The organism is Luteolibacter ambystomatis (genome assembly GCF_018137965.1).
Taxonomy (GTDB): domain Bacteria; phylum Verrucomicrobiota; class Verrucomicrobiia; order Verrucomicrobiales; family Akkermansiaceae; genus Luteolibacter; species Luteolibacter ambystomatis.
On record NZ_CP073100.1, the window covers coordinates 4,551,549 to 4,607,396 of the forward strand.

General features: G+C 62.4%; 52 protein-coding genes (1 of these 52 cut by a window edge). 29 read left to right on the forward strand and 23 right to left on the reverse strand.

Translation table 11 applies throughout. The features are described from left to right. A protein-coding gene (locus KBB96_RS17585; protein WP_211630798.1) for a Gfo/Idh/MocA family oxidoreductase crosses the window boundary here: on the forward strand, positions 1-1,259 show its 3' portion. It extends 4 nt beyond the left edge of the window; only the last 1,259 of its 1,263 coding nucleotides appear in the window; its start codon lies off the left edge, out of view; its stop codon occupies positions 1,257-1,259. 30 nt (positions 1,260-1,289) lie between these two features. Here the strand turns inward: KBB96_RS17585 and KBB96_RS17590 are convergent, their stop codons facing one another. Continuing rightward, positions 1,290-2,123: a tetratricopeptide repeat protein gene (locus tag KBB96_RS17590; protein WP_211630799.1), complete on the reverse strand. Its 834-nt coding sequence runs from the start codon at positions 2,121-2,123 to the stop codon at positions 1,290-1,292. 5 nt (positions 2,124-2,128) lie between these two features. Further along, the gene (locus tag KBB96_RS17595) at positions 2,129-7,486 is read right to left on the reverse strand and encodes an Ig-like domain-containing protein (protein WP_211630800.1); all 5,358 of its coding nucleotides are present in this window, start codon (positions 7,484-7,486) and stop codon (positions 2,129-2,131) included. A gap of 156 nt (positions 7,487-7,642) precedes the next feature. On the opposite strand from KBB96_RS17595, the gene KBB96_RS17600 reads away from it, so the two are divergent. Together KBB96_RS17600 and KBB96_RS17605 are read left to right on the forward strand one after the other, a co-directional pair. Continuing rightward, on the forward strand, positions 7,643-8,716 hold the full coding sequence (locus KBB96_RS17600; RefSeq protein WP_211630801.1) for a Gfo/Idh/MocA family protein: 1,074 nt from the start codon (positions 7,643-7,645) through the stop codon (positions 8,714-8,716). A 20-nt stretch (positions 8,717-8,736) separates the two neighbouring features. Then, complete coding sequence (locus KBB96_RS17605) at positions 8,737-10,002, forward strand: 3-keto-disaccharide hydrolase (RefSeq protein ID WP_211630802.1); 1,266 nt, start codon at positions 8,737-8,739, stop codon at positions 10,000-10,002. A 78-nt stretch (positions 10,003-10,080) separates the two neighbouring features. Here the strand turns inward: KBB96_RS17605 and KBB96_RS17610 are convergent, their stop codons facing one another. Together KBB96_RS17610 and KBB96_RS17615 are read right to left on the reverse strand one after the other, a co-directional pair. Continuing rightward, complete coding sequence (locus tag KBB96_RS17610) at positions 10,081-10,926, reverse strand: hypothetical protein (RefSeq protein WP_211630803.1); 846 nt, start codon at positions 10,924-10,926, stop codon at positions 10,081-10,083. 125 nt (positions 10,927-11,051) lie between these two features. After that, complete coding sequence (locus KBB96_RS17615; protein ID WP_211630804.1) at positions 11,052-11,942, reverse strand: hypothetical protein; 891 nt, start codon at positions 11,940-11,942, stop codon at positions 11,052-11,054. Positions 11,943-12,138: 196 nt separating this feature from the next. Between KBB96_RS17615 and mscL the strand changes: the two genes are divergently transcribed. The 4 genes from mscL (at position 12,139) to KBB96_RS17635 (ending at position 15,208) form a co-directional block, all read left to right on the forward strand. After that, the gene (mscL, locus tag KBB96_RS17620; RefSeq protein WP_211630805.1) at positions 12,139-12,510 is read left to right on the forward strand and encodes a large conductance mechanosensitive channel protein MscL; all 372 of its coding nucleotides are present in this window, start codon (positions 12,139-12,141) and stop codon (positions 12,508-12,510) included. Positions 12,511-12,573: 63 nt separating this feature from the next. Continuing rightward, positions 12,574-13,356 carry a 1-acyl-sn-glycerol-3-phosphate acyltransferase gene (locus KBB96_RS17625; protein ID WP_211630806.1) on the forward strand — a complete coding sequence of 261 codons (783 nt, stop codon included), beginning with the start codon at positions 12,574-12,576 and terminating at the stop codon, positions 13,354-13,356. A gap of 45 nt (positions 13,357-13,401) precedes the next feature. Then, positions 13,402-14,448, forward strand: a complete 1,047-nt coding sequence (locus KBB96_RS17630; RefSeq protein WP_211630807.1) for a GNAT family N-acetyltransferase — start codon at positions 13,402-13,404, stop codon at positions 14,446-14,448. A gap of 37 nt (positions 14,449-14,485) precedes the next feature. After that, on the forward strand, positions 14,486-15,208 hold the full coding sequence (locus KBB96_RS17635; protein ID WP_211630808.1) for a putative signal transducing protein: 723 nt from the start codon (positions 14,486-14,488) through the stop codon (positions 15,206-15,208). Between the two features lie 55 nt (positions 15,209-15,263). Here KBB96_RS17635 and azu read toward each other — a convergent pair whose 3' ends face one another. Beyond that, positions 15,264-15,713 (reverse strand): azurin, encoded by a 450-nt coding sequence (gene azu, locus KBB96_RS17640; RefSeq protein ID WP_211630809.1) that lies wholly within the window; start codon positions 15,711-15,713, stop codon positions 15,264-15,266. Between the two features lie 247 nt (positions 15,714-15,960). Between azu and KBB96_RS17645 the strand changes: the two genes are divergently transcribed. Further along, positions 15,961-16,308 carry a P-II family nitrogen regulator gene (locus KBB96_RS17645; protein WP_211630810.1) on the forward strand — a complete coding sequence of 116 codons (348 nt, stop codon included), beginning with the start codon at positions 15,961-15,963 and terminating at the stop codon, positions 16,306-16,308. Positions 16,309-16,385: 77 nt separating this feature from the next. Here the strand turns inward: KBB96_RS17645 and KBB96_RS17650 are convergent, their stop codons facing one another. Next, positions 16,386-17,504 carry a dienelactone hydrolase family protein gene (locus KBB96_RS17650; protein ID WP_211630811.1) on the reverse strand — a complete coding sequence of 373 codons (1,119 nt, stop codon included), beginning with the start codon at positions 17,502-17,504 and terminating at the stop codon, positions 16,386-16,388. 74 nt (positions 17,505-17,578) lie between these two features. Between KBB96_RS17650 and KBB96_RS17655 the strand changes: the two genes are divergently transcribed. Continuing rightward, entirely contained in the window at positions 17,579-18,007 is a 429-nt protein-coding gene (locus KBB96_RS17655) for an EamA family transporter (RefSeq protein WP_211630812.1), read from the forward strand. A gap of 6 nt (positions 18,008-18,013) precedes the next feature. Here KBB96_RS17655 and KBB96_RS17660 read toward each other — a convergent pair whose 3' ends face one another. Beyond that, entirely contained in the window at positions 18,014-18,799 is a 786-nt protein-coding gene (locus KBB96_RS17660) for a M14 family metallopeptidase (protein WP_211630813.1), read from the reverse strand. Further along, on the reverse strand, positions 18,796-19,581 hold the full coding sequence (locus KBB96_RS17665; RefSeq protein ID WP_211630814.1) for a TerC family protein: 786 nt from the start codon (positions 19,579-19,581) through the stop codon (positions 18,796-18,798). The genes KBB96_RS17660 and KBB96_RS17665 overlap by 4 nt, the downstream gene beginning before the upstream one ends. Before the next feature lie 174 nt (positions 19,582-19,755). Here KBB96_RS17665 and KBB96_RS17670 point away from each other — a divergent pair, with 174 nt between their 5' ends. Next, positions 19,756-20,295, forward strand: coding sequence for a hypothetical protein (locus tag KBB96_RS17670; RefSeq protein ID WP_211630815.1), 540 nt, complete (start codon positions 19,756-19,758; stop codon positions 20,293-20,295). 111 nt (positions 20,296-20,406) lie between these two features. Here the strand turns inward: KBB96_RS17670 and KBB96_RS17675 are convergent, their stop codons facing one another. Both KBB96_RS17675 and KBB96_RS17680 read right to left on the reverse strand, forming a co-directional pair. Next, positions 20,407-20,580, reverse strand: a complete 174-nt coding sequence (locus KBB96_RS17675; protein WP_211630816.1) for an entericidin A — start codon at positions 20,578-20,580, stop codon at positions 20,407-20,409. Between the two features lie 38 nt (positions 20,581-20,618). Further along, entirely contained in the window at positions 20,619-21,788 is a 1,170-nt protein-coding gene (locus KBB96_RS17680; protein WP_211630817.1) for a hypothetical protein, read from the reverse strand. A 90-nt stretch (positions 21,789-21,878) separates the two neighbouring features. On the opposite strand from KBB96_RS17680, the gene rseP reads away from it, so the two are divergent. Then, positions 21,879-23,354 (forward strand): RIP metalloprotease RseP, encoded by a 1,476-nt coding sequence (gene rseP / locus KBB96_RS17685; protein WP_211630818.1) that lies wholly within the window; start codon positions 21,879-21,881, stop codon positions 23,352-23,354. A gap of 50 nt (positions 23,355-23,404) precedes the next feature. Here rseP and KBB96_RS17690 read toward each other — a convergent pair whose 3' ends face one another. Next, complete coding sequence (locus KBB96_RS17690; RefSeq protein ID WP_211630819.1) at positions 23,405-23,866, reverse strand: tRNA (cytidine(34)-2'-O)-methyltransferase; 462 nt, start codon at positions 23,864-23,866, stop codon at positions 23,405-23,407. A 52-nt stretch (positions 23,867-23,918) separates the two neighbouring features. Further along, positions 23,919-24,344 (reverse strand): very short patch repair endonuclease, encoded by a 426-nt coding sequence (locus tag KBB96_RS17695; RefSeq protein WP_211630820.1) that lies wholly within the window; start codon positions 24,342-24,344, stop codon positions 23,919-23,921. 348 nt (positions 24,345-24,692) lie between these two features. Between KBB96_RS17695 and KBB96_RS17700 the strand changes: the two genes are divergently transcribed. The 3 genes from KBB96_RS17700 (at position 24,693) to KBB96_RS17710 (ending at position 26,616) form a co-directional block, all read left to right on the forward strand. Then, entirely contained in the window at positions 24,693-25,076 is a 384-nt protein-coding gene (locus KBB96_RS17700; protein ID WP_211630821.1) for a hypothetical protein, read from the forward strand. A gap of 301 nt (positions 25,077-25,377) precedes the next feature. Next, positions 25,378-26,151 (forward strand): HAD-IIA family hydrolase, encoded by a 774-nt coding sequence (locus KBB96_RS17705; protein ID WP_211630822.1) that lies wholly within the window; start codon positions 25,378-25,380, stop codon positions 26,149-26,151. Between the two features lie 204 nt (positions 26,152-26,355). Next, on the forward strand, positions 26,356-26,616 hold the full coding sequence (locus KBB96_RS17710) for a hypothetical protein (RefSeq protein WP_211630823.1): 261 nt from the start codon (positions 26,356-26,358) through the stop codon (positions 26,614-26,616). A 96-nt stretch (positions 26,617-26,712) separates the two neighbouring features. Here KBB96_RS17710 and KBB96_RS17715 read toward each other — a convergent pair whose 3' ends face one another. The 4 genes from KBB96_RS17715 to KBB96_RS17730 all read right to left on the reverse strand — a co-directional run bounded on the left by KBB96_RS17715 (position 26,713) and on the right by KBB96_RS17730 (position 30,544). Beyond that, positions 26,713-28,299 carry an NPCBM/NEW2 domain-containing protein gene (locus KBB96_RS17715; protein WP_211630824.1) on the reverse strand — a complete coding sequence of 529 codons (1,587 nt, stop codon included), beginning with the start codon at positions 28,297-28,299 and terminating at the stop codon, positions 26,713-26,715. 54 nt (positions 28,300-28,353) lie between these two features. Next, positions 28,354-28,515 (reverse strand): hypothetical protein, encoded by a 162-nt coding sequence (locus KBB96_RS17720; RefSeq protein WP_211630825.1) that lies wholly within the window; start codon positions 28,513-28,515, stop codon positions 28,354-28,356. 69 nt (positions 28,516-28,584) lie between these two features. Next, a complete protein-coding gene (locus KBB96_RS17725; RefSeq protein ID WP_211630826.1) occupies positions 28,585-29,169 on the reverse strand; it encodes a hypothetical protein in 585 nt (194 codons plus the stop codon). A gap of 295 nt (positions 29,170-29,464) precedes the next feature. Then, positions 29,465-30,544 carry a glycoside hydrolase N-terminal domain-containing protein gene (locus KBB96_RS17730; protein ID WP_211630827.1) on the reverse strand — a complete coding sequence of 360 codons (1,080 nt, stop codon included), beginning with the start codon at positions 30,542-30,544 and terminating at the stop codon, positions 29,465-29,467. Between the two features lie 270 nt (positions 30,545-30,814). Here KBB96_RS17730 and rpsB point away from each other — a divergent pair, with 270 nt between their 5' ends. From rpsB to KBB96_RS17745, 3 genes are all read left to right on the forward strand, one after another. Beyond that, complete coding sequence (gene rpsB / locus KBB96_RS17735; protein WP_211630828.1) at positions 30,815-31,498, forward strand: 30S ribosomal protein S2; 684 nt, start codon at positions 30,815-30,817, stop codon at positions 31,496-31,498. An 85-nt stretch (positions 31,499-31,583) separates the two neighbouring features. Further along, positions 31,584-32,450: a translation elongation factor Ts gene (tsf, locus tag KBB96_RS17740; protein WP_211630829.1), complete on the forward strand. Its 867-nt coding sequence runs from the start codon at positions 31,584-31,586 to the stop codon at positions 32,448-32,450. 288 nt (positions 32,451-32,738) lie between these two features. After that, on the forward strand, positions 32,739-34,715 hold the full coding sequence (locus tag KBB96_RS17745; protein ID WP_211630830.1) for a LamG-like jellyroll fold domain-containing protein: 1,977 nt from the start codon (positions 32,739-32,741) through the stop codon (positions 34,713-34,715). Between the two features lie 11 nt (positions 34,716-34,726). On the opposite strand, the gene rlmN is transcribed toward KBB96_RS17745, so the two are convergent. Further along, positions 34,727-35,821: a dual-specificity RNA methyltransferase RlmN gene (gene rlmN, locus KBB96_RS17750; protein WP_226373578.1), complete on the reverse strand. Its 1,095-nt coding sequence runs from the start codon at positions 35,819-35,821 to the stop codon at positions 34,727-34,729. Between the two features lie 304 nt (positions 35,822-36,125). Here rlmN and KBB96_RS17755 point away from each other — a divergent pair, with 304 nt between their 5' ends. The 5 genes from KBB96_RS17755 (at position 36,126) to KBB96_RS17775 (ending at position 41,325) form a co-directional block, all read left to right on the forward strand. Next, the gene (locus KBB96_RS17755) at positions 36,126-36,836 is read left to right on the forward strand and encodes a YebC/PmpR family DNA-binding transcriptional regulator (protein WP_211630832.1); all 711 of its coding nucleotides are present in this window, start codon (positions 36,126-36,128) and stop codon (positions 36,834-36,836) included. Between the two features lie 130 nt (positions 36,837-36,966). Beyond that, on the forward strand, positions 36,967-37,608 hold the full coding sequence (gene nth / locus KBB96_RS17760) for an endonuclease III (protein WP_211630833.1): 642 nt from the start codon (positions 36,967-36,969) through the stop codon (positions 37,606-37,608). Between the two features lie 10 nt (positions 37,609-37,618). After that, a complete protein-coding gene (locus tag KBB96_RS17765) occupies positions 37,619-39,451 on the forward strand; it encodes a tetratricopeptide repeat protein (protein ID WP_211630834.1) in 1,833 nt (610 codons plus the stop codon). Continuing rightward, positions 39,448-40,383, forward strand: coding sequence for a Mul1B family putative transporter subunit (locus tag KBB96_RS17770; RefSeq protein WP_211630835.1), 936 nt, complete (start codon positions 39,448-39,450; stop codon positions 40,381-40,383). The genes KBB96_RS17765 and KBB96_RS17770 overlap by 4 nt, the downstream gene beginning before the upstream one ends. A 42-nt stretch (positions 40,384-40,425) precedes the next feature. Beyond that, positions 40,426-41,325, forward strand: a complete 900-nt coding sequence (locus tag KBB96_RS17775; protein WP_211630836.1) for a tyrosine recombinase XerC — start codon at positions 40,426-40,428, stop codon at positions 41,323-41,325. Positions 41,326-41,402: 77 nt separating this feature from the next. Here the strand turns inward: KBB96_RS17775 and KBB96_RS17780 are convergent, their stop codons facing one another. Further along, positions 41,403-42,203 carry a TorF family putative porin gene (locus KBB96_RS17780; protein ID WP_211630837.1) on the reverse strand — a complete coding sequence of 267 codons (801 nt, stop codon included), beginning with the start codon at positions 42,201-42,203 and terminating at the stop codon, positions 41,403-41,405. A 239-nt stretch (positions 42,204-42,442) separates the two neighbouring features. Next, entirely contained in the window at positions 42,443-43,261 is an 819-nt protein-coding gene (locus tag KBB96_RS17785; RefSeq protein WP_211630838.1) for a TorF family putative porin, read from the reverse strand. A 366-nt stretch (positions 43,262-43,627) separates the two neighbouring features. On the opposite strand from KBB96_RS17785, the gene KBB96_RS17790 reads away from it, so the two are divergent. The 7 genes from KBB96_RS17790 (at position 43,628) to KBB96_RS17820 (ending at position 49,426) form a co-directional block, all read left to right on the forward strand. Continuing rightward, positions 43,628-45,163, forward strand: coding sequence for an ammonium transporter (locus KBB96_RS17790; protein WP_211630839.1), 1,536 nt, complete (start codon positions 43,628-43,630; stop codon positions 45,161-45,163). 99 nt (positions 45,164-45,262) lie between these two features. Then, positions 45,263-45,709, forward strand: a complete 447-nt coding sequence (locus KBB96_RS17795) for a hypothetical protein (RefSeq protein ID WP_211630840.1) — start codon at positions 45,263-45,265, stop codon at positions 45,707-45,709. A 4-nt stretch (positions 45,710-45,713) separates the two neighbouring features. After that, complete coding sequence (locus KBB96_RS17800; RefSeq protein ID WP_211630841.1) at positions 45,714-46,451, forward strand: type III pantothenate kinase; 738 nt, start codon at positions 45,714-45,716, stop codon at positions 46,449-46,451. Between the two features lie 89 nt (positions 46,452-46,540). Further along, entirely contained in the window at positions 46,541-47,494 is a 954-nt protein-coding gene (locus KBB96_RS17805) for an ROK family protein (RefSeq protein WP_211630842.1), read from the forward strand. A 76-nt stretch (positions 47,495-47,570) separates the two neighbouring features. Beyond that, positions 47,571-48,611, forward strand: a complete 1,041-nt coding sequence (recA, locus tag KBB96_RS17810) for a recombinase RecA (protein ID WP_211630843.1) — start codon at positions 47,571-47,573, stop codon at positions 48,609-48,611. Positions 48,612-48,765: 154 nt separating this feature from the next. After that, the gene (locus KBB96_RS17815) at positions 48,766-49,020 is read left to right on the forward strand and encodes a DUF2164 domain-containing protein (protein WP_211630844.1); all 255 of its coding nucleotides are present in this window, start codon (positions 48,766-48,768) and stop codon (positions 49,018-49,020) included. Between the two features lie 94 nt (positions 49,021-49,114). Next, positions 49,115-49,426, forward strand: coding sequence for a hypothetical protein (locus tag KBB96_RS17820; protein WP_211630845.1), 312 nt, complete (start codon positions 49,115-49,117; stop codon positions 49,424-49,426). A gap of 157 nt (positions 49,427-49,583) precedes the next feature. Here KBB96_RS17820 and KBB96_RS17825 read toward each other — a convergent pair whose 3' ends face one another. The 4 genes from KBB96_RS17825 to KBB96_RS17840 all read right to left on the reverse strand — a co-directional run bounded on the left by KBB96_RS17825 (position 49,584) and on the right by KBB96_RS17840 (position 55,829). Beyond that, the gene (locus tag KBB96_RS17825) at positions 49,584-51,062 is read right to left on the reverse strand and encodes a DUF1501 domain-containing protein (RefSeq protein ID WP_211630846.1); all 1,479 of its coding nucleotides are present in this window, start codon (positions 51,060-51,062) and stop codon (positions 49,584-49,586) included. A 74-nt stretch (positions 51,063-51,136) separates the two neighbouring features. Continuing rightward, on the reverse strand, positions 51,137-54,004 hold the full coding sequence (locus tag KBB96_RS17830; RefSeq protein WP_211630847.1) for a PSD1 and planctomycete cytochrome C domain-containing protein: 2,868 nt from the start codon (positions 54,002-54,004) through the stop codon (positions 51,137-51,139). Then, positions 54,001-55,302, reverse strand: coding sequence for a discoidin domain-containing protein (locus KBB96_RS17835; RefSeq protein ID WP_211630848.1), 1,302 nt, complete (start codon positions 55,300-55,302; stop codon positions 54,001-54,003). The genes KBB96_RS17830 and KBB96_RS17835 overlap by 4 nt, the downstream gene beginning before the upstream one ends. Then, complete coding sequence (locus KBB96_RS17840) at positions 55,299-55,829, reverse strand: sigma-70 family RNA polymerase sigma factor (RefSeq protein ID WP_211630849.1); 531 nt, start codon at positions 55,827-55,829, stop codon at positions 55,299-55,301. Before KBB96_RS17840 ends, KBB96_RS17835 begins: the two co-directional genes overlap by 4 nt. Positions 55,830-55,848: the final 19 nt, after the last annotated feature.

Here is a 55,848-nt window from a genome sequence, read left to right on the forward strand (position 1 = left end):
AAACCCGCCGCCATACCCTCAAGACGCTCGCCGCTCTTGCGACCATCCAGATCGTGCCGAGCCGCGTGCTCGGACTCTCCGGCCAGACCCCACCCTCGCAGGAACTGACCCGCGCCATCATCGGCTGCGGCGGCATCAGCGCCTCGCACCTCGGCATGCCGGGCAAACTGCTCGCTCTCTGCGATGTGGACCAGCGCCACCTCGACCAGCGCATGCAGCAGGCCGGAGGCGAGGCGAAGGGCATCAAGGGTTACCACGATTTCCGCGAGGTGCTTGCCCGCAAGGACATCGACATCATCCACATCGCCACGCCGCCTCATTGGCACGCGCTGATGGCGATCGAGGCTGCGAAGGCGGGCAAGGACATCTGGTGCGAGAAGCCGATGAGCCGCACCATCGGCGAAGGCATCGCGATGGTGAAAGCCGTGCAGAAGCACGAGCGCATTTTCCGCCTCAACACCTGGTTCCGCTTCAAGGACAACTTCTATGGCATGGGCGTGCCGGTGAAGCAGATCAAGAAGGCCGTCATGCACGGATTGCTCGGATGGCCGCTCAAGGTCACCGTCTCCGGCGTGACCGGTTTCGACTGGAAGTTCATCTGGTCCGGGAAGAAGGACCTGCCCGTGCAACCGGTGCCGCCGGAGTTCGACTACAATTTCTGGCTCGGGCCCGCGCCGCTCAAGCCCTACAACGCCCACCGCACCCACGGCACTTTCCGCGGCTACTGGGATTACGATGGTGGCGGTCTCGGTGATATGGGCCAGCACTACCTTGATCCGGTGCAGTACATTCTCGGCAAGGATGACACGTCCCCGATCTCCGTCGAGATCGATGCCGATCCGCAGGATGCCGATGCCATCGGATCATGGAGGCGCATCGAGTTTACCTACGCCGATGGCTGCAAGATCATCCTCGATGGTCAGAACAAGGACAAGGATGCCGCCTACATCGAGGGCCCGAAGGGCAAAATCTTCAAGGATTTCAAATCCGACATCCCGGATCTGGAGAAAAAGCTCGCCGAGCTGCCCGATCCCGAGCCGCAGCTCACCGACTTCCACGAAGCCGTGCGCACCCGGAAAAAATTCGCCCTCAATGAAATGAACGGCTTCCGCTCCTGCACGATGGTGAACATGGGCGTCACCGCCCACCGCCTGAACAAGAGCCTAAAGTTTGATCCGAAGACCTTGCGGTTCGACGATCCCGCGGCGAACGCGTTGATCAATCAACCGATGCGCGCGCCGTGGAAGATCGAGGTGTGAAGTAGCACAAACGCAAACAGGAATGTTCCGCTAATTCTTCAGAGCCTCCTCGCGCTGGGCTACCAGGACCGTCCGGAATCTCACCACCTCCGGTCCTGCACGCCGGTCCGCCGGAAGCGCGTCGAGCATGGCAACGGCGGCATCGTACGCCGCCGCCGCTTCCTTCGGTCGCTTCGCTTGCAACAGAATCTCCGCACGCGCCACCGCCCACTCCGGACGCGGCCGGAAGCGTGCGGCCAGCACGTCGTAGTGGGACAGCGCCGCGTTGTAGCGTCCCAGAGACGTTTCCAGATTCGCGGCCATGATGTGCAGTCCGGTCATGCAGCCGAGTTTCGCGATGCCTTCATCCAACATCCGCACCGCTTCCTCCTTGTCGCCGGGCTTGCCCCGTGACTCGAGCAGGCTTGCGCAACCGGTGAAATCATCCGCGTGAAAGCGCTCCGCAAACGCGAGGTGCTTGCGGAGCGAATCGATCGCGCCATCCCGTTCGCCCGCCTTCTGTTGAAGTGACGCGAGGAATTCCCAGCCGTTTGGAAAACGCGGATGCGCCTTCACGATGGCATCCGCCATCATCCGGGCCCCGCGTTCATTGCCGGTTGCCAGCAGGAGCTGGGCACGGCCCAACGCCACCCCGGGGGACGTCGGGTCGAGCTTTTCCGCCACATCCAGCACCCGCGATGCTTCATTGAACTCCTCGATGCCGCGCAGTACGGCTGCCTTCGCGACGTGCAACGAAGCATCGAGCGGATTCTCCACAAGCTGCTTGTCCAGCTCCTGGATGTTCTCGCTCGCGTCCGGATGGGCCTGGAGGCGTGCTCCGGAAAGCATCAGCATGGCGAGGATGGAAACGGCGCGGGCCTTCATGGCGATCAGTGGACGGAGAGGCGGACGAAGATGCGCTCCGGCTGGCCGCCTGCGGTGGCGGTGACGGTGGCCTCGATCAACTGCGGGTCCGCGCTCTCGGACGAGATCACGCTCTCGGTGATGGAGAGCGTGTGCGCGCCATCGTTGTCGCCGCTGCCGTGCCAGTGGATCATGTCACTGGACCACTCCAGCGCACCGGTCACGTCGGCGAGATCCTTGCCGCGGTTGTAGCGGATCTTGAAGACCCCTTCTTCCGCAGGAGGCATCATCTGGAAGACGCCGCTGCTCGCGCCATTGCCCGGCTGGCTCTTCATGAAGTACTCCACCAGGTTCGCGCGGCCGTCGGCGTCCGCATCCTCGGTCGGACCGGAAAGCGGCGAGCCGGAGAGCTGGGCGTAGGCCCATTCCTGCGAAGGCTTGTCGGCGATGATGCCGGTGGCCACCGCCGGAGTGCCGGTGTAATAGACCTCGTTGTCCTCAATGGAAACCATCACGGTTTCATTGCTTTCGTTCGCTTCATCGGCCAGCACCGTGAACTTCAGGGTCGTGCTGCTCTGTCCTGTCGGAATCATGATGTAGCCGCCGAGTCCGGGTGTCTGCGTGGCGGCGGAACCGATCGAGTAGTCGGTTCCCGGAATGGCGGAACCACCGAGCGAGAACACCACAGGCTGATCCTGATCCACATCGCCCGTGCGGGTGAAGGTGAACTCCAGTGTCTTGTCCGTGCCGAACTCACCGGCGCTGGCATCCGTGGCGGCGACGGTCACCACCGGCTTCGGATCGACCACGGTCATGGCGACCGGTGGGGAGGTGGTGGTGAGACCGGCATTGTCCGTCGCCTTGGCGAAGATCGTATAGCTGCCGGGCAGGACGTTTTGCCAGTTGAATGAATACGGAGGAGTGGCCGCTTCACCGAGCAGCGTGGTGCCGTTGTAGAAGCCGACCTTCGCCACCGTGCCATCCGCGTCCGCGGCATCGGCGGTGAGCGTCACGTTTGTCGGAATCGTGAAGCTCGCGCCATTGGCCGGGGAGGTGATGGAAACGGTGGGCGGCTGCGGCGCGGTCGCGGTGGTGAACCCTCGCACCGGACCCACGATGGTCGTCGTACCATCGGAAACGGTGGAGTACCATTCGTAGCGGTTGCCTGCCTGGAGGTTGGTGTAGGGAACCGAAACCGTCGTGCCCGGAGCGGCATTCGAAATCGTGGCGACCTCTGTGAAACCTTCCAGAGACGATTGCAGATCCACGCTCAGGTCGAACTCGCTGTCCGCATCGGTTTCGAACTGGTTGAGCGTGGGCGAATAGGTGCGGGTGTGGATGCGGTTGTTCGCCGGGGAGAATTCGAGGATGCGCAGCCAGCCGTCGCCACCGCGGGTGCGGCCCTGGTAGTCCGCGAGCACGGAGTGGACCGTGCGACCCTGATAGGTGTCCGTGCGGCGTCCTTCACCGTGAATGTGGCCGCCATACATCAGCATCAGGTTCGGGTTGCCCTTGAGCGCGTTATAGATGGCCTGGCCCATCGCGCTGAATGGAGCGGGATTGCCCACGTCCACCATGTAGTGGGTGATGATGATCGCGCGGCGGTTCGGATACTGCTTCAGCAGCGCATCCGCCCAGGCCATGTCCTCGGCATCCGGAGAGGTATCGTACTCCAGGCTGATCAGGATGAAGTCGAGGCCGCCCGCGCTGAACAGCGAATAGTTGTTGTCCGCGTTGTTCGTGAACTGGGCGCCACCGTAGTAGGGCTTGCCGTTGAAGTGGTTGATGCCGGTGGTGGGATGGACGCCGAAGAAGGTGTTGAAGTAGGTCGTCGAGCCATCCGCATTGCCGTTCGGCGACTGGTCGTGGTTGCCGACGGCCACCGAGTAAGGCATGCCGTGGGTCAGCAGCGTGGTGTCCGGATTTTCCAGGCGGTACATCGCGTTGGTGGCATTGTTCCACTGGCTGAGGATCGCGCCGTTGTCCACGATGTCACCGAGGTGCATCACGAACTTGATGTTCCGCGTGTCCATCTCCCCGACGATCCAGTCGGTCTGCGCCGAGTAGATCGCCGCCGTGCCGCCGTTCGCTTCCGCCGAGTAGTACTGCGTGTCCGGCAGGGCGATGATGGTGAAGTCCTCACCCGTGCTGTTGGTGCCCACGCGGCGTGCGAAGGTTTTCACCGAGAGGTGCTGCGAATCCACGTCGTTCACCAGCGTCTGGAGATTCACGCTCGATCCCTCGCCGGTTTCGTTGTGGGCCGGCGAAACCGGAGTGAGCGAAGGTGGGACATCGCCATTGAGCGGAGCGCCCAGCGTGCGGAAGCCGCCGTTGGTCAGCGTGCCATCAATGGTGGTGCCGGCGCTGCTGTGGATGATCGCGCCGGACGGCTCGTTCATTGCGTAGCGGGCGACGAGGCCGGAGGCGGAAACCACCTCGCTGTTCATCGTCGAGCGGATCTCATCGACCGTGCGGGCCTTGTTCCAGATGCGTGTCTCATCGAGCACGCCTTGGAAAGCGCCTTCCGGCACGCCGGTGGAATTCAGCGCCGCGGCGAGGGCGGCGTGCTGGATGCTGTTCCAGGCAGGCGGCTGGCCGACGGCGAGTTCGCCATCGAGATTGCCGTTCAAGTAGAGGCGCCAGGTCGTGCCATCGTAGGTCACGGCCGCGTGCTGCCACACGCCCATCTGCACCGGTGTTTGTCCGGTCACCGGATGATTCAGGCCAGGGCTGGTGCCATCCGGTCCTTCTTCGAAGTCGGCGCAGAGCACGCCATCACTGGCGCGGATACCGAAGAGGTAGTCGCAGTTCAACGTGTTGTCGTCGTTCTCGCCGCGGCCCTTCGCGATCAGCGGAACGGCGGAAACCCCACCGGAGCCACTGCCCGCGGGTGTGCCCGCTCCTTCACGCTTGAACCACGTTTCCAAGGTGAACGTCCGCAGACCAAGCGCGGCGTTCGTGCCGAAGGTGGCGTAGTCGTTCACGCCATCGAAATACACCGCATCCGTTCCGGCCGGAGGCTGCATGAGAATGGCAGAAACGGAAGAAGCCCCGATGCCACCGAGATTGTCGGTCGCACGGACGGAGAGGTTGTGATTGCCGAGCGTCGGATTCGTCCACACGAACGAGAACGGCGCGCTGGTCGACTCGCCGAGCTTGGTGCCGCCGTCATAGAACTCCACCTTCACGATGGTGCCATCGGTGTCGCTGGCGCTCGCCGTGAGCGTGAGCGGCTGGCCTGCGGTGGCGGTGCCGCCGTTCACCGGACTGTCGAGCGTGACGGTCGGGAAATTATTGGTCGGTCCGGTGAAGCCGGTGTAGCCCTGCGTCCAAAGCGGACCGTTCACCAGCGTGCCATCCACGGAACCACCCGCCGAGTTCAGCAGCGTCGTGCCGCTGCTTTGGGCGAAGCTGTAGCGGGCCACCAGTCCACCTGCGGCGGAGATTTCCGTGTTCATCGAAGACTGGATGTCGCTGCTACTGCGCGCATAGTTCCAGATGCGGGCCTCGTCCATGAAACCGAGGAAGCGGCCTTCCTGCACGCCGGTGGAATTCATCGCCGTGCCCAGCGACGCATGCTGGATGCTGTCGTAGCGGGGGATTTGTCCGCTGGTGGACGAGGTCGTTTCGAGATTCCCGTCGAGGTAGAGTTTCCATTGCGTGCCATCGAACGTCACAGCGGCGTGGTGCCAGACACCGGAAGTCACGGGGGTAAGGCCGATCACCGGATGATTGAGGCCGGTGGCGTAGTCCTCGAAGTCCGCACACAGCACGTTGTCCGTGCCGCGGATGCCGAGGAAGTAGTTGCAGTCCACGGTCGAGCCATCGCTTTCACCGCGTCCCTTCGCGATCAGCGGAACACCGGAAACACCACCGGAGCCGGTGCTCGCGACGATTCCCGCGCCCTCGCGCTTGAACCAGCACTCGAGCGTGAAATTCTGGAGCTTCAGCGCCGGATTGTCCCCGAAAGCGACATGGTCGTCCGCGCCATCGAAGAACAATCCACCGGAGCCTGCGGGCGGGGTCACATTGACGGTGACCGGCGTGGAAGTGCGGACCGAGCCGAGGTTGTCGATGGCCTTGGCGGTATAGGTGTGCAGTCCGTAGGCGGGCGCGGCGATCTGATAGGTCCAGGGAGAGCCGGTTAGTTCACCGATCTTGGTCGGCCCTTCGAAGATCTCGATCTTGGTGATGCTGCCATCGCCATCGGCGGTCTGGATGTCGATGTTGAGCGGAGCGGTGTTCGGCACGGTCGCGCCATCGACGGGACCGCTGATCTCCACTTCCGGAGGCAGGTTGCCCGCGGGCGTGGTGGAGAAGAACGCGAAGCTGAACGCATCCTCACCGGACGATGCCATGTTCTGCAGGCCGGGCAGCGTCACATCGTCCGTGAGGTCGCGGCTCTGGATCACGAAGCGGGAATTCGTGGCATCCCACTGGTAGCTGACGATATTGTCCTGGTTGTTCGTGTCCGCGCCTTCCGGACTGATGACCAGCACGCCGTTCGAAGGGGTGTAGCCCGGGATGGTCAGATACCACTCGCCGGTGTTGGCGGCCTTGGAGACGGTGAAATTGCCCCCGGCGACATCGGTCGAACCGTTGCCATTCACGCGGCCCGCGGCGATCAGGCTGCCGGTGCCGACCTTGTCGATCGGAATGAAGGCGAAGGCGACCGGATCCTGCTCGTAGGTGGAGGTGTTGGTGCCGTTGTCCTTGCAGATGATGGTGAAGGTGCCGTCATTGTTGGCGCGGGACAGCGCGAAGTTGTCCTCGTTTTTCGCGTGGTTCACCAGCAGGATGCCGGTGGTGGTGTCATGACCCAGCGCGCGTAGATCCAGTTTCGAGAGGCCGCCGCCCTGATCCACGAACTCGGTGCCGAGGTGGAGCGAGGCATGTCCGGTGAAGGTGTTGTTCGCACCACCGTTGGTCGCGGCGGAGTTGCGCGCGAGACCGGCATACCAGTCGGAGTAGGGAAAGTAGGCGAAGGAGGTGTTGATGTTGATCTCATCGCCCTGGGCCGCGCGGAACAGGGCCAGGGTGTATTTGTTCGTGGTGGTGTTCCGGTCCGCGCTGCTGGTGGCGTAGAACTGGCCGAAGGTGTCGCCCTGTGCGGAGTTGTCGCGGCCGTTTTGTGCAATCGCGGAAATGACCACGCCGCTCAGCGCGTCGTTCGTCTGGTTGAAGGAGAGGTCGTAGTCCCCGCGGTTGCCGCCGGTGATCGTGAATCCGGAGGAACTTCCGGCTCCTTTGGTCAGGTTTACCGCGGCGGCGGTATTGGCATTGCTATTCTGAACCACCACCACGTGACCGAATTCGGTGGTGGCTCCGTTCAAGGCCAGCGTTCCCAGGAAAAAGCCCGCTGATAAACAGTAACGATGATGCATGAGGATTTTTGTTGGCTCCAAATCCGATTGGTGCCCCTTTTCGCTCCAATCGGGCAAAGCCCTCACGGCGAAGAAATCGTCACGTGTCTGTGGTGTGACACTTTCGATTGAAAGATCGCCTTCTCCCTGTCGTTTTTGGTTCCCGTTCCTTTCCGTATGAAACCTATCCGTATTCTCTGTGCCGGTGCCGGCCACATGGGCCGTTCCCATGCACTTGCGTATCATCGCATCCCCGGCTTCGAGGTCTGTGGGATCGTCACCCGGTCCCCGGAATCCCGTGCGAAACTCAATGCCGAGCTGGGAGGCGGATATCCGGAGTTTTCGGATTTCCATGCCGCCTTGGCGGAAACGCAACCGGATGCTGTCTCAATCTCCACATACCCGGACACACACGCCGAATATGCGGAAGCTGCCTTTGCCGCAGGCTGCCACGTCTTCATCGAAAAGCCGCTGGCGGAGACCGTGGTGGAGGCCGAGCGGATCGTGAACGCCGCCATCAAGGCGGACCGCAAGCTGGTGATCGGCTACATCCTGCGCCACCACCCGAGCTGGATCAAATTCATCGAGATGTCGCACTCGCTCGGCAAGCCGCTGGTGATGCGCATGAACCTCAACCAGCAATCCTCCGGCGCGAACTGGGGTACTCACAAGAACCTCATGTCCTCGATCTCGCCGATCGTGGATTGCGGAGTGCACTACGTGGACGTGATGTGCCAGATGACCCGCTCGAAGCCGGTGCGCGTCTCCGGCATTGGTGCGCGCCTCACCGACGAGATTCCGGAAGGCAAGGTCAACTACGGTGCGCTCCAGGTGACCTTCGAGGATGGCTCCGTCGGCTGGTATGAGGCCGGATGGGGTCCGATGATGAGCGAGGTGGCGTTCTTCGTGAAGGACGTGGTCGGGCCGAAAGGCTGTGTCTCGATTGTGGCGGAGAAGGCCGGTGGCGAAGGTCAGAGCGCCAACGTGGACGCCCACACCCAGACCCAGGCGCTGCGCTTGCACCATTCCGAACTCAAGGCCGACGGGACCTTCGCCAAGGCCGATGAAACCGTGCGCCTCGATGACGAACCCGATCACGATGGCTTGTGCCACCGCGAGCAGGAGTATTTCCTCAAGGCGATCCGCGAGAACCTCGATCTCACCGATCACATGAACGACGCCGTCGCCTCGATGCGCATCGTCGCCGCTGCGGACGAAAGCTTCCGCACCGGCAAGACCATCGAACTCTGAACCCTCCAACCGAACCATTCATGAAACAGCTTCTGATGCTCCTCGCGCTTGTGGCGCCCGCCTTCGCCCAGGATGCGAAGCCGGAGTTCAAATCCCGGCCCCTCTTCAACGGCAAGGACCTCACCGGCTGGCATGGCGAGGGCTATGTGGTCGAGGACGGCGCGATCGCCTGCACGCCGCAGGGCCGCAATCTGGTGACGGACGACACCTTCGCGGACTATATCCTCGATTTCGAATTCAAGCTCACGCCGGGCGCGAACAACGGCATCGGCATCCACTATCCCGGTACCGGCGATTCCGCCTACGTCGGCATGGAGGTGCAGGTGCTCGACAGCACCGATCCGAAATACAAGGACCTCAAGCCCTATCAGTTCCACGGCTCGCTCTACACGCTCGTTCCTGCAAAGCAGGGCCTGCTCAAGCCGGTGGGCGAGTGGAACAAGGAACGCATCGTGGTGGATGGTCCGAATGTGCGCGTGGAGGTGAATGGCGAGGTCGCCCTGCGTGCGAATCTCGACGAGTTGAACAAGCAGTTCCCGAAGCATGAAGGGGCGAAGCGCCGCGGCGGCCACCTTGCTTTCCTCGGCCACGGCGACCGCGTGCTGTTCCGCAATCTCAACATCACCGAATTGCCACCCGGTGCGAACAGCGCGGGCGCGGCGGGTGCGGGCTTCACCAGGATCTTCGACGGAAAGACCCTCACCGGCTGGAAGACGGAGAAGGACGGCGACGAGAGCTGGGTGCCCATCAATGGCATCCTCAAGCACATCGGCACCGCGAAGAATCCCAGTCAGCTCTGGACGGAGAAGGAGTACGGCGATTTCACCATGGTCTTCGACTGGCGCTGGAATGGCACCGGCCCGAAGATGCAGCGGCCGATCATTCTGCCGGATGGCACCGAGAAGAAGGGCGCGGACGGCAAGTCCGAGACGGTCGAGGTCCAGGAGCTCGACAGCGGAGTCTATGTCCGCGGCAATTCCAAGAGCCAGGTGAACCTGTGGAACTGGCCGGTCGGTTCCGGTGAGGTCTATGGTTATCGCACCGATGGTTCCCAGTCCGCTGAAGTGCGCGCGGGAGTCACCCCGAAGGAAAAGGCCGACCATGTCCTCGGCGAGTGGAACCGCACCCTCATCACGGTGAAGGGCGACCGCCTCACCGTCATCGTCAATGACAAGAAGGTCATCGACAAGGCGCAGCTTCCCGGCATGCCCGCCAAGGGCAAGATCGCCCTCCAGCATCACGGCGCGTCGATCGACTTCGCCAATATCTGGATCAGGGATCTGTAAGCACCGCAGTTCATCACGAAAAAGCCCGGGGCGGTGACCGCTCCGGGCTTTTTGATTTTCGACGTACCGTGGGAGAACCTAGTTCACCTTGGTGACTTCGGACATGGTCATCTCACCGCTCATCGACATCGAGCCATTCGGGATGTCGCCGCTCATTTCCATCTTGCCGGTGAAATCGACCTTCATGTCCATGTGATCCTCCAGCGAGCGGAAGATCACGACATCGCCCTTGAGTGAGAGTTTCTGGCCTTGGTCGGTTTTGCCGGTGAGTTCCATCGGGCCCTCGAGGCGGGCGCACTTCTTGCCGCCGCAGTCCTCCACGCCCTTGAAGGTGATCTTGAGGCTGCCCTTGGTGTCCTCCTCCTGCTTGGCGAAGGGGAGGTCGGCGGCATCCACGGTCCAGGTTTCACCGACCTTGCGGGCTTCGGTGCCGTACATCTCGGCGTCGCTGGACTTGTCCTGATCCTTTTCCTTCTTCTCCAGTTCGGTCTGCTGCTCGTCCGTCGGCTCCTTGCCATCCTCCAGCTCGGCGCTCCATTCACCGTCCTCCTTGGTGAGGATCACGGGCACCTTCAGCAGCGCATGCGCGCGGGGCTCGTCCGGCATTTCCTGGCCGTTCATGGTCATTTTCTGGGACTTCTCCCCCGCGGTGACCGTGCGCTTCACTTTGTCCGCTGCCTTGTACTCGATGGTTTCGCTTTCCGATTCGGAGATCGAACACGTGCCGTCCATATTCTGCTCGCCGGCTTTGACCTTCAGGACGCCGTTCTTCATGGCCATCTTCTTGGTCAGCTCGCACTTGGTGCCGGGCTTCGGCGTTTCACCCTTCTTGGCGAGGACGTAGCTGTCTTGCGCGTGGGCGGAAGAAACGAAAGCGGTGAGAACCGCCACGGCAATCAAACGCAAACGAGAGGGAATTTTCATAGAACTCCAGCCTATGGGAATTTTCTCCCGCATATCAAGCCTCCAATGGTGGCGCCGCCGTCTCCTAACAAAAACAGCCGGACCCGCGGCCCGGCTGTTGGTACGGACATGTGTCCGAGGGAGGGTCAGTTGATCTTGTTGCTCTCATCCACCACGATGCCGCCTTCCATCGACATGGTGCCACCGGGGATGTTCCCTTTCATCTCCATCTTGCCTTTGAAATCGGTCTTCATGTCGATCATTTCATCGATCGCGCGCAGGATGACCATGTCCCCCTTCATGGAGAGATCCAGGCTGCCTTTGTCGGCGGCGGTTTTTCCGGTCAGTTCCAGCGGACCTTCGAGGCGGGCACATTTTTTTCCTTCGTAGGTTTCGATGCCCTTGAAGGTCAGCTTGAGGGAACCCTTGGTCTCGTTGTCGTCATCGGCGAAGGCGAGATCGGCCGCGTCCACCGTCCAGGAGTCACCCACCTTGTGCGGGGAGGTTCCATAGACTGATGCATCCTTCGGCTTGTTCAGTTTCTTCTCGAGTTTCGCGATGTCCTTCGTCTGGGCGGCGGTGGCGGTGCCGCTCTCCAGCGCGCCCGTCCATTTGCCATCCTTTTTGGTATAGACGACCGGAACATTCAGCAGGGAATTCGGCTGGGGCTCGTTCGGGATATCCTGGCCGTTCATTTTTGTCGTCTGCGCTTTTTCACCGGCAGTGACGGTGCTCTTCACCTTGTCCGCGCTGGCGAACTCGATGGTGGTGGTTTCCGTTTCGGTGACACTGGCCGTTCCATCCATGTTCTGGCCGCCGGCGCTGACCTTCATGGTGGCGTCTTTCATCGCCATCTTGCGGGAGGCGGTGAGCTTGGTTCCAGCCTTGGGCAGGGAGTCGGCCTTGGCCAGCACCACGGTATCGGAAGCGGTGGATGACGAGGAAGAAGCGGAATCCCCGGACTTGGAGTCCTTGCAGGACACGAGCACGGCCGCGGCCGCGATGGCTGGTAGATAATAATAACAGGAGGATTTCATGGCCCTGCACCATATGCCTGTTTTCCGCAAAACCGCAAACTCTTAGAGCGTGTAACGAAACGCCGGTTGAAGCTCCCTCGTCCCGTTGGGACGAAGCAGGTTTCGATACACCCTCTTATGAGCCGGCGGCGGTTAGAATCGACTTGGAAAAAGCCGGGCCTGTGGAAAGGTGGGCGCTGACTCAACCCCTCAAACCATGCTCAAGGAATTTCGCGAATTCATTCTCAAGGGAAACGCCATCGATCTGGCGGTCGGTGTGCTCATCGGCGCCGCCTTCGGCGATGTGGTGAAGGCCTTCACCACCGGCATCATCAATCCGCTGATCAACGCGGCGGGAGGGAAGCCCGATGTTTCCCTGAAGCTCTGGATCTTCGACCTGGGCGTGGTGGTGAATGCCGTTCTCTCCCTGATCATCGTGGGTGCCATCCTGTTCTTCGTGTTCATCAAGCCGATGAACAGGCTGAAGACGATGATGGAGAAAAAGGCGGACGCTCCCGGTGAGCCGGAAATTCCCGCCGATGTGAAGCTGCTTGCCGAAATCCGGGATCTCCTCAAGAACAAGGCCTGAACCCCGGCCGCACGCTTGGACACACCCGACCCGACTCCTTCTTCCCCGAATCCGGAAAAATTCATGGCCATCGCCGACGCCCTGCCAGCGTTGGCGGGGGATGGCTGGCGTGCCACCGTCCGGGGCATGCTGGAATCCGTGCTGGGCATCGCCCGTTCCCGTCAGGCGTTCCTTGATGCGTCCCATGATCCGGACCCGGCGGAGGACGTGCTGCGCCAGTTCGGCCTCACGCCGGATGCGGCGGGCGTGGTGGAGGCGATTCCGGCGGAAGGCGGGGTCATCGTGGTCTCGAATCACCCCTTTGGCGGTGCGGATGCCCTGACCTTGATCGCGCTGTGCCTGAGGAAGCGCCGCGATTTCGCCATCCTCGCCAATGAAATGGCGGCGGCAGCGCCCGGCGTGGGCCATTGGTTCCTGCCGCTCTCCATTCTCGGCGATCGCCAGGCCGCCCGTCAGAACGCTTTGACCCTCCGCTCCGCCCTGGAGCACTTGCGTGGCGGCGGCCTTTTGGCGGTCTTTCCCGCCGGAGAGGTGTCCACCTGGCGGGATCACCTCGGGCGGGTTGCGGACGGGCCATGGTCCCCGCACATCGCTGCCCTCGCCCGCAAGGCCGGAGTGCCGGTCCTGCCGGTGCGGTTTTTCGGGGAGAATCCGTCCTGGTTCCATCTGGCGGGTGCCATTCACCCCCTGATCCGGACCGCGCTGCTGCCGCGGGTGATTCTTTCCCGGAAGGGCGACAAGGTCTGCTGCCGGGCCGGAGAACTGGTGGAACCCGCTGATATCCAATCAGCGGAAGATGCCACTGCTTTTCTGAGACAGAGGCTGGAAGCGGTTCCGCTTCCGTGACGAAACCGTTGACGCGATCGGGTGGACTCCACCCCTCGTCATATCATGTTTCGCCTTGACGGATTCGCCAAACGCAGGCACTGGCGCTGCGCGCGAGACGAACCCCGGGACATCACCACGATGAACCTTCAGCCTCAAGATCCGAACTCCTCGCATGAGCGGGGACCCGCCGCATTCCAAGTATCGGTCGCCGCGCCCGCCGACCCGGCCGCCGTGCAGGCCGAAATCGCGCGCCTGGCCGCCAATGCCCCGCTGGCTTCCCAAGGCCGCTTCGACGTTTACCTGGCCTCCGCCGACGCCATTCCGGCCATCCTGCATGAGATCGGCCGCCTCCGCGAAATCGCCTTCCGGGCGGTGGGCGAGGGCAGTGGCAAGGCGCTGGACCTCGATATTTACGACCGCTCCTACCTCCACCTGTTCCTCTGGGACCGCGAGGCGAACGCCGTGGCCGGTGCCTACCGCCTCGGCCGCACCGATACCCTGCTGGCGGAGTTCGGCCCGGAGGGCCTCTACACCTCCACGCTCTTCAAGCTCGGCCAGCCGTTCCTCGATCATCTCACTCCCGGGCTGGAGCTGGGCCGCTCGTTCGTGGCGACGGAATACCAGCGCTCGATCCACCCGCTCGGCTTGCTCTGGCGCGGAATCAGCCGCTTCGTGGCGCGCTATCCGCGCTACGCCCGCCTCTTCGGACCGGTCAGCATTTCGAACGACTACACCGCCGTCTCGCAGGAGCTGATCGTGCGTTTCATGCGTGGCAATCGTCGTGACGCGAACTTCGCCGACGCGGTGGAGCCCTTTCACCCCTACGATGGGATTGACTTGGAAATGGACGAGATCAGCAGCCGCCTCGGCTCGATTGAGGAAGTGTCCGCCGCGATCGCCCAGGTCGAGCCGGATGGCAAGGGCGTGCCGGTGCTGCTGCGCCAGTACCTGAAGCTCAATGCAACCCTGTTGGAGTTCAATGTCGATCCGGACTTCGCCAACGTGCTCGACGCGCTGGTGCTGGTGGATTTGAACCGCGCTCCGGACGAGGTACTGGTCCGCTACATGGGAGCGGAGAACCTCGCCGCATTCCGCGCTGCCGCGGTTTGAAGTTTCGGCCCCGGCGTTCCCGTGCGATGACTGCCGCATGACGGTGGTCAAGGAGTGCGGGACGCTGGAGGACGCGTGGATGGCGAAGAACCTGTTGGAGAACGAAGGCATTCCCGCGGACATTCTCGATGAGGCCTTGGCCTCCACCGCGCCCTATTTGTTGAACTCCTCCGGCATCCGGGTGGCGGTGGCGGATGAGGACGCCGCAGCCGCCCGCCAGCACCTCGGACTTCCGCCCCTGTCGGAGACCGCCCGCAATCGCCGCCAGACGGTGCCCGGATGGCTGGTTTTCGCCATTGTCGTTACGGCGGTGATCAGCCTCTTCGTCGTGGGGGTGAGCCAGAACCGGTCCGGAGGCCGTTCCGCCGCTCTCAAACAGGAATACGACCGCAATGGAGATGGCAGGATCGACAAGAGGATCGAATCCACGTCCAACGGAAATCCGGCGCTCGTGTTCCGGGATGACAACTACGACGGCCGCTGGGATACCCGTGAGGAATATGAAAATGGCGAACGGGTGCGTTCCCAGAGAGATCTCGATCTCGATGGCACCTTCGACAGTGTCACCATCTGGAAAAACGACCTGCCCGTCACCACCACCGTCACCCCGGGTGGCAGCGGTTTCCCCTTGATCCGCTACGATTACAAGAATGGCAATCCGGACACCCGCTGGGAGGATGACGATCGTGACGGGGCTTGGAACACCTGCATCAGCTACGATGCCATGGGCCGGGAAACCGGGCGCAAGAGCCTGCGCTGAAACGAAAAACGGGCGGCACCGTCCTGCGGGCCGCCCGTTTCGAAATTCAGAAGGCTTACTTGGCCTTCACGGTCATCACGCCCTGCATCACGGCGAAGTGGCCGGGGAAGGTGCAGAGGAACGGATAGGAACCCGGCTCGGTCGGAGCGGTGAAGGTGACGGTGTCGGACTCGCCGCCGCCGATGGTCTTGGTGTGGGCGACGATCTGGGCCTTCGACTCGGCATCACCCGGGATGTAGTCGGTGTCCTTGGCGGTCATGGCCTTCGTGGCGAAGGTGGCGACCACGGTGCCGGACTTGAGGATCACCACATTGTGGCCCATCGCGGCTTTCGGCAACTTGCCGATATGCTTGAGGGTGAGGCTCACGCTCTGGCCGGCGGTCACGTCGAAGGCTTTCGAGCTGAACTGCATCGCGTCGTTGCCGGTGAGTTCGACCTTGGCGTCTTCAGCGATGGCGACAGGCGCGAGAACGGCGGCAGCGAGAGAAATGATCAGTTTTTTCATGTTGGAGAGAATGGTTTAACGCCCCGAAGTTGCATGATCTTTCGGCCCGGCGCAACCCGGATGCGTTATCAACAGGGCGGAATCGCCGGAAAGCCTCCGGTTTGACGCCGGATCATTGCCGCCACAGGGATTTCCTCTCGTCAAGGCGCGCGCCGAAGTCTAAAAGAAAGGCGGTGTTGTTGGAAATTTTTCCCGACACAAGTTGGCACGACCGTTGCTATAGCCCCCTTACCAATCCGCCGGAACCATGAAAAAAATCGAAGCGATCATCAAACCATTCAAGCTGGAAGAAGTGAAGGAGGCGCTCGCGGAAGTGGGTGTCCAGGGCATGACCGTTACTGAAGTGAAAGGTTTCGGCCGTCAGAAGGGCCATACCGAAATCTACCGCGGTTCCGAGTACACCGTTGATTTCCTTCCCAAAGTGAAGATCGAGATCGTCGTGGACGACGCGCAGGCTGGCGGTGTTGCCGAAGCGATCGTCAAGAGCGCCAACACCGGCAAGATCGGTGACGGCAAGGTTTTCATCTCCACCATCGAAGAAGCCATCCGCATCCGCACCGGTGAGACCGGTTCCTCCGCGGTGGCTGTGAACTGATTTTCCGTTCGTTTGCTGGAAACTCTACCGGCGGTATCCTTCGGGATGCCGCCGGTTTTGTTTTTTCTGGCAGGGGGTCATTTCAAGACCCACTTGGCGGTGGCGCAGGCCGCGGTGTCCGGGCGATCCGCGAGGGAGGCGGTGATCGCTTCCCGCGTGCGCTCGATTCCGCCCTCGTGGACCACCTTGCCGTTCACTTTCACCGTCACCGCTTGATCGAGATCAAGGAGGGCGTCGGAGAGCCAGAGAATGGTTTCCGGAGCAACGTCGCCATCAAGCGTGATGGTCTGGTTCTCGACCGTGGCGGTGATCCTTGCTCCGGCTTTCGTGGAGGCGGCCGGGACTCCCAGCCAGTAGAAGCGTTCGTGGATGATGTCATCCTGTACCCATATGATTTTCTTCGGCCAGGTGCGGCGGGTGAAACCGGCCATCCACGGGACGGCCTCGGCATCCTTGCGGTCCATCCAGTGGCCCAGCCCCTCGTAGATCCGGACCATGTGGGTGTAGCCGTCCGGATCGTCCTTCTGGAGCTGGTCGAGTTTCTCGCCGTATTCCTTGCAGAGCTTGTTCCGGTCGTAGGCGCGGTCCCACCCGCCGCAAAAGATGGCGAAGGGCACGTTCCGCAGGCTGGCCAGCGCCATGTCTCCCGGATGGCCGGCCATCATCGCGACCGCCGCAAAGCGATCCCCCATGCGCGGGCCGAGCTGCCACGCGCCATCGCCCCCCGCCGAGTAGCCCATCAGATAGACCTTTTCGGAATCGACCCCGCGCACCGCGATCATGTCCTCGATGATCCGTGAGAACATCGGATCGATGTGGCCCTCATGCCAGAGGTTCCATGTATTGGTGGGAGCGCGCGGCGCGATGTAGATGCCCTCCGGCGGCTGGTAGAGTTTGATCTGGTTCTGCCACTGCTGGTCATTGACGGTCGGCGATGCATTGCCGCCGCCGTGCATGGAGATCCACAGGCTGCGCTTGCCCGCAGGGGCGTCTCCGAAGGTTTTCTCCAGCCACGGCATCGTCTTGTCGCCGAGGGTGATCGACTTCGCCTCCATCTCGGCGGCACGTTCCGTTTTCAGGTTGGTGAGGCGTTCCGCGGCGAGCTTCGTGACCAGGTCCGCAGCCTCCTTTTTCTCCAATCCCGCGGTGGCAAGGGAGGTGGCGAATGACAGGCAGACGAGAATCCGGAATCGCATCCCGGCTGACTATCGCGGGAGCCACAGGGAGCAAGGACATTCCTATGACCGTCATACTCTGCTAGAATGGGCTCATGACCCTGACCTGGTTCCACTGGGCGCTGCTGTCCGCCGTGTTCGCTGCGTTGACCACCATTTTCGCCAAGGTGGGATTGCAGGGTGTGGATTCGGACTTTGCCACGCTGATCCGCACCTTCGTGATCCTGCTGGTGCTCGCGGCTTTCGTGATGGCCACGGGCAAATGGAGCAATCCGGCTCAACTATCCACCAAGGCTTGGTGCTTCCTCGTGCTCTCCGCGCTCGCGACGGGCGCCTCATGGGTCTGCTACTTCCGTGCGTTGAAAGATGGCACGGCTTCCCAAGTGGCTCCCATCGACAAATCCAGCCTGCTGCTTGTCGCCGCCTTCGCCTTGCTATTCCTCAAGGAGCGTCCTTCGCCACGCGAATGGGCGGGCATCCTGATGGTGGGAGCGGGAGTGGTGGTGCTGGGTCTGAAGAAGTAGCTTCCTTCAAAACTCGAGGGCCGCCCTCACCGCGGCGACATGGGCGGCTACCCGGGAGGCAAGAGGAGCGCTGCTGGGGGTCTCGAAGGTGAAGGACAGGCCGCAACCGTTCTTGGCGAGGAAGATCGCCTCGGGCCAGTGGTCCGGCATGTCCGCTTCCGCCGGATGGTAGATCCAGCCGGGTTCGCGGATGTCGTGGTCATCGATGACCGCGTTCGGCTCCGCCGGGAACCAGGGCGAGACCGCTTCCAGAATCGCGCGGGCCCGGTCCGGCCGGTCCGGGCCGCAGTTGATCTCGTAGAAATAGAATCCGGTGCTTTCCCAGTCCTCGTGGAGCGAGATGAAGCGGTCCGCGATGCCATTGGCATGAAGCCACTTCGTATGGGCGCAGACCTCGGGAGTACGACGAACCCAGTAGTCACGGTTGAGGTCGCGGCCATCGGCGTTCTCGCGGCGTCCCATCGCCAGGCCGGTGGGGTTGAGTGCCGGGCAGAGCAGCCATTCGCCCTGGTCGTGAAAGGCGCCGGAGCGCATCAACTCCAACAGTGCGAGCGGCCCGGCGGGTTCGTCGCCGTGGATGCCGGCGGAGAGATAGGAGCGCTTGCCGGAGCCGGGCTTCAGCCACGCCATCAGGTCTCCGGAGGGAGTGCTGCCGTAGCGGTGCGGACGAAATCCGGCGGCCACCGCCGCAGAGGCGAAAGCGGGCAGAAAGCCGGGCCAATCGAAAGTCTCACTCACCGCAGCCAGCATGGCGTGGAGCCGCCGGTCACGCAACTCCCGGGCGTGCTTCACTCCGCCCCCGCTTCATCCCGCTGGCGGTGCGGCCAGCCGAACAAACGGTGGGTGATCACCGGGATGATGAACAGCAGCAGCATCAGCACCGACCAGATGATCTTGAACGTCTGGCTTTCGATCAGATGGGCGAAGCCGGACTCCGGCTGGAAGTGGACCCACAGGCCTGCCACCAGTTTCAATCCGAGCAGGCCGACCACCACGAAGGCGCAGGTTTCCAGGAATGGATAGCGGTGCATCAGCTTCACGAAGCCTTGGGCGGCGAAACGCATGCCAAGGATGCCGACGAAGACCCCCATGCAGATCAGGTAGGTGTTGTCCGTGAGGGCGTTCGCCACCAGTACGTTGTCGATCGAGAACATCAGGTCCATCACCTCGACTCCGAGCACGGTGGCCCAGAACACGCCGATCCAGCCGGTGATTTGTTGGAAAAACCAATTTCCATCACCCGGCACGCTTGATTCCGCGGCCTCCTCGATATGCTCGTGGGTGGCGAAGTGCTTGATGGCGAGCCACAGCAGATAGGCTCCGCCGAGCGGGCCGACCCACCACACCTTGGTGAGGAAGTTCACGGCGAGAATGCAGGAGCCGCGCAGCACGTAGCCGAGCAGGAGGCCGATGCGCAATGCCCTGCCCCGTTGATCCACCGGCAGCTTCCGCACCATGGTGGCCAGCACCGCGGCATTGTCCACCGACAGCACGCCTTCGAAAACGATGATGCCGAGAACGATCGGAACCGCCGCCTTCAGGTCCTGTCCGAAAATCTGGTGAAGCCAATCCATGCGAGGCCGGGAGGGTGCCGCCCGCGTAAAACGGTGACAAGCCGCTTCTGGAGGAGATTCCCGGAAGTTCCGGGCGTCCTTGCGATCAGACGGCGTCGCGCCTTCATCCGGGGGCCTTCGATTCTGTTGGAGATCACTGGACGAAAACACGGGACGGCGTTAGCGTGCCACGCCATGAAAAATGCAATCATCGCTTCGCTCGCACTGGGTGTGACGGCACTTACCAGTTGTACCTACGACGCCTATCCCGGTGGTCCCGGACCCGGTTACCCGGGGGGTGGATATCCTGGTGGGGGTTACCCGGGCGGTGGCTATCCCGGTGGAGGCGCCCAAGCTTCCCAAGCCTACCGCCTGGGCCAGAGTGATGGCGCGCGCGACAAGCGCGCCGGACGCGGCTACAACCCGACCCGCGGCCAGTATTCCGTGGCCGCACCGTTCCGTGACAACTATCGCAGTGGTTACTCCTCCGGCTTCCGCTCTGTGAGCGGCGGTGGCGGCTGGGGTGGTGGTTCCGGCGGAGGTTGGGGCGGTGGTGGATATCCCGGCGGCGGCGGTTCCCACATGAATGTTTATCGCGCGGGCTACAGCGCGGGCATGAGCGACCGGCGCCGTGGCCTCGGTTACAACTCCGCCCGCCACTGGGGTAGCGTTCCTTCCGGCGATCACGCCGAGTTCAATCGCGGTTATGCCGCCGGTTGGGCTGCGTCCCGCTGAAGACACTCCCGTCCAAACGCATCAAAGGGAAGGACGTCCGCGTCCTTCCCTTTTTCGGTTCGTGGGAAAATCTCGTGGTTTGGAGCGGATCCACACCCGTTTCAGACCGGCTTAGTAAACCGGGGCACCGCTGGTGTCACCACCGCCGCCACCCTGGCTCTTGTTGGCGGAGGTTTCCATGCCCTGGCCAAGCAGGCGCAGGTCGCGACCGAAGCCGATGGCGGTGTTGCAGGAAGAAAGAAGAAGGCCCGCGGCGGCCGCGGCGAGGAGGAGCAGCGCTTTCATGGGAATTTCCATAACCCGTTTTTCCGGGTGCGCAATCATTAACTTTGCTTAAGCTCTCTTCGGAGCGCCACAATCCCATCCCGTATCTCGAAAACCGATTGCCGCAGCCGGGTGAGGGCCTGGGCTTGGTCGGGATCGGTTTCCTGATCCAGCAAGGCCTGGCAGGCGGCCATGGCTTCATTGAGCCAGTTCAGGCAGCGCTTGAGCACGGCCAGCACGAATCCGGCTTCCGGTTCATAGCCGCTGCCGCAACCGTTGAGCGCGCCTGCCAGCTTGGCACTGACCTGGAGGAGATTGGAAACCAGACAATGCGCGGCCGTGTCCGGCCCGCCGTCCCGGGAGACGAGATCCACCGAACGCAAAGCCACCTCATAGGCCATGGCCTGGAGCGGGTGGCGGTCATCCTCGCGGTCCTCCGGACCTTCGCCGCCATCGTCCGGGGTCCATGACGAGGAAGAAAAGCCACCGTCATCGGTGAGGCCGGGGATGTCGTTCTCATCCCGCTCGGCGAGGGCATCGAGCAGCCCATCCCACCCCATGACGAAGGCTTCCTTCCGCTCGGCGTCCTCATCGTCCATGTACTTTTCCAGGACTTCCTGATACGCGTCGGCGAGGCGGTCGGATTCCTTCAGACGTTCCTCCCATTCGTATTCGTCCAGTTCATCCGCATCCTGCTCGGCCGCGGGTTGGCTGCCATTCCGGCGGCGGATGATCCCAGCCATGAAGTCCCGCATCGCGTGGAGATTGGCCAGTTGCTGGGCCTGCTCGGCGTCCTCATCCATGGCCCAGGACGGCGTCGAGATGGTGAGGTGGAACGAAGAGCTCTCGATGAGGACACGGCCATTCGCGGGGCTGAACCATTCGAGGTAGAGCAGGTGCTTCCACTCGTAGGGGATTTCCTGGCCCGCGGCATGCATGGCGTGGATCTGCTCTTCGGAGACGGTGGAGACGCGGGCCTTGCGCGAGGCGGTGATGTCTCCGGTCACGCCGGTTTGTTCCGCAGCCAGTTGTCCGGTCGCCGCGTCCGGCTTGGGTTCGGGGTTCTCGAAGACCAGCCGCGAACCGGCCAGATCGCGCCAACAATCGCCATCCAGATCGAGCGTCACGGGCTCGGCACGACCGGCCAGCCAGAGGTGGCCCGTGGTCCTGCCTTCGACGGTATTGTCGATTTCCCCGCGAACGATGGCGTCGTCGATCCTGAATGCCATGAGAGACAGTCTCTGCGAACGGAGAGGGGTGCGTCAATCCACTTGATGCAGGGCCTTCCCGCGCTAGGGTGGCAGCGGAAAAAAGATTTCATGCCGGAACTCCCCAAGATTCTCCACACCACCCTGCAAGTTCTCCTGATCGTGCTGGGTTTCAACCTGATCATTTTCGTCCACGAACTGGGACACTTCCTCGCCGGACGCTGGCGGGGATTGAAGATCGACCGCTTCCAAATCTGGTTCGGCAAGCCGATCTGGAAACGCACTTGGAACGGCGTGCAGTATGGCCTCGGCTGGCTGCCCTTCGGCGGCTTCGTTAGCCTGCCGCAGATGGCTCCCATGGAGTCGATCGAAGGCCGGGCCGCGGAAGACGGCGAGCCGTTGCCGAAGATCTCGCCGCTGGACAAGATCATCGTCGCCTTCGCCGGTCCGCTGTTCTCGCTGCTGCTGGCCTTGGCTGCGGCCGCCATCGTGACCCAGGTGGGCAAGCCGGTGGACACCATTCCCTCCACGGTGGTGGGCTCGGTGGAAAAAGACAGCCCTGGAGCCAAGGCGGGCATCCGTCCGGGTGACAAGATTCTCGCCATCAATGGCGAGCCCGTGACTGCCTTTGCGGGCAGCAGCCGCATGGATGGTATCTTCGAGCGGATTATTCTCAGCAAGGGTCAGGACATCCGCTTCACGATTGAGCGGGCGGGCGAGCCGAAGCCGCTGGAGCTGGTGTCCAAGTTCGAGATCGAGCCGACGAAGTGGTACCAGCGCAAATCCCTCCGTCGCGTGGGCATCGGCCCGGAGGCGGAGCACGTGCTTGTGAGCAATGTGATCAAGGGCAGCCCGGCAGAGCGGGCCGGCCTCAAACTGGGGGACCGCCTGATCACCGCGGACGGCCAACCGGTGATCTGCTCCACGCGTTTCCTTGAGATCGTGGCCGCAGCCGGAGCCAAGCCGATCGAAATCGCCTACGAGCGCAGCAACATCGACCCGGAAAAGGAACTCACGCCCGAAGAATTCGCGAATATCAAATGGACTCCCGGGACCGTGACCGTCCAAGCGGAGGTACCGGTTTCTCCGACTGGCAAGCCCGCCATGATCGGCATCAGCCCGGATGACGATCCCCATCAGGTCACCGTCATTGGCCATCCCGGTGCCTGGGAACAGGTGAAGGACAGCCTGCGGATGATGTGGACCACGCTGGACCGTGTCTTCTCACGGGACTCCAGCATCGGCATCGATCACCTCAGCGGCCCGGTCGGCATCTTCAAGGCCCAGTTGCAGATGCTGAACATGGAGAATCCCTACACCCGTCTGCTGGCGTTCTTCGTGCTCTTCAACGTGAACCTCGCGGTGCTGAACATGCTGCCTTTCCCGGTGCTGGATGGCGGCCACATCGTGCTGGCGCTGATGGAATGGGTCAGCCGCCGTCCGGTGAAAGCCCGCGTTCTGGAATGGGTGCAGACCGCCTTCGCGCTCATGCTTCTGGGGCTGATGCTTTATGTCACCAGCAAGGATTCCTTCGGCGATTTCGGCCACAGCCGGAAGGCGGAGGAGATCGTGTTCAAGCAGCCCTGACGCCTTCCGTTTCTCTCAAGGGCCTTCCTTCGGGAAGGCCCTTTTTGTTTTCACCACATGGGAGCCTGCTGGCGCACTGCTTCGTAGAGGGTGATGGCGATGGCCGTGGAGAGATTCAGGCTGCGCGTGGAATCCGGCTTCATCGGAATACGCAATCCGGAATCGCCCGCGGCACGGACGATGTCTTCCGGCAGACCCTTTGTTTCGCAGCCGAAGACGAGATAGTCCCCGGGCTCGAATGCCGTGCTCCATGGCGAGCGGGTGGCCTTCGTGCTGAGATACCAGAAGCGGGCCTCCTCTCCCGCCACGGCCTTCAGTTCATCGAAGGATTCCCAGACGCGCACGTCCACGTCCTGCCAGTAGTCGAGGCCGGTGCGGCGGACATACTTGTCTTCCAGCGAGAACCCCAGCGGCTTCACCAGATGCAGCACCGAGCCGGTGGCCAATGCCAGGCGGCCTGCGGCCCCGGCATTGTGCGGAATTTCCGGAGCGACCATGACGAGGTGGAACATGCCCGGATCTAGGCGGCGTGATAGTGGTGGGCAAGCACGACGGCTGCGGCACTCACCCGATCAGCTTCGGCAGACGCTTCTCCAGCCATTCCCGTGCGGCCCGGGTTTTCACCGCGCAGGCCCAGATCGTGACCACGTGCCAGCCCAGCGAGCGCAGGGCGTTTTCCGCACGCAGGTCCCGCGCCTTGTTGCCGCTGATCTTGGCCGTCCACCACTCGGATCGCGTGGAGGGGAGTCGGAAGTCGCCGCAATGTTCGTGGCCGTGCCAGAAACAGCCGTGGACGAAGATGACGGTGCGATACTTCGGCAGCACCAGATCCGGTCGGCCCGGCAGATTGCGGTTCAAAGGCCCCCTCACCGTGAAGCGATAGCCGTGACGGTGGAGCAGGGTTCGGACGATGATTTCCGGCCGGGTGTCCGACCCGCGGATGCGGGACATCACCTCGGAACGCTTCTCGGGTGTGAAGACATCGGCCATTGCAATGCCTCCACCATTCCCTGGAACAGCGGATTTCCAAGGGCGATCTCCGTCATCCAGCCAATACGCCCGACCATTTACCGGATCGGAGAAGAGAAGTGCCGTGGGTGCCCTTCCATCAGATCGGGCTCGAATGCTACCCGGTGTATTTTCCAGTTAAGTGACGAGGGTTGCAGATCCAGAAAGTCTTGGTGAGGATCACACACCCTTATCCGAGCTATGAAACCTGCACCGATTCTACAGCGCCTCGCTTCGGGCGTATCATGCGCTGCGTTGGCCACTTCGGTTTCCTGCTGCGGCTCGGGGAACTTCAGCACCAGCCCGAATCCGGCGACCATGCTTTCGTCCATGACGCGCCAGAGTTATTCAGACTGGGACATGGCCTCGTTGGATGCGGTCAAAGGCATTCCAGAAGTCGAGCGAAAGCGCGAAGGAGCCGGAGCCAATCTCTCCAGTCCCTGGGCCTTCGATCCCGGTCCTCACGAAATGACTTTCGGCTATATTGGCAAGCGCGGCTACGAGCTGGAACTATTGAAGGCCGGACCGTGGATAGCGACTATCGACCTCACCGCCGGACATCACTACAAGGTGAGCCCGGCGATGAGTCCATCCGGCATGCGTTTCCGCGTTACCGATGAGACCACGGGCAAGATCGTGCGCGAATCCCAAGGCTTCCCGATCCATACGAAACAAATCCGCCCGAGGATCCCCATGATCATCCCGGTTGGGTGAAGAACGGGGTGGCGGGAGCGCCTCCGGCTCCCTGTAGGCGCGTTTGGAGAAGCAGGGGCGGGTTTGGCGAACGCCGTGCATGGAGGCGTCCGCTTTCCATGAATGCTTCTAATCGACTGAAAGAACTAAAGTTACGTGTTTCCACGGTGGAGGAATTATTTTGCAGGTCTCAACCTGTTGCTCCTGTGTCGGCTGCCTTTCGGATGACCCTCTTGGGAGGTTGAGTAACTGCCGAATGTCGGAATCTGGCACGGCAACCGCTCGCAAGACGGGCGTGAACACTCTAGGATTTTTGTTGGATATGGACGGCGTGATCTACCGGGGGAACCAGTTGATCCCCGGCGCCGACCGTTTCGTCGCGCGATTGCGACATGACGGGATTCCCTTCCGCTTTTTGACGAACAATTCCCAGCGGACGCGCCGCGATGTGGCGCTCAAGCTGTGCCGTCTCGGTCTGGAGGCCGATGCCGATGATGTCTTCACCTGCGCGATGGCCACGGCCCGCTTTCTGGCCCACCAGAAGCCCGGAGCCACCGCGTTTGTGATCGGGGAAAACGGCCTTGCCGCCGCGCTCCACCACAATGGCGTCACCGTCGTGGATGATGATGCGGACTATGTGGTGGTGGGCGAAGGCCGGACCATGACCTTCGAGATGATCGAGCGCGCCGTGCGCTTGATCGAGAAGGGCGCGCGTCTGATCGCCACCAATCCTGACGCCACCTGCCCGACCGATGCCGGCACCCGTCCGGGGTGCGGTGCGATCGTGGCCATGCTGGAGAAAGCCACCGGCCGCGAGGCCTTCTCGGTGGGCAAGCCCAGCGGTGTGATGATGCGCATGGCGCAGAACGAGCTCGGCGTGCGTGCCGCGAACACCGTGATGGTGGGTGACACGATGGAGACCGACATTCTCGGTGGCGTGGGCATGGGCTATCAGACGGTGTTGGTCCTCAGCGGCCACACCAAGGTCGAGCAGCTCCATCGCTACGCCTACCGGCCCGATTGGATCGTTGAGTCCGTCGATCACATGCCGGAACGACTTTTCCACTCCGTTGCCGAACTCGTTGGCGCGGCGTGATGCTTCCCGTGGTTAGCGGATGGTCCGCGGCGGACCGGCAGGTTCTTCATGGTGCCTCCGGTTCGTCGCGGCAACCGCCGCGCCATTCGCGATTCCGCGCAAGGGGAAGGGGCGCGTCCCGACCGGGCCGCATGCTTTTTCAGGAGCCAAACCCAATGACTCTTCCCTTTGCGCAGACGCGGGATCTGCGAAGATGATCCCGTCATGGACATCACCTCGCCGTTTGTTCTGAAACTCAAGGGCGCGCTTTTCGCCTTCCTCGGTCTTCTCGCCGGCATCGTATTGCTGGCCCCCGTTTTCTCGTGGCAGGCGTTGGGCTTGTTCCTGATCTCCGTGTGGGCGTTCTGCCGCGCGTACTACTTCTGCTTCTACGTGCTGCACCACTACGTCGATCCGTCATTCCGTTACGCGGGCATGCTGGATCTGATGAAGAAGCTTCTGCGGATAAAGAAGCGTGCGGAATAGCCTGATTCTGCCGGAGAAGGCTGCATGGCATTTGCAAAACGGGCCGCACCGTTACCAGCGCGGCCCATGAGAATGCCCGGGTGGAAGGGAGAGCGGTCAGCGCGAGAGCACCGGAGCGAGCCAGGCTCCCCAATCGGAGCCGGGGCCGTCACCGGCATCGTCGGTGAGAAGCTGGAGTTCCTTCACCCCGCTGACATCCACCTTGTAGTCGCGGACTTTGCCTTCACTCACCTTGGCGGCTTTGAAGAGTTCCCTGCCATCGCCTAGAATGCGGAAGCCGACGCTGCCGTCGTGGCCATCGATGAGGCCGCAGCTCCCGGAAAGGGTCTTCCAGTTTCCGCCGAGGTCATAGGTATAGGTGGCGGATGCATGAGCATACAGGCCATCCGGAAACAGGCGTCCTCCTGAGGCGAACACCCATGGGGCTTCCGGCAGCATGCCGGAGCGGGCCGGGCCATAGCCGGTTTTGGCGGAGGTCCACTTGGCGGTGGCCAGTGCGCAGGTCGCCGCTTTTTCGTCGGCAGGAGTGGCTTTCGGGGCAGTGCCGGATGCCTGGCGAACCACGGATTCCGCCGCTTGGCGGACGACAGGGTCCACACCGGTGAAGTTGGTTTTCTTGAAGGCTTCCGCAGCCTGGGGGCCTCCCTGCTGGGCGGCCGCGAAGAGCGGCTTCAGCAGTTCCGCAGCCTGGATCATCCGCAGGTCCGCGGTGCCGTCGGCATTGACGTTGTAGGCGTAGGCATAGGGCGTGTGGCTCAGGAAGCCGCTCGGGATGCCATTGGACTCCAGAAAGAACAGCCGCAGTTCGCCGGAACGGTTCGCCACCAGATCGGTGCAGGTGAGCGTGAAGCGTCCGTCCTTGGCCGGCACCGTGGTGGCGGTGGGTGAATCGTAGTCGTTGCCGCCGGCCGGGTCGTTGTAGGCGATCACACCATAGACCGGAACTTTCGAAGTCACCTTGCCGGAGACCACGATGGTCTTGCCCTCCGCCTTGAACGACAGATCGGATGGCACCGCGGTGGGCTTGTCGCGCATGCCCTTCACCGAGCCGCAGAACAATGGATGGGAAGCGAGCCGCAGGGCATCGACGAGCGGGATGAAGCTGCCCAAACCTTCACCGCGCTGGGCGGCCCGGTACTCGCGGTTGCCCGAGCCCATCAGGGAAACGCCGCAGGCCTCGTGCTGGTCCTTGCGTTCCAGGCAATGCGGCAGGCTCAGGGCGTGTCCGAGTTCATGGGCGATGCCGCCGATGAAGATCGAGTTGTAGCGGCCCATCGAGATGTTTCCATACTGGCCGTCCTGGACCTTGTCCCCCTTGTTCGCAAGTTGGCTGAGCTCGAGGATCGGTGAATCCACCTGCCAGGCGCAGCCGTTGCGGTTGGTACCAGAAGCATAGTAGGGACTGTTCTGGGAGATGGTCCGTTTTTCCGGATCCCAGTTCGACATGTTGCAGAACAGGACGATCGTTTCGTTCTCGAGATCGACCCCTTCCGCCTTGAACTGCGCCTTGCATTCGCCGCGGATTTCATCCCCGCTCGGGACGGAGTAGTGGGTATAGGGTTGCTTGCCCTTGACCACATGGATGTTGATGAGCCCGTCCGCGGCGTGATCGAGATTGAAGGTGCGCGGGCCGAAGCCGGTTTTTTCCATCTCCTCGGCATAGAACTTCCGGATGTCCTCCATGATGGTGGAGAGCCGCTCGCGGTAGCGGGGCGCGGGTTCGCGGTCGGCGGGGCTCTAGTAGACGATGTGGAGCTTGCGCTCCGCACGCTCGGGATTCTGCTTCTGCCAGCCATCGAGAATCGCCCGGGCTACGGGTGCCTGGGCGGCGATTTCTTCCTGCGGTGTCAGGGCGGAGGCGGGAAGAACGAGGAGAGGGAGTAACAACAAACGGTTCATGGGCGGGGGAAATACCGTCCCAGCCGGGCGGATTTGTCCGGTAAATTCCGCGAATTTCTCGGGCGGCTTCTACGAGGATTGGGGCAGATCGCGGAAAAACAGGCATCTCCAGCCGTCGCCGAGATCCACTTCGTTCACGGTTCCCGGGATTTTCGGGGCGTTCGATTTCACGAAGCCACAGCGCCCGTCCGCCATCACGCAGGTCCACAGGAAGACATTGCCGTCCGTATCCACCTCCGCCGAGTTGATGCGGTAGCAACCAGCCCAGGTGCCGGAGGGGAGGCGGCCGTTCAGAACCTCGGTCGCGGCGAAATCCATCGCATTGCGGGAGCCGGCAAAGGTGGCCCGCAGCGGAAGCTGGGTGGCGGCCAGCAGGGACATGACAGCCGCGAAAGCGCAGGCCATCGCCCGGCCCGGAGTCGCCAGGCCCGGTCGCCCCACGCAGAAGGAACCCGCGCCCAGGGCAAACAAGCCGGCCGGCACGAACACCAGGATCGGAGGTACCCGGATCAGCCAGCCAAGGGCGGAGGTGATGAAGACCGTCAGACACGCGGAACCCCACAGCCAGGCTCCCGCCTTCATGCTCCACGATCCCGCACCACGGACCGAATCGTCCGTAGCAGGATCAGAGGATGGAGGTGAATGTCGTCGCATGATCAGGAGGGGGACGGATCATCTTCGCGGCGATAATCGTTTAGTAATAAATAATAATTAGGCAAATCATAATTTTTGGATAGAGTAGTTGGTCGGATTATCGCTCGGCGTTATGCCTCCCGCGATAAAAGTATTGGGGTGGCGTGGATGGGGAATTTTTGTCCGACCGTCGTTGTACGCCGGATGGCTCATCTTTATCGCTCCGGATAGATAGGTCGCTTTGCGATATGGGAATTCCGGCGGGGGGGCGGATGTGTGGTTCGCCCGGGCTTGGCCGGGAATGGATGACGAATGATTACCGGACTGTTGTCTCGGTTTCGGAGCCGTTTATTCGCACTTTGACTTTCTCCGGCCCTGTGGGTTGGGAGCGGTGGATTTCGTATTGGGTGACCCGTCCGTCCTTCCAAGCCATGTCCACGGTGTATTCGGGAATCATTTCCGCCGCGCCGACCGGGAGGTTTTTCACCGAGCCGTCTTTCCATTCCTCCGGGAGTGCGGGGAGCAGGATCACGGTGCCGTTCTTTTCCTCGACCAACTTGGAGCGGACGTCGCTCTTCACCGTGGCGGGCAGGCAGAGGCGGGTCAGGTAGCGTCCGTATTGGTCCATCAGAACCGCCAGGCCCGGATCATTGGTTTGCCAGTTGGAGGCCTTCAGCCGCTCGTCGGTGGGTTTGGCGGCCGCTTCGTGGCCACCGAGATCGATCACGCAGCCGCCCATGCGGGTCCGGTGTGCGGAGACGTGGGCTTCCAGCGCCTTGTGCCAGAGCTTGCTGGCATCCGGGTGTTCGGCCCCCGGATCATATTTCGCGGCCAGCTTCGCGAGGCTGCCCGCCCCGGTGGACACCACGATCAGGGCTTCTCCTTCGCCGCGCACCACCATGTCATTGCCCTCGGGGGCGACTTCGGATTCGAAGGGGAAGACCCACAGCCGGGATTTGCTTGCAGCCAGTTCGCCGCGATTTCCGGTGGGTTTTGTTCCCGGTTCGGCGAAACCCGTTCGGAAACCAAGCGCGCCGGGCATGTCCGCCAGCAGATGGATCAGGAAGACATCGTCCGCGAGGCTGGCCAGTTCCGTGCAGGTGATCGTGCTGCCGCCCCGCTTCCAGGTGGCCGTGGCCACCCCGGTGTCCAGATCGAGGGCGCGGCGGTAGTTCCGGGGCTCCTGATCGCCATCCAGCCACTCAAGGGTGATCCGGGTGTCACCTTGCTCGATGCGTTCCTTTTTGGGATCTCCATAGACCCGCCATGGCTGCCCGTTTCCGTCACCCAAAGGAAACGCTTCGGCCTCCGTCCCCGCCGGCTGGGGGTACCACAGCTCGGACGGCGAGGCTGTCAGGCAGCAGACGGAAAGCAGGAGGGCGAACAGGCAGCGCATGGGGATGGGAAATCCGGGATGAGGCATTCAGCACCAGAATGACGGTCCTTTCAGCGGAAATCCGGAAATCAGGAGGGAAAATCCCATTTCCATCCGGAGGAACCCGTTCGCTTTAAGCGGTTTTGCCTTGCCAAGAACCGCGCCATCCCGTACCCCGCGCGTCCCTTCACGCGCCGCCCATCCACCAACGGGAAATCGGAGGGACTCCAAAAGCGGCGGATTTTCCTGAAATCGCCCGTCCTGAATCAAGGCGGGACACACAGAATACCAATGATCAACGAACTTATCTCCGAGATGGTGGACGCCGGCGTCCACTACGGTCACCAGACCAAGAAGTGGAACCCGAAGATGAAGCCCTTCCTCATGAAGGACAAGGGTGGCATCTACATCATCAACCTCGAAAAGACCGTCCAGCAGCTCGACAAGGCCGCTGACTTCCTTTCCGAGCTTGCCGGCAAGGGTAAGAAGATCCTTTTCGTCGGCTGCAAGCGCCAGGCCCAGGACGCCGTCCGTGAGGCCGCCGAGGCGACCGGCCAGTTCTACGTGAACCACCGCTGGCTCGGTGGCATGCTCACCAACAGCGCCACCGTGCGCAAGTCGGTCGAGCGCCTCAAGTACCTCGAAAACATCGAGAAGCAGCCGGAATTCAAGGCCATGTCCAAGAAGGAGCTCGCCGCCCTCGGCCGTGAGCGCGAGAAGCTCCTGCGCAACCTCAAGGGCGTGCGCGGCATGGAGCAGAAGCCGGACGCCGTGGTGATCGTGGACTCCGCCCGTGAGTCCATCGCCGTGGCTGAGGCCCGCCGCCTGGAAATCCCGATCGTCGCGATCGTGGACACCAATGCCGACCCGTCCGTGGTGCAGTACCCGATCCCGGCCAACGACGACGCGATCCGCTCGATCCGCATCGTGCTCCAGAACCTGGTGGACGCCATCGTCGTCTCCGCCAAGGCCTGACCGCTTTGTCACGCGGGCGGCCTTGGCACCACCATAGGCCGCCCGTTTTGTTTTCCTACCACCGCTTTCCAACGAACCGCTCATTATGATCACCGCTTCCCTCGTCAACGACCTCCGCAAGAAGACCAACGCCGGCATGATGGACTGCAAGCGCGCCCTCGAAGAGACCCAGGGCGACCTTGAAGCCGCCGCGAAGCTCCTGCGCGAGAAGGGCATCGTGAAGGCCTCCTCGAAGGCCGACCGCGCCGCCAACGAAGGCATCATCACCGCCCGCCTCTCCGAGAACGGCAAGTCCGGCATCCTCCTCGAAGTGAACTGCGAGACCGACTTCGTGTCCCGCAACGACAACTTCCAGGGCTTCGTCAACGGCCTCGCCGACACCCTCATCGCCAGCAGCGCCGCCGATCTCGACGCCGCCCAGCAGGTGTCCTTCCTCGGTGCTCCGGTGGAAGAAACCGTGAAGGCCAAGATCGCCGAAGTCGGTGAGAACCTCCAGTTCCGCAAGTATGTCCGCTTCGACGCCGCCGGTGAAGGCGCCGTGTCCTCCTACATCCACATGGGTGGCAAGGTCGGCGTGCTCATCGAAGTCGGTGCTGGCAATGCCGAAACCGCCTCCACCGCCGGCTTCCGCGAACTGGTGAAGGACCTCACCCTCCACATCGCCGCCGCCGCTCCGCGCGGTCTGTCCCGCGAGGACATCCCGGCCGACGTGGTGGAAGCGGAGAAGGACATCTTCCGCGCCCAGCTCGCCGACTCCGGCAAGCCGGCCAACATCATCGAGAACATCATCAACGGCAAGATCGCCAAGTACTTCGCCGAGAGCTGCTTCCTCGAGCAGGGCTTCGTGAAGGACCCGGACACCTCCATCACCAAGCTGCTCGAAGCCAAGGGTAAGGAGCTCGGCGACACGCTCACCGTGCGCCGCTTCGTCCGCTTCGGCCTCGGCGAATAAGGTTCCGTGGCGGCGCTTTCCAAGCGCCCGGCCCCTGAATTTGAAGGCACCCGCTTCCGCAAGGAGGCGGGTGTTTTTGTTTCTTTCAAGGAGGAGGCATCCGGAAGCCGGGATATTTGTCCAATAGATCTCCGGAGCTTGAACGGGCAGGATCGCGCCATGAATTTGAAGCGCCTTCTCCTCGCCCGATGCGCGATCCATTTTTGCGTGGCTGTGTTCGTGGGTGCCGGATTGTGCGGGGCTCAAGTGCCGCAAGCGCCCGGGAAGGCATTTACGCACCCGGGCTTGATGCACACGGAGACGGACTTCACCCGGATGCGGGCGAAGGTGAAGTCGGGGCAGAGTCCTTGGAAGGAAGGCTGGGACAAGTTGTGCGCAAGCTCGCAGGCGCAGTTGAATTGGAAGCCACGGCCCACGGAGATCGTCGTCCGGGGCGGGCAGGGGCAGAACTTCCCACTGCTCTTCAATGACGTGCATGCGTCGTACCAACTGGCGTTGCGGTGGAAGATCAGCGGTGAGACGTCCTATGCGGACAAGGCGGTCGAGATTCTCAACGCGTGGTCTGGCACGATGAAGGAGCTCAATGGAAACGCGGACCGCTTCCTGGGCGTGGGCATCTACGGCTACCAGTTCGCGAATGCCGCGGAGATCATGCGCACCTATCCGGGCTGGAAGCGCGAGGACTTCGCCCGTTTCCAGCAGATGATGCTGAAGGTGTTTTACCCGAAGAACCAACAGTTCCTCCAAGGGCACAACGGCGCGGCCATCACCAACTACTGGGCGAACTGGGATCTGTGCAACATCGCCGCCATGCAGGCGATCGGCATCCTGTGCGACCGACGCGACATCTATGACGAGGCGATGTCCTATTTCCAAAACGGCAAGGGCAATGGAGCCTTCGACAAGGCGATCTACTATGTCCACGATGGCAATCTCGGCCAGTGGCAGGAAGCCGGGCGCGACCAGGGTCACACCACGCTCGGCATCGCGCTGATGGGGCCGATCATGGAGACGGCGTGGAACCAGGGGCAGGATTGGTACAGCCGGGACAACAATCGCTTCCTCGCCGGCGCGGAGTATGTGGCGAAGTACAACCTCGGGCAGGACGTGCCCTTCGAGCCGTACATCTGGGGCACGGGGCCGAAGGGGGATCGCAAGGAACAAACGGTCGTGTCCGCAGACGGGCGTCCTGCTTTCCGGGCTGGATATGAACTGGTCTACAACCATTACGTAAACCGCATGGGTCTCGCGGCTCCGTATTCGGCGCAGTTCGCCGCGCATGTGCGACCGGAAGGCGGTGGCGGCGGACATGCCTCGTCTTTCGACCAACTCGGTTTCGGCACGTTGACCGCCACCCGCGATCCGGAGGTGAAGTATCCCAAGCCGAGCGGCCTCGTTGTCCGCAAGCGCGAGGGCAAGGCGGTGCTATCGTGGTGGGGAGCGCAGGGGGCGGAGTCCTACACCGTAAAACGTGCGACCACGGCGGAGGGGCCTTATACGACCGTCGCTGGTGGCATCAAGGATCTGCTCACCTACACGGATGCGCCTGCCGGAAATAGCTTCTACACTGTCACGGCCACGAAGGCGGGGAAAGAAAGCGCGCCCTCCAATGTGGTGAGCTTTGCATCTGCGCCGGTGCAAGGCGTCTATCTGAAGTTCGATGAGACCGCTGGCACGACCGTGGCGAATGCCGCGTCTTCTTCCGCCACAGGTCTCCTTCCGAACAAAGGTCTGTGGTCGCAAGGACGCATGGGCAATGCGGTGTTGCTGAATGGCAAGGACCAGTATGTGCAACTGCCTGCGGGCGTCGTGAGCAAGCTCTCCGGTTTTACCATCGCCACCTGGGTGAATCTTGAATCCACGGCGACGTGGTCACGGATCTTCGACTTCGGCGATGACCGCGGCCAGTGGATGTACCTCACACCGAACCGAGGGAATGGCATGCCGCGGTTCGAGGTTTCCACGGTCTACGGTTACAACGCCCAGCGCATCGAAGGCACGATCGCGTTTCCGGCCAAGGAATGGGTGCATGTCGCGGTGACGCTGTCCGGTGGAAAGGGAACGCTCTACCTCAATGGCGTGGAAGCAGGCAGCAACCCGGCCATCGACTTTCCGCCGTTCCGCCTCGGCAACACGCCGCGGAATTGGATCGGCCGCTCACAAACCGACCGTGATCCGTATCTCAACGGCAAGGTGGACGAGTTCCGTATCTACGATGGCGCGCTGACGCCTGCGCAAATCGCGGAGCTGGCGAAGGCCAAATGACGTGATGCGGCTCAACGCTGCTTCATCGGAGCTTCGATGATGCCCTCTTCAGTCTCTTGCTTGAGACGGAGCTGGCCGCAGGCGGCGTCGATGTCGTGGCCCTTTTCGAGACGCAGGGTCGCGGAAACGCCGGCGTTCTTGAGAATATCGCGGAAGGCCTTGCAGCGGGTTTCGCTCGGGCGCACCCACTCCAATCCCTCGACGGTGTTGTAGGGGATCAGATTCACCTTTGCGTTCAAACGCCGGGCATGCCCGGCGAGGATGCGGGCTTGCTCGAGCGAGTCGTTCACGTTGTCGATCAGGATGTACTCGAGCGTGAGGTGCTGCTTCTTCTTCGAGTTCCAGTAGTCGAGCGCGCCGAAGAGTTCGGCGGTGCCCCACTTCTTGTTCACCGGCATGATCTGGCCGCGGACATCGTCGGTCGCGCCGTGGAGCGAGATCGCCAGGCGGATCTGCTGCGGGTGATCGGCCAGCTTTTGAATCTGCGGGACGAGGCCGGAAGTGGAGATCGTCAGATGGCGCGCACCAAGATGGAGTCCCCAGTCCGAGGTGATGATCGAGACTGCGGCGAGCAGGTTGTCGAGGTTCGCCAGCGGTTCGCCCATGCCCATGAAGACGAGGTTGTCCACGCGCTCGCCGCTGAGCATTTCCGCCGCCAGCACCTGACCGGCGATTTCGGATGGCTGGAGATTGCGGGTGAATCCGGCGAGACCGGAGGCACAGAACTTGCAGCCATAGGCGCAGCCGACCTGGGAGGACACGCAGAGGGTGCGGCGGTCCGATTTCTCGCCATAGAGGGCGGGGTTGGCCGGAATGAGGACGCTTTCCACGTAGCGGTGGTCGTGGAGGCGGAAGAGGAATTTGCGGGTGGTGTCCTTGCTGCCCTGGGTGTGGGTGTGCTCCAGCGCGTGGAGGCGGAAATGCTCCGCCAGCTTCGCACGCAGGGCGGCGGACAGATTGGTCATCCCGTCGATCGAGGCGACCTTCTTTTTCCAGATCCAGTTGAGGATCTGCCCGGCCCGGAACGCGGGTTCGCCCTCACCCTTCAGCCATTCGGCGAGGGTTTCGGGGTTCATTCCGGTCAGGGCGGGCTGCGGATCGGTCACGAGGTTTCCGTAAGTCTTAATGGATGAATGGTAAATGGCGAATTCTCTTCCTTTGAGCAAAGGGCGGAAATGACCACGGATTGCACGGATTCAACGGATCGAATGAAGAGCTGGACCGCAGATGACACTGATGATGCAGATTGAAGAGGTGGATTTATTCAAATCTGCGAAATCAGCGTCATCTGCGGTCCCATCTCTCTTTCTCAAAAATCCGTGGTCAAAATCCCATGTGCTTACTCCTGCATCCCGCCTTGCCCTCGGCGTCCGGCTGGCTTGAATTGGGGCCGAACCACCGTCCACGACCATGGGAAGAGCCTTTGAATGCCGACGCCGCGCCAAGGAAGCACGCTGGGACACGATGTCTCGGGTGTTCCCGAAGCTTTCCAAAGCCATCACCATGGCCGCGAAGAACGGCGGCCCGGACCCGGCGGGCAATGCCCCGCTGCGCATGGCCATCGCCAATGCCAAGGCCCAGAACCTGCCGAAGGACAAGATCGACGCCGCCATCAAGCGCGCCGCCGGCAATGACGCTGCGGACATCGTGGAAGTCTACTACGAGGGCAAGGGCCCGCACGGCAGCCTGTTCTACATCGAGTGCGCCACGGACAACACCAACCGCTCGGTGGTGAACCTCAAGACCATCTTCAACAAGAACGGCGGCCAGATCGTGCAGAGCGGCCAGCTCGACTTCATGTTCAACCGCAAGGCGGTGGTGGAGTTCGAGGTCACGCCGGACATGAATCTTGAGGAAATCGAGTTCGCCCTGATCGACAGCGGTCTGGAGGAACTCAATGTCGAGGACGGCCTCGCCCGCGCGATCGCCCCCTACACGGAATTCTCCGCTTTGACCCAGGGCGTCGAAGGCCTCGGCATCGCCACCAAGAAAGCCGGCCTGGAGCGCATCCCGACCACTCCGGTGGAACTCACCGAGGCCCAGATGGACGAGGTGCAGGTGATTCTCGACAAGGTCGAGGATGACGACGACGTGCAGGTGGTGTTCACCAACATTGCCTGATCGGACCGATCAGGTATTGCCGGGGACGCGGACTGGAATCGTGTCCCCGGACAGCCGCTTGCGGAGTACGCCGGGCTTTTTCACGCTCTTTCCTTTGCCTCCGGCCCCGTTCGCGTGGAATGCTCCCGCCATGACGAAACCGGAGCGTGCCGCCCACGTGTCCCGCCGCTTGGAAGAGTTGTATCCGGAAACCCCGATTCCGCTCGACCACACGGACTCCTTCACGCTGCTGATCGCGGTGCTGCTGTCCGCGCAGTGTACGGACGTGCGGGTCAATCAGATCACGCCAGCCTTGTTCGCCCGCGCGAACACACCGCAGGCGATGATGAAGGTGCCGGAGGAAGAGATCCGTGAGATCATCCGTCCGTGTGGCCTTTCGCCGCAGAAATCATCCGCGATTTCGCGGCTGTCCCGCATTCTCGTGGAGGAGCACGGCGGCGGGGTGCCCGCGGATTTCGATGCCTTGGAGGCGCTGCCGGGTGTGGGCCACAAGACCGCCTCGGTGGTGATGTCCCAGGCTTTCGGCGTGCCCGCCTTTCCGGTCGATACGCACATCCACCGGCTGGCGAAGAGATGGAAACTGAGCTCCGGGAAAAACGTGGTCCAGACCGAGCGCGATCTGAAGAAGCTCTTCCCGCGCGATCGTTGGAACAAACTCCACCTCCAGATCATTTTCTACGGCCGCGAATACTGCTCCGCCCGCGGTTGTGATGGCACCAAGTGCCCGATCTGCCGCGAATTGTCCGAACGGAAGACGCCTGCGAAATCGTAACTCTCCTTCCATGTCATCTCCGCGATCCGTTTTGATCCCGTGTGCCGTCGCCGCCCTGATGGTGACGGTGCCAGCACGTGGAGCGGAGGACGCCGATCTGGGCAAGCTCGTCACCGAAGGCCTCGCGGCGATGGATGCCGAGAAATGGGACCAGGCCCTGCCCCTGATGATGAAGGCGGCGGATACCTACGACAAGGATGCGGCGAAGTTGTATGGCGCGCAGTTCGGAGTCGTCTGGTACCGGCGAGGGATCTGTGAATTGCAGATGCGGCGCTGGCAGGATGCGATGCGTTCGTTCGAGCGTTGTTATCAAGGTTATCCGAACACGCCGGAAGATCGTGGCAATCTTTACTACAAGAAGGCGCTGCTGAAATGGGGGGATGCGGCGGTCGGGGCGGGGGACTGGGATCTTGCGACCCGGATGTATCAGAAGTTCCTCGAAGAGCGGGACAAGGTTGCCGATTCGTTTCCGCAGGGGATGTTCCACATCAATCTGGCGGTCAGCCATCTGAAGCTGGGACATCTGCCGGAGGGCGGGGAGAATCTTGAGATCGCGCTGCGCAACAAGAACGTATTTCCGACTCCGGATGCCGCGTTGGTCACCGGCTTCCAGGAACTGGTGGCCGCGTCGATCAAGGAGAAGAGCGAGCAGGTGCTCATCGACTTCCTCACCAAGAACCGCGCCGATCTCACCTTCGCACCGGCGGATGCGGCCGCCTATGAACGCAGTTATCTGAAGCTGGCCGCGGATGTGACCGCGGCCGGGTTCACCCGCGCGGCTTTCGCCATCTATCAACTGGTGCCGGATACGGCGGTGGCGGTGGATGATTTGAAGGCTGCGATCGCCGCGCTTTCATCCCGGCCCGGAGTGGTCGATGACGGCCGTCTCGTGGATCGCGCGCGCATGCAGGCGGATCTGGCGAGGCTGGAGGAAGAACGTCGCGGTGGCCAGCCGGTGGAGGCGGTGAGATTGGCGGGCATCGCGCTCCTGCATGAGAAGGCGGGCAACCTCCGCGGAGCTTGTGCCGCGTATGAGCAACTGGAGCGTTACTACGAACGCTCCGCGAACCGGGAGGAGAATCTTTTCAATCTGGTGCGCACCGCTTCGCTCATCGGCGAGGGCATGAAGGCGGACACCTACGGCCGGAAGTTCATCGCCGCTTTTCCACGCTCCACCCATGCGCCGGAAATAAGGAAGACGCTGCTTTCCACTTTGTTCGCGGAGGGCCGTTACGAGCGTTGTATCGAGCTGGCGGAACCGCTGCTGGGCACCGTGGAAGCTGGCGGCGCGGAGCATGACCTGTGCCTGCATGTGCTTGGTGGCTCGCTCTATTACACCGGCCAGCATGCGAAGGCACGGCCGCTGTTGGACGATCATGTGGCGAAGTATCCGCGCAGCCGCTTCGCCCTTGAAGCGTTGTTCATGCAGGCCTCGAACCGCGCGCGATTGCAGGATTGGCCGAAGGCGGCGGAGTTGCTGGATGGCGTGCTCGCGAAGTGCGATCAAGCGCCGGGCAATCCATTCACCTCCTATGCGCTTTATGACCGCGCCTGCTGTCATGCGGCCCTGCAGGAAAGCGCGCCCGCTTTGAATCTGGTCGCCCGGTTGGAGAAGGAGTTCCCGGAAGCGGACAATCTCGACGAAGTGATGAACCTGAAGGGGGCATTGCTACTGGCCGCCAACGATTTTTCCGGAGCGGGAGCCGCCTATAAGAAGGCCGGAGAACTGGCAGGCAGCCGCGAGCATGCGGCGGTGGAGGAGGAGTCGAAGGCTGGCCTCGCACGTCTTCGCGAAATGCAGGCGAAGAAGAAATCCGAAGGAGAAGGGAGGCCGAAGCGATGAGACGGTTCCTTGGCCGGGTGCTGCTGTTCTGGCTCGTGAGTGCGGGAATGCTTCACGCGGAACCTTCCGCTCCCGCGCCGCAGGCAGCGGTGCGTGCTTATCTCATTTCCGAAAAAGGCGAGTTCCAGGAGGTGTGGATGATCGCCGCAGGAGACGGCATTTATCATTGCCGTGAGGCGGAGAAATCGGCGGTCGTGAAGGACGTGCCCGCCGCAGGGGTGAAGTCGGTGTATTTCTTCCAGCCCGCGGCTTTGAAGGATGCGATGGAGTTATACCGCGGTCGCAAATACAAGGAAGCCCGGGAGAGCTTCGCTGCGGTGAAAGCGGCCTATCAGGCGATCCATGGAGTGCCGGAGAATCCATCGGTCATCGCCGGGTTTTATGAACTCGAATGCCTGCGCCAGATGGATGATCCCGAGGCGTTGGCCAAGGCGCTGCAGGCCTACCGCAGTGATGGATTGATCCGCGATTGCCAGCTCCGCCAGATGGAAATCCACGTGTTTTGGGACGCGATGCGTTCGAAAAATTGGGAGAAGCTCGACGCGATGGCCATCGAACGCGCTGGCGAAGAACTGCCCGGCTACCAGCGTGCGCAGATTTCCTACTGCCATGGCGTGGCTCTGGAGAATCTCGGAAAACCCATCGAGGCTCTGGATGCCTACAATACGGCGATGACCGCGGACGGCGGTGCTTCTGAAACGGTGGCGCGCCAGGCGGCGCTCAACGCGCTGCGGATTTATAAAGCGGATCCGGATGTGCAGACTGCGATCCGGAGATGGGGGTCGGAGGATGAGAGCCGCGATGTGCCGGGTCGCCAGCGATTGCTGGAGGCCGCCGCCTTGGCCCGTTTGTTCGAGGAAACCCTGGGCGCGGGCCAGCCACTACCGGGACCGTACAAGGAGTTTCTCAAATATGGGGCCGGCTCTCCCTGAGTGGCGCCATTGTGCTTGGAGCTTTTTCGTGGAAGCGCTTCAATGCAGGTGATGGCGGACGATCTGGCCGATGATTTCCTCCGGTTCATGGAGACCGAGAAAAGCGCGTCACCGCTGACCCGCCGGAACTATCACGAAGCGCTCGGCGCGTTCATGACCTGGCGCGGTGAGGCCTTCGCCGGATGGAAGGAGTGTACCACCGATGACTTCCGCGCATATCTCTTCGCGCTGATGAAGCAGGATTTCAAGCGCGCCACCATCCGGCTGCGGTTTGCGGCGCTGCGGTCCTTTTACAAGTTTCTCGTGCATCGCCACGGCCTGGCTTCCAGTCCGGTGGCGGTGGTCGAGCTACCGAAGCCGGAGCGTTCCCTGCCGGTCGTGTTGAACCTCGCGCAGATGGAAGAGTTGTTGGAATTGCCAAAGAAGTTGCCGCTTCCCAAACAAAGCGCGGCATGGATTCCGGCGCGGGACACGGCCATCCTCGAGTTGTTCTATTCCTGTGGACTGCGCATTTCGGAACTCACCGGCCTGGATGTGGGCGATGTGGATTTCGTTTCCGGAACCGCGCGCGTGACGGGCAAGGGGGCGAAGGAACGGATCGTGCCGGTGGGAGGCCTCGCGATGACGGCGATCCAACAGTACCGCCAGCAGGCGGGTGTGTCAGAAGGGCCGCTGTTCGTCAGCAAGGTCCGCGCCCGCATCACCCAGCAGGCGATCGACCAACTGCTGAAGAAGTATCTCAAGCACAGCTCGATTCCCTTCCGCATCAGCCCGCACAAGCTACGCCATACCTTTGCCACGCACCTGTTGGATGCCGGAGCGGACCTGCGGTCGGTGCAGACGTTGCTCGGTCATGCCTCCCTTTCCACCACGCAGATCTACACCCACGTGACGAAGGAGCGCCTGCGAAAGGCCTATGACGACGCTCATCCGCGGGCATGAGAAATCAAAAAGGCGGCCGCTTCCGCGACCGCCTTTTGAAAGGATGTCCGGTGCGGCACCAAGCCGCACCAGCCGGATCAGAACGACACGGAGGCCTTCACACCACCGAAGAAGTGGTTGGTCTCGCCCGGAGGCGTGCCGATGATGCTCTGGAGCTTGTTGTTGCCAGCGACGGTGTCGAGGCCATCGAGTTCGACGGAGTAGGCGACGTACGGGCTGATGGTGAAGGTGTCGGTGACTTTCACGTTCAGGGTGAGCGACGGGGTGACGTGCGCCCACTCGCTTTCCTCGACGTAGTAACCGGCCTTCACGGACGCGACGAGATCGACGCAGTCGTGGAGCTTGAAGGTCTTGTCGAGGCCCAGTTCGCTGTAGCCGGCGTTGTCGGTCTCGATGTCCCAGTAGTAGGTCAGCGAGCCGTTGATGCCCCAGTAGATTTCACGGCCGACGCTGAAGTAGATTTCCTGGGCGTCGTCGCGGAGCTTGATGTCACCTTGCGGGATGGCGACGTTGTTTTCAGCGTAGTGGTACCAGATGTAGCCCACCGTCGCGGTCAGGAAGCCGAAGTCCTTCGAGACGGACCCGTACACGTCGAGCTCGCTGTAGTGGTCCGGAATACCGACCGGGCCGAGGTTGAAGAGGTCGCTGTTTTCGATGGAGCCGTACCACAGGCCGCCGGCGAACTTCAGGCCGAGGTATTCGGTGGAGGCGTCGATACCGGCTTCGGCGAGACCGCTGCCTTGGTCGGAGCCACGGAAGATGTAGTCCGAGCTGTAGCCGATGTGGATGTTTCCTTCCACTTCAGCGGAGGCGTGACCGGCCACGAGGGCGGAAGCTGCGGCCAGGGCGCCGATGGTTTTGCGATAGTTGCGCATCATGGTTTTCGATTTCTGGATCGGTTTCAGGGGATGGCAGCGGCGAGCGGATGCTCCCGTGGATACCATCCGTAATTTCAAGCAACCACCGTGCCAACCGCTTTCAGAATCGCCCGAATCCTGTTAGCATATGGCGAAAAAACGTCCCGACTAGCCCCATGCGGGCACGAAAAAGGGGCGGCTGCCTGAGCAACCGCCCCTGAAGTGTTTTTGTCCGCGGCCCGGAGGCTGCGGTCAGGTGATTAGAACTTCACCGAGAGCTTCACGCCACCGTAGAAGTGGTTGGTTTCGCCCGGAGGGAAGTTGCCACCGCTGACGGCGTTGGCGATCGCCTGGATCTTGTTGTTGCCATAGACGTTGGCAAGCTCGTCACCTTCGATGGAGTAGGCAACATACGGGCTGACGGTGAAGGTGTCGGTGACCTTCACGTTCAGGGTGAGCTGCGGGGTGACATGGGCGAAGCCGCCTTCTTCGATGAAGTAGCCGGTCTTCACGCCAGCGACGAGATCGACGCAGTCGTGGAGCTTGAAGGTCTTGTCGAGGGCGAGCTCGGTGTAGCCACCGTTGTCACCTTCCACGGCCCAGTAATAGGTGAGGGAGCCGTTGATACCCCAGTAGATCTCGCGGCTGAGGCCGAAGTAGATTTCCGTGGAGTCGTCGCGGAGCTTGATGTCACCCTGCGGGATGGCGATGTTGTTTTCGGCGTAGTGGTACCAGATCGCACCCACGAACGCGGTGGCAAAGCCGAAGTCCTTGGAGACTTCACCGTACACGTCGAGTTCGCTGTAGTGGTCCGGGATACCGATCGGGCCGAGGTTGAACAGGTCGCTGTTCTCGATGGAGCCGTACCAGAGGCCGCCCGAGAAGGTCAGGCCCTGCCACTCGGTGGAAACGTCCGCGCCGGCTTCGGCGAGGCCGCTGCCCTGGTCGGAACCACGGAAGATGTAGTCCGAGCTGTAGCCGATGTGGAGTTCGCCTTCGACTTCCGCCGAGGCATAGCCGGCCACGAGGGCGGAGGCTGCGGCCAGGGCGCCAATGGTTTTGCGATAGTTGCGCATCATGGTTTCTGTTTTCGGTTGCTGGTGTCTTTCCTGACCGGACCGCAGGGCGGAGTGATAGGAAAAGCATTTGGGGTGAGCATTCCGCAGCCTGTTGGCCTCGGGACGCCGACCTTCCGGGCGAGTTATTTAACTCTTCTTGAAGATCTTGTCCAGAGAGAAACGGGGCGGAATGCGGTCCGCTGCCCTCAGTTTTAAAAGGCGGAAGAGTTCGTTGGCAAGGGGAGAATCGGCCTTTTTTGTTGGAGAAAGGGATGGCTCCGGAGTGTCGGTGGGAACTTGGCACGGTGGATGCTTTTGCCGATCTGCCGCCCCGGGGATGTGGATGCCCGCGGTCCCCGGCGAACCATCCGACCAACCCTGACTATCATGATCCTAACAAGATTCCGAAAACTGTCGGCCGTCATCGCCGCGGCGATCGCGTTTGCAACCGTGCCGTTGGCGACTCCGGCCCACGCGGAGGAACCTGCTGCCACTCCGGCCGCCGCAGCTTCGGCAGCCCCTGCCGCCGCTTCTGCCGAACCCGCGTCCGCAGACGACGTCAAGGACATCCATGCCTACTTCAACAACGTGGCTCCCTCGGCGACCGGCAAGCTCAACGGGATTGCTGGTCCGGGCCACAATGCCTTCCTCATGATCTGCGCGGCCTTGGTGCTGTTCATGACGCTACCCGGTCTTGCGCTGTTCTATGGCGGTCTGGTGCGTAGCAAGAACGTCCTCTCCATCTGTGCCCAGTGTCTCGGCATCGCCGGTCTGGTCACCATCATGTGGTGGGCCTTCGGCTACAGCTTGATCTTCGGTACGAACTTCAAGAGCCCGTTCATCGGTGGTTCCGAATACTTCTTCCTGAAGGATGTGGGTGCCGCGCCTAACACGACCTACGCCGCCTGGCCCTCCCAGAGCGTGTTCTGCATGTATCAGCTCATGTTCGCCATCATCACTCCGGCCCTGATCATTGGCGCCGTGGCGGAGCGCATGAAGTTCAAGGCCATCATGGTGTTCGTCGCCCTCTGGATGGTCGTGGTTTACTTCCCGATGGCCCACATGGTCTGGGGTGGCACCGGCCTGATGAACGGCGTGTGGAATGCCGACGCCAAGATTACCGCGATCGACTTCGCAGGCGGCACCGTGGTTCACATGACCTCCGGTTGGTCCGCCCTCATCCTCTGCCTGATCCTCGGCAAGCGCCTGGGCTTTGGTAAGGACAAGATGTCCCCGCACAGCATGGTGCTCTGCATGGTCGGCACCGGCATGCTCTGGGTCGGCTGGTATGGCTTCAACGCCGGCTCCGCTCTTGCTGCCGATGGCGTTGCGGCCAATGCCTTCATGACCACGACCCTGGCCGCCGCCACCGCGGGCTTCGTGTGGGCCCTGATCGAAGGTGTCCACCGCGGCAAGCCGAGCGTCCTCGGATTCTGCTCGGGTGTCGTCGCCGGTCTCGTCGTGATCACCCCGGCCTGCGGTTTCGTCACTGCCAATGGTGCGATGATCATCGGCCTCCTTGCCGGTCTCATCCCCTACATCTTCGTCACCATCTTGAAGGGCAAGTTCGGCTATGACGATGCTCTCGACACCTTCGGCGTCCACGCCGTTGGCGGCACCCTCGGTGCCATCGTCACCGGCTTCCTCGCTTCCAGCGACGCGAACGCCAACCTGCTCCTGCCTGACTATGCCGGCAAGAACGGCCTCGCTGTCGCCGACGCTGCCGGCAAGCTGGTCCTGAACAAGTCCGGCCTTATCACCGGCCAGTTCATCGCCATCGGCATCACCCTGGCCATCTCCATCATCGCGACCATCGTGATCGCCCTGATCGTGAAGGCCGTCGTGGGTCTCCGCCCGACGGCGGAAGAGGAAAGCATGGGCCTCGACCTCGCCGACCACGGCGAGGAAGGCTACGAGCACTGATTCCTTCCCTAACGAACCTCCCCTGTCGAAGGGCGGGCCGGTCCTCCGGTCCGCCCTTTTCATTTGCATGCGGCGGCGCTTCCCGCTCCCGTCGTGGTCGTGAAGCGTCGGCCCACCCGCATCCTGCTCGTCCTGCTCGTGCTCGCCTCCCTCTTCGCAGGCTGGGCGTGGCTGCGGCCCTATGCCTGGAATGCCGATCCGGGCGCGCGCTTCAAGATCGCCCAGGCGCAGCTCAAGCGGGATCATTCCTACTACTGGCTCGATCTGATGTTGGAGCGGAAGGGGGATGCACCTCATGATGATACGAAGCCGGTGACACTGCGTACCGCCTCCGGCCGCGTGGTGGAACCGGCGGACACCACGCTGTCCGGCAAGGACGGCGCGCAGCCCTCGCAACTGTGGCTGAAATTCTGGCTGGAATCCGGAGATCTCGATGGACCGCTGGAACTGAAACTCAATGACGGCACCCTGTCCGTGAAATCGACCCCGGGCGTTCCCGCCGTTTCCCCGGGCCAGCCGAAGCTTTTCCTCACGAACCGCTGGTAACGCCATGCCCTGGCTCCTCGTCGACAACTCCAACACCCGCACCAAGTTCGCGCTCGGGGATGCCTCCGGCTTGCTGGAATGGCGCGGCACCCTCGCCACGCCTGAGATCAGTGTGGAGACGGTGGCGGAACTGTTGGACGGCGTTTCCTTCGATGCCGCATTGGTCGGGTCCGTGGTTCCGGCAAAGCGTGTGATCCTTGCGGAAGTGCTCGGCCGCCACGCGCCCGTTCATCTGTTGGGGCCGGAAAGCCCGCTCGGTCTCGGGATCGATTATCCAAAGCCGGAGCAAATCGGCGCGGATCGTCTGGCGAACGCCGTCGGCGTGGTTCACCGCCACCGTGCCCCGGCCATCGTGATCGATTTCGGCACCGCCGTGACTTTCGATGTGGTGGATGCCTCTCCGGCGTGGGTCGGTGGCGTGATCGCTCCGGGTCTGGGCTCGATGAGCGAGTATCTCACCCGCCGCACCGCGCTGCTGCCGGTGGTGGAACTCGCGGAACCGCCATCCGCCATCGGCAAATCCACCGTCCATGCGATGCAGGCGGGAGCCGTCTATGGCTATCGCGGGCTGGTGAAGGAGATCCTCGCGAAGTTGCGGGAGGAACTTCCGGGCGATCCCGCCATCATCGCCACCGGCGGGGATGCCGCGCTCATTGCCGCCGGCGTGCCGGAGATTCAGGCGGTGGACGCGGACATCACGCTCGATGGTCTGCGCCACGTCGCCGCTGCGGTGTTCCGTTGAGATTTCCATCGCGGAATCGCGGTTCTGTTGGGCCGGGTGGCACTTGATACTTGGAAGTTTTCGCGTCGCCGATAGGTCTGATGCACTCTATGAGCGACACCCCCTTGGCCATCGGCATCGACTTCGGCGGCACCTCCGTGAAGACCGGTGTGGTTTTCCGCGGCAACGTCATCGACCACGCCCCGCCGATCTCCACCCAGGACTTTGACGAGCCGGAGGATCTCATCGATGCGATGGTCCGTGTGATCGAGGATCTGCGCTCCCGCCATTCGCACATCGCTGCCATCGGCGTGGGCATGCCGGGCTTCGTCGATTTCGACCGGGGTGTCGTTTACAACCTCACCAACGTCCGCGGCTGGGTGGAGATCCCGCTGAAGGCGAAGCTGGAGGAAAAGACCGGCCTGCCCGCCGTTGTCGAAAACGATGCCAACTGCATGGCCTATGCCGAGTGGAAGCGCGGCGCGGGCCGCGGTCTGAAGCACCTCGTTTGTCTCACGCTCGGTACCGGTGTCGGCGGCGGCATCATTGCGAACGGCCAGATGGTCCGCGGTGCCCGCCACGGCGCCGGGGAAGTCGGACAGACCTCCATCGACTACCGGGGCCGCCGCGGTGCTTACGGCAATCTCGGCGCGCTGGAAGATTACGTCGGAAACAACGAGATCACCAACACCGCCGTGGAGGCCTACCACGCCGCGGGTACGCACAAGTCCGCCGAGGATTGCACCCCTGCCGGCCTCGCTTCCGCCGCTCATGCGGGCGATCCCATCGCGCTCCAGATCTGGGACGACGTGGGGGAAAAGCTCGCCTGCACCATCATGAACTGCTGCTGGCTGCTCAATCCGGAAGCGATCATCATCGGCGGTGGTGTGGCACGTGCCGGAGACCTCGTCTTCGGCCCCATGACCAGCCACCTCTACGCCCAGCTTTCCGCGCCGTTCAAGGACCACCTCATGATCCTTCCGGCCCGCTTTGGCAATGAGGCCGGGATGATCGGAGCCGCCGCGCTGGCGCTTGAGCAGGCAGGGTTCCCGGTCGAGCCCTGAGTAGCAAAAGGCTCTTTTTTGTTCAACCGAACATCTTTTTGCTTGTTCAGGCGGCGATCGTCGTTAGGGTGCCGTCATGCCTGCCAAGACCGTATCAGAAGAGCCTGCCACCGACAAACTTGCCGAGGCCCGCAGGCGGAACCTCGATCTCGCGATTTCCAGCATCCAGAAGGAATTCGGTGAATCCGCGATCATGCGGATGGGCGACGGCCACCGTGTGGATGTGGATGTCATCCCGACTGGGAACCTGCTGATCGACCGCGCGCTCGGCGTTGGCGGTTTCCCCCGCGGCCGCATCATTGAGGTGTTCGGCCCCGAGTCTTCCGGTAAGACCACCCTTACCCTCACCGCGATTGCCCAGGCTCAGAAGAAGGGCGGGCTGGCGGCCTTCATCGATGTCGAGCACGCGCTCGATCCCCAGTATGCCCGCAAGCTGGGTGTGAATCTGGACGATCTGCTCGTCTCCCAGCCTTCCTCCGGTGAAGAAGCCCTCCAGATCTGCGAGGCGCTCGTCCGCTCGAACGCCATTGATGTCATCGTGCTCGACTCCGTCGCCGCGCTCGTCACCAAGCAGGAACTCGAAGGCGAGATCGGCGACTCCACCGTGGGCACCCAGGCCCGCCTGATGAGCGCCGCCATGCGCAAGCTCACCGGCCTCATCGCCAAGGCCCGCACCGTCTGCATCTTCACCAACCAGATCCGCGAGAAGATCGGCGTGATGTTCGGCAATCCGGAAACCACCCCCGGCGGTCGCGCGCTCAAGTTCTTCGCCTCCGTCCGCGTGGACATCCGCCGCATCGGCCAGATCAAGGCCACCGATGGCACCGTCACCGGCAACCGTACCAAGATCAAGGTGGTGAAGAACAAGGTCGCGCCGCCCTTCACCGAGTGCGAGTTCGACATCATGTATGCGGAGGGCATCTCCTCCACCGGCTCGCTGCTCGATCTGGCCTTGGAAATGGACATCATCCAGAAGCGCGGCTCGTGGTTCGCCTACAACGGTGCCCAGCTTGCCCAGGGCCGTGATGCGGCGAAGGAAGCCCTCAAGGCCGATGAGGCCCTCTACACAGAACTTTCCGAAAAGGTCCGCGAGAAGCTCGACGCGGCCAAGAAGTAACAGGTCACGGCAGTCGTTCGCCGTTGGTGTTGGAAGCGCGGGTTGAAAGACCCGCGCTTCTTTTCATGACTGGGAGCTCCAAGGAGTAGGGACATTCTTGTCCTGTTCTCTTTGCTTCAACTTTTCGTCGTTCCCGCAGCTTCATCCCGATCCCATGTCTCTCAAGCTCCCTTCCTCTGAACGAAAAGACGTCCTCCGTTCCCTCGGCCGCTATTTCACCGAGGAACTTGATACTGATCTCGGCGACATGCAGGCCGGCCTCCTGCTCGACTACATCCTCAAGGAGATCGCCCCACTCGCCTACAACCAGGGAGTCGAGGACGCCCGCCGGTTTTTGTCCGACAAGATGGAGGATCTCTCCGCCTCCTGCTTTGAACACGGCCTGACGTATTGGGACAAGAAGCGCTGAGTGGCCAGGAGCATGCGATGGAAAACGGGCCACCGCTTTCCAATGGGAGAGACGCCTGATGCGCGATAGAAGAAGCGCGTCAGGAGGCATCAGGATGAATGACTACGGGGTTGTGTTGATGGTTGTCGTCTTGATCGCAGCGATCATCCATTGGTGTTGGCGCCTTTCGCGGGCACGGACACTTTTGGAAGAATGGGCGGATTCAAGTGGTTTCCGGTTGTTGGAAAGCGAGAAGCGCGACTTCTTCAAGGGGCCTTTCTTCTGGGGATCGTCCAAATTGCAGGTGGTTTACAGGATCACGGTTTGTGATCGCAGTGGCAGGGAGAGGCAAGGTTGGGTTCGTTGCGGGGACTGGTTCTTCGGATTGATGGGCAGCCAAGTGGAAGTGAAATGGGATGATGAATGAATCGGGTGAACGAGTGACTTTTGTGGCGGTGTAGCTCTGAAGTAGTGAAAGCATTACTGTTTGCGCATCGGTGCAGCGGACGACTCCTGGTCGTAACTTGGAATCGTGAGGAGCGGTCAACCGTTCCCACTCACAAGCAGGAATGCTTACGCTACCTCTATGCCAGCACGCCGGTCACCACCCTCGCCGGTTTCACGCCGGTGAGCTTTTGGTCGAGCCCTTGGAAGGGGAAGACCAGCTTCTTGTGATCGAAGCCGAGCAGGTGGAGCATGGTGGCGTGGAAGTCGCGGATGTGCACCGGGTCCTTCGCGGCGCTGTAGCCGACGGGATCGGTCTCGCCGTAGGTGAAGCCGGGCTTCACGCCCGCACCCGCCATCCACAGCGTGAACGCTCCGGGGTTGTGATCGCGGCCGACGAACTGGTTCGTCGTGCCGCCGCGGTTCTCCTGCATCGGCGTGCGGCCGAACTCTCCGCTCCACACGACCAGCGTGTCTTCCAGCAAACCACGTTGTTCCAGATCGGCCAGCAGCGCGGCGATCGGCTTGTCGATATCGCGGCACTTCTTGATGAAGCCATCATTGATCGCCTCGCTGGCGTTCGAGCCGTGTGAGTCCCAGCCCCAGTCGAAGAGCTGGATGTAACGCGTGCCGGCCTCCGCGAGACGGCGGGCGAGCAGGCAGTTGTTTGCGAAGGATTCCTTGCCCGGCTGGGTGCCGTACATCTCGTGGATGTGCGCGGGCTCCTTGGAGATGTCCATCACCTCCGGCACCGAGACCTGCATCCGGAAGGCCATCTCATACTGGGCGATGCGGGTAAGCGTTTCCGGATCGTTGAATTCGGAGTGCGTCTGGCGATCGAGTTGGTCGAGGGCATCCAGCGCGGTGCGGCGGATGTCACGGCTCACACCGGGAGGGTTCGCGGCATTGAGCACCGGCTCGCCGCTGGAGCGGCACTGCACTCCCTGATACACGGATGGCAGGAAACCGGAGCCCCAGATCGAGGCGCCCACGCGCGGAATGCGGCCGCCGGAGATCAGCACCATGAAGCCCGGCAGGTTGCGGTTGTCGCTGCCGAGGCCCCACGTCACCCAGGATCCGATGGATGGATAGCCGAGGTTCTGATTGCCGGTGTGGACGAGCAGCTCGGCCGGGCCGTGGTTGAACTGGTCGGTCTGCATCGTCTTGATGAAGCAGAGCTTGTCCGCGTGGCGCGAGAGGTTCGGCAGGCGGTCCGAGAACCACGCGCCGGACTGGCCGTATTGTTTGAACTCGAACTGCGGGCCGAGCATCTTTGGCACGCCTTGGATGAAGGCGAAGCGCTTGCCCTCCAGGAATTCCCGCGGGCATTCCTGACCGTTGAGCCGCTTGAGGTCCGGCTTGAAATCGAAGAGGTCGAGCTGGCTCGGCGCGCCGACCATGTGGAGGAAGATCACCCGCTTGGCCTTCGGTGCAAGCAGCGGCGCGAGCGTGGCGAGAGGATTGTCGGCATCGCGCAGGATCGCCGGTTTGCCCGCCGCCTTCGCCAGCCCCTGGGTGGCCAGCCACATGCCGCCGAGACCGGTGGTGCAGTCGCGCAGGAAGTGGCGGCGCGTCACCTGCTGGAGCCGGTCGTGCTGGATCTTTTCGAAGAGGTTCATGGCGGGAAGGAGTTGAGGCTTCAGGATTTTTTAGCCGCAAAGAGGCGCAAGATTCGCAAAAGGAAGAGGGCGAATCATCTCACCATCGCCTCATCGAGGTTCAGAAGAACGGATGAGGTCACGTTGTAGGCGGCGGCTTCCGGTGTGACTCCGGCCTTGGGATCGGGCGTGGCGGTGAAACGTTCGGTGAGCGTGCGATGCAGCTTCACCAGTTGGTCGAGCCGTTGTGGCGCGACGTTGCGGGAGGTGGTGAACTGGTAACCGGCGGCGAGCTTCGCGCGGTCATCACCGGGCGTGTCCTGGATCCGCTTGGCCAAGGCACGGGTGCATTCGTCGAACGCGGGATCGTTCAGCACGGTCAGCGCCTGCAGCGGCGTGTTCGAGACGATGCGGCGCTTGCTGCACAGTTCGCGCGTGGGTGCGTCGAAGGTGGAGAAGGTTGGGTAGGGAATACTGCGCTTCCAGTAGGTATACACCGAGCGGCGGTAGCGGCCGGCATCCCCTTCCTTCGGTGTCATCCAGGGATCGGTGACGAAAGGCTTCCATACTCCGGGAGGCAATGGTGGAAACGCAGGGCTGCCGAGTTTCTGGCTGGAAAGCAATCCCGACAAGGCGAGAGCGTTGTCGCGTGCCATCTCCGCGGTGAGGCGCTGGCGCGGGCCGCGGGAGAGCAGGCGGTTCGATTGGTCGCGTTCGTTCATGCCGGGTGCGATGACCGCGCTCTGGCGGTAGGTGGCGCTGGTGGCGATCTCGCGCAACAGGCGTTTCATGCTCCACTTCATGTCAGTCTCGAAGCGCACCGCGAGATCATCGAGCAATTCGGGATGTGAGGGCTTCATACCGGAAGAACCGAAGTCCTCCGCCGTTTCCACGATGCCGGTGCCGAAGAGTTCCAGCCAGAAGCGGTTCACCGCCACACGCGCGGTGAGCGGATTGTCCGTGGAGGTGAGCCAGCGGGCGAGGCCGAGGCGGTTCGGCGGCGCGTCCTTCGGCATTCGTGGGAAGATCGCGGGCACGTCCGGCTTCCCGATGAGCGCGCCCTTGTCCAGCCAGTTGCCGCGCACGAAGACATGCGTTTCGCGGCGGGCGGCGGGTTCCACATCGCGCATCACCGGCACGGTGGTGGTGGGGATGGCGTCGAGCTTCTTGTCCGCGTCGATGAGGGTCTGGCGCAGCGCGACCACATCCGGGCGTGTCAGGAGGTTCGTCCATGCCGGATCGCTGGTGGTGGCGAGGCGTCCGCGCTTTGACACCATCGGGAAGCTGGAGATGATCGTGCCGCCATTGGCGAGCGTGACCTGCACCTTGTCGCCGTTCGTCAGCACGATGGGAAGTTGCGGGATCACCACGCACCAGCGGGTACGGTCGATCTTGCTGTAAGGGCCCCAGCCCTGCTTGCCCTTGAGCGAGTTCTCCGGATCGAACAGCGGATGTTCCTCGTCTCCGATCAAACGCGCCAGCGGCACCGGCCGCGCGGGCGTGCCATCGGCGAGCAGGACGCTCACCTCGACCCGTTTGAGGAACGATCCCCATTCCGGCGTGAGGCGGGCCTTCGCTTCATCCAGTGGCAGCAGTTCCAGGCGCAGGGCGGTCAGCGCCGGAGAATCCGCCGCGGCGGGAAACACCAACGTGTGTACCGAATTGCTCGCTACATTCCCCTCGGTGCGGAATTCGGAGTAACCGCTCTGCACCACGGTCTTGAGCTTCGTGCCCCTGCCGGTGGCGGTCATCTCCTTCACGGGGGCCCAGCGGGTGGCGGTATTCAATTTACCATGGATCTCGTACAAATCGGACTCGGCCTTCGAGATTGCGGCTTCGTATTGTCCGGCCTCGGCATGTTTCGTGCGGTCGATCGGCACCCGCATCACCGGAAGGTTCTCGGTGAGATCCCAATCCCGCGTCTGGTTGAAGAAGTCGGAGAATTTGTAGTACTCGTCGTGTTGGATCGGATCGTAGGGATGACTGTGGCACTGCACGCAGCCGAAGGTCTGGCCTTGGAAGACCTCCCAGGTCGTATTTACCCGGTCGAGCACGGCGGCCACGCGGAACTCCTCGTCATCCGTGCCGCCCTCGTCGTTCGATTGGCTGAGACGCTGGAAGGTGGTGGCGATCTGTTGATCGAGCGTCGGATTCGGCAGCAGGTCGCCCGCGAGTTGTTCGGTGGCGAAGCGATCGAACGGCATGTCGCCGTTGAAGGCTTCGATCAACCAATCGCGATATTTCCACACATCGCGGCGGCGGTCGAGACCGAGGCCTTCCGAATCGGCATAGCGCGCGACATCCATCCACACCGAGGCCCAGCGTTCACCGAAAGCAGGCGATGCCAGCAACCGGTCCACCTGCTTTTCATAGGCGTCCGGCGTGGTGTCTTTCTGGAAAGTATCCAACTCAGCGGGCGAAGGCGGCAGACCGATGAGATCGAGCGAGGCGCGGCGCAGCAGGGCGGCACGATCCGCTTCCGCCGAAGGCTTCAGCTTCTCGGTGTCGAGACGTGCGAGCACGAAGGCATCAATGGGATTGCGACACCATGCGGCATTCGAGACGGCGGGTGCGGGATGACGCTCCGGCTTCACGAACGACCAGTGTTCTCCCCACTTCGCGCCTTCCTTCACCCATTGGGTCAGCGTCGCGATTTCCTTGTCCGGCAGACGCGGACCGTGCTCGGGCTTCGGCATCACGTCGTCCGGATCGTGGGTCACGATGCGGCGGATCATTTCCGAGGCATCCGGATTCCCCGGCACCACCACCGGCTTTCCGGACTCGCCCTTGCCCAGCACCTTGTCGCGATAGACGAACGATACGTGGCCGGCTTCCTTCACGCCGCCATGGCACGCGGTACACTTGGCGTTGAGGATGGGCTGCACGTCGCGCGCGAAATCGATCTCGCCTTGGCAGACGAGCGGCACGAGCGCGGGGAGGAGAAACGCCAGGGGGAACTTCATTCGGAAAAGATGCGGATTTCGTTCAAGCCGCCGCCTTGATTCTCATGATCGGCCGGGCGCTTCGGGTGACGATAGTGGTCGGTCACGACCACCTTCACGTAGCGGGCCTGCACGGGCGTGAAGGAGAAGTCATGGAACGGAAACGGTCCGCTCGCGGTGGGATCGATGCGTGGAAGCGATCCCTGCGTCGCTGCGGTGAAGTGGACGTTGTCCTCGGACACCAGCGCGATGAAAGCGGCGGTGCCGCGGTCGTTGATGCGGCGGTTGCCGGTGTTCTGCAGCGAAATGCGACCGACCGTCTGTACGGATTCGAGATCTACGGTGAACTCCCCATTCTCACCATTCGGAGCGAGCCAGAACGACCAATCGCCGGGTACGCCGGTGTCATCGGTGCGACCGTCGGTGAGGTTCTCCGGTGGGAAGACCGAGCCGTGCGGGCGGATGCAATAGCCCGGGCTCATGACCGGCTTGCCGAGCGCAAGGTTGCGGCGGTCGGACACGGAAGCGCTGGCGGGCAGGATCTTCGGCACGGTGACCGGATCGGTATCGAGCGAGCTCAGCAAACGCGGACCGGCGGGATCCTGGAGCAGCACACGGGCATCGCCGCGATAGAGGCGCGGCTTGCCCGCCACGGCGTCCACCTGCACCTCGCCCTCATACACTTCGGTGAGGATGACCGGCTGCGTCCCATCGCTGCCCACGGCCAGCCCGAAACGCGTGCCAAGATCGACGAAGCGTCCTCCCGGTGTGTCCACGCGGAATCCCTGCGCCCCCTCCGGCGCATGCACGGAGGCGCGGCCATGGAGCACGGTCAGGGCCTCCGATTTATCGAGCTGGAAGCGGCACGGCCCTTCCAGTGTGACATGGGCACCACTGGGATAAGAAAGCTCCGCCACACCGCGGACCAATTCCAAGGGCGTGGAGGCGGGCAGGCGGTCGTTTGCGGCCAGCGAGATCGAGCCACCCCACTGCACGTCATAGGCGGAGACGATCCGGGCGCGCGGTCCGGGCTTGTGGAAATAAAGCGCGGTGGCAGTGCCGAGCAATGCCACGGCAGCCGCGGCGGAGAGATTGCGGACCCAGGTGCGGCGTGCGGAAGGCATTGCCACCACCTTCAGAGTTTCCGGCTGGGCGGCCGCGCGGCGTGTCAATGAGGAGTGGATCGAGGTGGAGCGGCGGTAGCGGTCGCGAGCGTCCTTCGAGGCCAGCAGCAACTCGTTCAATTCGGCGCGGGTGGCGTCGTCGAGCGTGCCATCGAACAGGCACTGGATCAGATGATCGAGACGGTCCGGGTTCATGACAGGGCGGAGGGACCGAGTTTCCGCTCGATGCAGTCCTCGAGCGTCTTGCGGATGCGGAGCAGCAGCACGGACAGAGCGCCGGGAGTTTTCTCGCGGGCCCGCGCCAGATCCTGCACGGAGGCACCGGGTTCGTAGCGGGCGAGGATCAGCTCGCGGTGCTGGCGTGGGAGCTGGTTGAGGCAACCTTCCAGCGCTTCTTGCACCGGGCTGGTGTGGTCGTGCGGCGAATGCTCATCCGCGAGCATCTCCACGAGCTGGTCATTGAAGACATGCCGGTCGCGGCCGGCATCGCGGCGGGCGGCCATCACCTGATGGCGGGCCACACCGAATGCCCAGGCGAGGAAGGGGCGCTCCGGATCGTAATCCGCGGCCTTCCGCCACAGCACGAGATTGGTCTCCTGCAGCACGTCCTCCGCCAGACTGCGGTCCGGCAGCAGGGATAGGATGTAGCGATGCAGGGCGGCCTGGTGGCTGGCGATCCAGCCGACCATGCGTTCCTCGGGATTTCTCGGGCGTTCCGTCATCAGGGCTTCCGGTAACCTT

Coding starts and splice junctions, on each gene's coding strand:
- KBB96_RS17590 (WP_211630799.1), bottom strand. CDS start 2,123: ATGAAGGCCCGCGCCGTTTCCATCCTCGCCATGCTGATGCTTTCCGGA.
- KBB96_RS17595 (WP_211630800.1), bottom strand. CDS start 7,486: ATGCATCATCGTTACTGTTTATCAGCGGGCTTTTTCCTGGGAACGCTG.
- KBB96_RS17600 (WP_211630801.1), top strand. CDS start 7,643: ATGAAACCTATCCGTATTCTCTGTGCCGGTGCCGGCCACATGGGCCGT.
- KBB96_RS17605 (WP_211630802.1), top strand. CDS start 8,737: ATGAAACAGCTTCTGATGCTCCTCGCGCTTGTGGCGCCCGCCTTCGCC.
- KBB96_RS17610 (WP_211630803.1), bottom strand. CDS start 10,926: ATGAAAATTCCCTCTCGTTTGCGTTTGATTGCCGTGGCGGTTCTCACC.
- KBB96_RS17615 (WP_211630804.1), bottom strand. CDS start 11,942: ATGAAATCCTCCTGTTATTATTATCTACCAGCCATCGCGGCCGCGGCC.
- mscL (WP_211630805.1), top strand. CDS start 12,139: ATGCTCAAGGAATTTCGCGAATTCATTCTCAAGGGAAACGCCATCGAT.
- KBB96_RS17625 (WP_211630806.1), top strand. CDS start 12,574: ATGGCCATCGCCGACGCCCTGCCAGCGTTGGCGGGGGATGGCTGGCGT.
- KBB96_RS17630 (WP_211630807.1), top strand. CDS start 13,402: ATGTTTCGCCTTGACGGATTCGCCAAACGCAGGCACTGGCGCTGCGCG.
- KBB96_RS17635 (WP_211630808.1), top strand. CDS start 14,486: ATGACGGTGGTCAAGGAGTGCGGGACGCTGGAGGACGCGTGGATGGCG.
- azu (WP_211630809.1), bottom strand. CDS start 15,713: ATGAAAAAACTGATCATTTCTCTCGCTGCCGCCGTTCTCGCGCCTGTC.
- KBB96_RS17645 (WP_211630810.1), top strand. CDS start 15,961: ATGAAAAAAATCGAAGCGATCATCAAACCATTCAAGCTGGAAGAAGTG.
- KBB96_RS17650 (WP_211630811.1), bottom strand. CDS start 17,504: ATGCGATTCCGGATTCTCGTCTGCCTGTCATTCGCCACCTCCCTTGCC.
- KBB96_RS17655 (WP_211630812.1), top strand. CDS start 17,579: ATGACCCTGACCTGGTTCCACTGGGCGCTGCTGTCCGCCGTGTTCGCT.
- KBB96_RS17665 (WP_211630814.1), bottom strand. CDS start 19,581: ATGGATTGGCTTCACCAGATTTTCGGACAGGACCTGAAGGCGGCGGTT.
- KBB96_RS17670 (WP_211630815.1), top strand. CDS start 19,756: ATGAAAAATGCAATCATCGCTTCGCTCGCACTGGGTGTGACGGCACTT.
- KBB96_RS17675 (WP_211630816.1), bottom strand. CDS start 20,580: ATGAAAGCGCTGCTCCTCCTCGCCGCGGCCGCCGCGGGCCTTCTTCTT.
- KBB96_RS17680 (WP_211630817.1), bottom strand. CDS start 21,788: ATGGCATTCAGGATCGACGACGCCATCGTTCGCGGGGAAATCGACAAT.
- rseP (WP_211630818.1), top strand. CDS start 21,879: ATGCCGGAACTCCCCAAGATTCTCCACACCACCCTGCAAGTTCTCCTG.
- KBB96_RS17690 (WP_211630819.1), bottom strand. CDS start 23,866: ATGTTCCACCTCGTCATGGTCGCTCCGGAAATTCCGCACAATGCCGGG.
- KBB96_RS17695 (WP_211630820.1), bottom strand. CDS start 24,344: ATGGCCGATGTCTTCACACCCGAGAAGCGTTCCGAGGTGATGTCCCGC.
- KBB96_RS17700 (WP_211630821.1), top strand. CDS start 24,693: ATGACGCGCCAGAGTTATTCAGACTGGGACATGGCCTCGTTGGATGCG.
- KBB96_RS17705 (WP_211630822.1), top strand. CDS start 25,378: ATGGACGGCGTGATCTACCGGGGGAACCAGTTGATCCCCGGCGCCGAC.
- KBB96_RS17710 (WP_211630823.1), top strand. CDS start 26,356: ATGGACATCACCTCGCCGTTTGTTCTGAAACTCAAGGGCGCGCTTTTC.
- KBB96_RS17715 (WP_211630824.1), bottom strand. CDS start 28,299: ATGGAGGACATCCGGAAGTTCTATGCCGAGGAGATGGAAAAAACCGGC.
- KBB96_RS17720 (WP_211630825.1), bottom strand. CDS start 28,515: ATGAACCGTTTGTTGTTACTCCCTCTCCTCGTTCTTCCCGCCTCCGCC.
- KBB96_RS17725 (WP_211630826.1), bottom strand. CDS start 29,169: ATGCGACGACATTCACCTCCATCCTCTGATCCTGCTACGGACGATTCG.
- KBB96_RS17730 (WP_211630827.1), bottom strand. CDS start 30,544: ATGCGCTGCCTGTTCGCCCTCCTGCTTTCCGTCTGCTGCCTGACAGCC.
- rpsB (WP_211630828.1), top strand. CDS start 30,815: ATGATCAACGAACTTATCTCCGAGATGGTGGACGCCGGCGTCCACTAC.
- tsf (WP_211630829.1), top strand. CDS start 31,584: ATGATCACCGCTTCCCTCGTCAACGACCTCCGCAAGAAGACCAACGCC.
- KBB96_RS17745 (WP_211630830.1), top strand. CDS start 32,739: ATGCACACGGAGACGGACTTCACCCGGATGCGGGCGAAGGTGAAGTCG.
- KBB96_RS17755 (WP_211630832.1), top strand. CDS start 36,126: ATGGGAAGAGCCTTTGAATGCCGACGCCGCGCCAAGGAAGCACGCTGG.
- nth (WP_211630833.1), top strand. CDS start 36,967: ATGACGAAACCGGAGCGTGCCGCCCACGTGTCCCGCCGCTTGGAAGAG.
- KBB96_RS17765 (WP_211630834.1), top strand. CDS start 37,619: ATGTCATCTCCGCGATCCGTTTTGATCCCGTGTGCCGTCGCCGCCCTG.
- KBB96_RS17770 (WP_211630835.1), top strand. CDS start 39,448: ATGAGACGGTTCCTTGGCCGGGTGCTGCTGTTCTGGCTCGTGAGTGCG.
- KBB96_RS17775 (WP_211630836.1), top strand. CDS start 40,426: ATGCAGGTGATGGCGGACGATCTGGCCGATGATTTCCTCCGGTTCATG.
- KBB96_RS17780 (WP_211630837.1), bottom strand. CDS start 42,203: ATGATGCGCAACTATCGCAAAACCATCGGCGCCCTGGCCGCAGCTTCC.
- KBB96_RS17785 (WP_211630838.1), bottom strand. CDS start 43,261: ATGATGCGCAACTATCGCAAAACCATTGGCGCCCTGGCCGCAGCCTCC.
- KBB96_RS17790 (WP_211630839.1), top strand. CDS start 43,628: ATGATCCTAACAAGATTCCGAAAACTGTCGGCCGTCATCGCCGCGGCG.
- KBB96_RS17800 (WP_211630841.1), top strand. CDS start 45,714: ATGCCCTGGCTCCTCGTCGACAACTCCAACACCCGCACCAAGTTCGCG.
- KBB96_RS17805 (WP_211630842.1), top strand. CDS start 46,541: ATGAGCGACACCCCCTTGGCCATCGGCATCGACTTCGGCGGCACCTCC.
- recA (WP_211630843.1), top strand. CDS start 47,571: ATGCCTGCCAAGACCGTATCAGAAGAGCCTGCCACCGACAAACTTGCC.
- KBB96_RS17815 (WP_211630844.1), top strand. CDS start 48,766: ATGTCTCTCAAGCTCCCTTCCTCTGAACGAAAAGACGTCCTCCGTTCC.
- KBB96_RS17820 (WP_211630845.1), top strand. CDS start 49,115: ATGAATGACTACGGGGTTGTGTTGATGGTTGTCGTCTTGATCGCAGCG.
- KBB96_RS17825 (WP_211630846.1), bottom strand. CDS start 51,062: ATGAACCTCTTCGAAAAGATCCAGCACGACCGGCTCCAGCAGGTGACG.
- KBB96_RS17830 (WP_211630847.1), bottom strand. CDS start 54,004: ATGAAGTTCCCCCTGGCGTTTCTCCTCCCCGCGCTCGTGCCGCTCGTC.
- KBB96_RS17835 (WP_211630848.1), bottom strand. CDS start 55,302: ATGAACCCGGACCGTCTCGATCATCTGATCCAGTGCCTGTTCGATGGC.
- KBB96_RS17840 (WP_211630849.1), bottom strand. CDS start 55,829: ATGACGGAACGCCCGAGAAATCCCGAGGAACGCATGGTCGGCTGGATC.